The following is a 48,532-nucleotide window of genomic DNA, read 5'->3' as shown; positions in this document are numbered from 1 at the left end:
TCAGTCAGCTCATGTCGTCGAGACACAGCCGTCTATCTACCGCATCCGACACCGATGATCCACGAGACACGCCCTAGCCGACCTGGCTCGCTCCCGCGCCGCCGAGGCGTCTGAACGCCGTCAGGAAGCCGCCCTCGCCGCCGAGCTGGCCAAACGCGTGCTGTGCGCAGACGACTCGCGCTCGGCGCTCGTCCCGGCGTCACAGCGGCTCGCGCAAGTGCTTGAGCTGCGGTCCGCGGCAATCGAGCTCGATGTGATTCCCGGGGACGGGCAGCGGGCAGCGTTCCCGCTGTGTGACGGTGCGACGCGCCTGGGCACCCTGCTGGTTCCGGCGGGCCTCCCCGAACACACGCTGGAACGCCTGCGGCAACGGGTGGTGCCGACGCTGGAGTCGCTGCTGTGCGCGGCGCGCGACCACGAGACGATCGTCAACTCGCTGAAGGCGAGCCGCACAGAGTCCATCATGCTCACGGAGGAACAGGCCGCGTGGCGGCGCGTGGCCACGCTGGTCGCGCGTGGGGCCTCACTCACCGATGTGTTCGACGCGATGACGGACGAACTCTGCCGGAGCCTCGATCGAGGCCGCACAGCGCTCGTGCGCTACGAGCCGGACTGCACCGCCACCCGCCTTGCGGGTCTCAGCGAGCTGGATGCCCCGACGTCCGTCCCGCTCGACGGGGACAACGTCGTCGGGACGGTACTGCGCACCAGGCGGCCGGCCCGGATCAACAGCTACGACGGCGCCACGGGCCCGGCCGCGGCGGCCGCGCGCGGGCTCGGCATACGCTCAGCGGTGGGCGTTCCCGTCATGGTTCAAGGCCGGCTGTGGGGCGTGCTCGCGGTGATGTCGTTCACGGCCGAGACCATTCCGCCCGCCACCGAAGCGCGCCTGGCCGACTTCAGCGACCTCATCGCCACCGCGATCGCGAACGTCGAGAGTCGCGCGCAGGTCGCCGCTTCTCGCGCGCGCGTTGTCACCGCCGCCGACAACGCACGACGACAGTTCGAACGAGATCTGCACGATAGTGTACTGCAACGTGTCGTCTCGCTCGGGCTCGAACTGAGCATGACCGAGGCATCGATGCCGCCCGAGCTGAACAGGTACAAAGCGCAGCTGTCACATACCGCGCAGGGCCTGAACGGGGTATTCAAGTGCCTGCAGGAGGTCTCGCGGGGCATCCACCCGGCGATCATGTCCAAGGGCGGCCTCGGCGCCTCGATCAAGTCGCTCGCCCGCCGGAGCGCGATTCCGGTGGAGCTGAACCTGAACATCGGCCGGCGGCTGCCCGAACATACCGAGGTGGCCGCGTACTACATCGTGTCCGAAGCGCTCGCCAACGCCGCCATGCACGCCCGGGCGACCATGGTGCACGTCAACGCCGAGGCGGAGGATGCGGTGTTCCGGCTCTCGATTCAGGACGACGGTGTCGGCGGAGCCAGCCTTGGCACGGGAACCGGACTGATCGGCCTGCAGGACCGCGTCGAGGCCCTCGGCGGCCACATGGAAGTCGTGAGCCCGGCCAGACACGGCACGGCGCTACTGGTCAAGATCCCGATCGACGAGTCATGAGCGCCCGGCTGCGGCATCAGCTGCCGTTCCCATGGCCGTCAGGCCCATGTGATGCTCGTCCGCCGCCACGGCCGCCTTCGGGATCGAACCGACCTCGACCGACGAAGCGCTGCGGGAGACCATCGAGGGCCTGCGCGCCGACTCGAACGCGACGACCCACTGAGCCCGGCAGCAGCGCGGGGTGCCCGTGCTGCCGCCGTCCTCAGGCGAGCAGTCCCTGGCCGATCCAGCCGTCCGGCTCGCAGCCCGGTGGGACGGCGAAGACGGCGGAGCCGATCGGGGTGATCCATTCGTTGAGGAGGTCGGCCTCGGCGAGGTTGCGCTGGATGGGCAGGAACTGGGCGCCGATGTCGCGCTGGTAGGCGGCGAAGATGAGGCCGGTGTCGGCGGTGCCGTCGGGGCCGGGCGGTTCGTCGTAGTTGTAGGGGCGGCGGAAGATGCGCTGCCGGTCGCCGACCACGTGGGCGCGGGCGACGTGGGAGAACTCGGAGATGACGGGGAAGCCGATGGGGTTCTTCGCGGCGAAGTCGGGCGGGTCGTTCTCGCGTTGCCCGGTGAGCGGGGCGCCGTCGGTGAGGCGGCGGCCGACGGCGAACTCCTTGCCGACGGTGTCGGCGGCGTCCCAGGCCTCCAGCTCCGCCCGGATGCGGCGCACGACCACGGTGGTGCCGCCGTGCAGCCACTGTGGACCGTCATCGGTCCAGACGGCACCGGCGAAGACGGCGGAGCCAGGGGCCGGGTTGCCGGTGCCGTCGAGCTGGCCGAGGACGTTGCGCTGGGTGACGCCGTCGTCCTGCATGCCCCGGCCGCGGCGGAAGCCGCGCTGCGTCCAGCGGACCGTGGCGAACGAGCGGCTGTCCTTGACCAGCATCCGTTGCGCGTGGGCGACGGTGACCGGGTCGTCGGCGCAGATCTGGATCAGCAGGTCGCCGCCGGACCACCGCTCCTGCAGCTTGTCGATGGCGAAGGCGGGCAGCGGCTGGAGGGTTGCGGGGCGCTGCGCGGCGAGGCCGGCGGCGTCGAACAGGCGCGGGCCGAAGCCGAAGGTGACGGTGAGGCGGGCCGGCACGTGGGCGAGCTCGGGCTGGCCGTCGGCGAGCGGCGCCGTGCCCCGGGTGAGGCGGGCGGCGTCGTCGGTGAGCAGCCGCATCAGCCGCCCGAGGGCGGCGCGGTCGACGTCCGGGCGGAGGTCGAGCGCCAGGAACGTCGCGTGGGCCTGCGCGGGCGTCTCGACGCCGGCCTGGTGCCGGCCGTGGAACGGCACGGCCTGGGCTCCGTAGTCCACAGTGGACTTCGGCGGTGCCGGCGCTTCCCCGGTGACGGCGGCACCGGTGAGGACGCCGCCGACGGTGAGGGCGCCTCCGGTCAGCACAGCGCGCCGGCTGACCGGGGGCACGGAACGGCCGGCCACCGTCAGCCCATGCCGGGCATGTAGGACTCGCTGCCACCGGCGAAGTCCTTGCCCAGGGCGGAGAACTGGACCGTGCCGCCGTCCTTGAGGGTGAGCGTGACCGTCACCTGGTCGCCGGGCTTCACCGGGGTGGTGACGTCCATGAGCATGAAGTGGTCGCCGCCTGGCTTGAACTCGTGGCTGCCGTTGGCGGGGATGACGAAGCCGCCCTCCTTGGGCTTCATCGCCATCGCCCCGTCGACCATCGTGGTCTCGTGCAGCTCCACCTTCGGTGACGCGGTGGAGGTGGCCGACACGACCACGACGTCCTTGCCGGTGGTGTTCACCACGGTCCCGTACGCCGCGGACATGCCGGACTGGGCCGTCTTCACCCACGGATCCTTCACGACGAGGGCGGCCTGTGCCGGAGCGGACTGCGCCGGCGGCGTGGTGCCCGGCGACTCGCCGGACCCGCAGGCGGCCAGGGAGAGCACGAGGACCGCACCGGCGGTGCCGAGCAGACTGCGGCGGCGCAACGACATCGGACATCCTTTGCGGAGACGGGATACGACAAGTAGTCGCCCGGAAGTCCCGGCAAGTTCCCGGCATTTTCCAGCCGACCCCGGCGGATCCGTTGCGGCGGCGGCGAGTCAGGATGGAGCGCATGCGACTGCCTGTGACCGTCCGGGCGCTGCTGGCCGCCGCGGCGGCCGCGACGCTCCTCCTGCTTGCCCCGGCTCAGCCGGCGTGGGCGCACGCCAAGCTGCTCAGGACCGACCCGGCCGACGGCGCCACCGTCACCGCACCGGTGGCGGCGGTGACGTTCACCTTCAACGAGATGGTGCAGCAGCGGTTCAGCACCGTGGTGGTGACCGGCGCCGACGGCGCCTCCTACAGCGACGGCGCGCCGAGGTCGGTGGACAAGACCCTGACGCAGCCTTTGAAGCCGCTGCCCGGCGGGGCCGTGCGCGTCGCCTGGCGGACCGTGTCGGCGGACGGGCACCCGATCGAGGGCCAGTTCACGTTCACCAATGCGGCGGCGGCACCGTCGAGCGCCGCCCCGCCACCATCGACGCCCGGCGCCGCACCGGCCACTGTGGACAGTGTGGGTGGCCGGGCGTGGGGCGTCGCCGGTGCGGTGGTGCTGGTGGTGGTGCTGCTGCTGGCCGGCGGCGCCCTGTGGTGGCGCCGCCGCACCAGCGCCGGCTGAGGTCCCGGCCCACCGCAACGCCACGGCGGTCCGGTCGTCGGCCGGTTCCCGGTGTTCAGAGACGCTCGGCGGCCTCCGCCGCCCGGCGCAGAAACGCGTTGTACCGGGCCAGGTCGTCCTCCTCCCCCGTCGCCTCGGCCCGGTCCGCCGCCCGGTCGAGGCGGCGCTGCTCGCGCTCGTCGGCCCGGACCCAGCGCACCACCAGCAGCAGGAGGATCGCCACCGCCGGCAGCTCGCCGAACCCCCAGGCGAGGCCGGCGCCGACCCGCTGGTCGGCGAGCAGGTCGCCGGCCCACGCCGGGTGCACGACGGTGTACCAGTCGGCGGCGATGACGGTCCGCGACTGCATGAGGGCGACACCGAGGAACGCGTGGAACGCCATCCCCGCGAAGTGCACGAGCACGAGGATCGGCGGCGCGACCACCCGGCGGCCGGGGTCGACGCCGATGAGCACCCAGAAGAACAGGTACCCGGCCAGCACGAAGTGCACGAGCATCCCGAGGTGTCCCAGGTGGTACCGCATGAGCGTGCCCAGCAGGTCACTGAAGTACAGCGCGTACAGGCTCACGACGTACACCGCGAGCGCCACCACGGGGTGCGACAGCACGCGCAGCGCCCGGCTGTGCAGCACGAGCAGCAGCCAGTCCCGCGCGCCGCGCACCGTCGGGTCGGCCGGCGGCCGCAGCGCGCGCAGCGCGAGCGTGACCGGCGCGCCGCCGACGAGCAGGATGGGCACCACCATCGCCAGCACCATGTGCTGCGCCATGTGCGCGCTGAACAGCACGTAGGCGTAGCGGGCGAACCCGCCCACGGTGAACGCCGCCAGCAGCAGGATCCCGCCCAGCCAGCTGGCGGTCCGCGCGACCGGCCACCGGTGCCCGTCCCGGTGCAGCCGCCAGACGCCCGCGACGTACGCCGTGGCGCCGAGCGCCACGACCGCGATGAAGAACCCGTCGAGCAGCGGCGGCCAGAACACCCGCACGGCGCTCAGCGGCGCGGGCGCGGCGAAGCCGAGCAGGTCCGTGACCGGGTCGGTGTCGACCGGGTTCGTCGGCACCGGCGTCGGCGTGCGCGACAGCGCGACCGCCAGGCCCAGGGTCGCGGCGAACACCAGCAGCTCACCCGCGGCCAGCCGCCGGAACGCGCCGGGCCGCTGCCGGTCCAGCGCCGGCAGCGTCCGCCGCCGGTGGAGCGCCCCCACCGCGCCGACGGCCAGCAGCGCCGCGGCCTTGCCGAGGACGAGCAGCCCGTACCGCGAATGCCACAGCTCGCCGAAGGACCCGAGCCGCACGGCCGCGTTCGCCACCCCGCTCAGCGCGACCGCGGCCCAGCAGCCGAGGGCGAGCCGGCTGTACCCGCGGGCGGCGACCGCGAGGGCCGCGTCGCGGCGCAGGGAGAGCAGCGCGGCGAGCCCGCCGACCCACAGCGCGGCGGTGAGGATGTGCACGGCGAGGCTGGTGACGGCGAGCTGGTGGTTGCCGGCGCCGGCCGAGTGCCCGGTCAGGGCCGGCGGCACCAGCGCGACGCAGGCCAGCAGCGCCACCACGGCGGCGCCGGTGCGGGTGAGCACCAGCCGGCAGGCGACCGCCACGACGAGGGCGACGCACGCCTGGACGAGGGCCGCCCGCCCCTGCGCCACCGACCAGGCGAGACTGCGCACCCCGGCGAACGTGACCTCGGTGACCGGCACGCCGAGCAGGTCGGCCAGCGTCAGCGGCAGCATCGCGAGGGCGGCCAGCAGCCATGCGGCCGCCCACCACGCGGCCCGGCGCAGCATCCGGTACGCGGCCGGGCCGAGCAGCTGCCCGTCGCCGCCGGGCAGCAGGAACGCGGCCGTGACGCACCACCCGACGGTCAGCACGCCGGCGACGTCGAGACCGGCGCGCACCAGCGGCAGGCCCCACGTCGTGACCGGCCCCGGGTCGGGCAGGCCGGCGACGGCCCGCCCGGTGACGCCGCCACCCCAGCGCAGGGCGATCACGAGCGTCGCGGCGAGCAGCACGGCAGCGCCGAGGGCCACCGTCCCACGGCGCGACAGGTACTGACGCATCACGATCTAGCGTGCACGAGCTTGTTCATCACGCAGTTGGTCGGTGGAACTGCCGCCGAAGTTCCCGTCGAACGCAGCGCCGAGTGGACATTGTCGACCGCGCTCGTGAGCGGTGGGGCCGGACGACCCCACCGCTCGCGAGACGGTCAGACGGTGACCGGCGTGACGGCCGCGGGCACGGTCCGCTGCTGGCTGCGCTCGGTGAGGTACCCGAAGAGCAGGCCGAGCGTGGCCCACATGACGGCCTGCGTGCCGAGCGACGCCAGGCGGAACTGCCACAGCAGGATCGGCGAGAAGCCCTCGGGGACCTCGTTGACGCCCGGCAGCAGCGCGACGGCGACGCCGGTGACGACGACCGCGCCGAGCGCGGCGACCGTCGTGGCGTTCCAGGTCCCCAGGCGGGGCTGGAGCATCCGCGCGACGAGCAGCGTGCCGACGACCACGGCGACGCCGATGACGAGCATCAGGAAGTACAGGCCGGTGCGCTGCTGCAGCGTGTCGGGGTTGCCGGTCGCCGGGGGGTTCGCCGGGTACTTCAGGAACGGGATCAGCGCGACCCCGGTGAAGCCGGCGAGGGCGACGATCCCGGCGGTGGCGCGGGCGGACAGCTTGCCGAGCCGGCCGACGGCGATCGCGACGGCGATCGCGAACAGGCCGCCGAGGGCGATGCCGTAGACGAGGTTGGCGACGCCGAGGCCCAGCGTGCTCTGGACCGTGCGGCTCACCGCCTCGTGCCCGGCCTCACCGTCGTGGGCGGCGTGGGCCTCCTCGAACGCGATCGCGTCGTTGATGGAGCCCTCGCCGAACAGGTAGGCGAAGACGAACGCGGCGATGCCGGCGGCGATCCCGACGAGCATGCCGCGGACGAGCAGGGTGCGGGCGGACAGCATGATGTCGGTCCCCGCTCAGTGGCAGGGGAAGCCGAGCAGGTGCCGGCCGTCGTGGACGAACTCGTGCACGTTCTCGCCGGAGAACACCGAGGTGATGCCCTGTTCGGCGCCGACGAAGTACAGCAGCACGACCGCGAGGACGGCGCCGAAGATCGCCCACGGGGCGATCTGCCGGAGCGGGATGGGCGCCGGCGCGGTGGCGGTGCCCGGCGTGGTGGAGATGGTTGCCATGATGTGCAGCCCTTCTGTGGGATAGCGCGTCCCGTGAGCGGTTGTTCGTGACGATGTCCGGGTCTGGCTTCCGCCGTTTTGGGGCGGTTACAGTGGCGCGACCGCGCCGGGATTCCACCGGCTTCCGCGCACCGTCACGTTCCGGACGGTACGGTCAGCGTTGCTGCCTGTCAATCGATGTGAAGATCACTACAGCGTGGTCGTCAGAAGTCGTCGTCGAAGCTCACCGTGCCGGTGACGCCGACCTGGTAGGCCGACACCCGCCGTTCGAAGAAGTTCGACAGTTCCTGGACGTCCTGCAGTTCCATGAATGCGAAGGGGTTGCGGCTGCCGTAGAGCGGGGCCATGTCCAGCAGGGCGAGGCGGCGGTCGGCGACGTGCTGGAGGTATTCGCGCATGTCGGCGGGGGAGAGGCCGGAGATGCCCTGTTCGAGCAGGTCGGCGGCGAACTGGACCTCGCAGTCGACGGCTTCGGCGAGCATGTCGCGGACCTGCTGTTCCATTGCGTCGTCGAACAGGTCGGGTTCCTCGGCGCGGACGGTGTCGACGACGTCGAACGCGAAGGCCATGTGCATGGACTCGTCGCGGAACACCCAGTTGGTGCCCGAGGCGAGGCCGTGCAGGAGGCCGCGGGAGCGTAGGTAGTAGACGTAGGCGAAGGCGCCGTAGAAGAACAGGCCCTCGATGCAGGCGGCGAAGCAGATGAGGTTGAGCAGGAATGCCCGCCGGTCGTCTTTCGACGCGAGTGAGCGCAGGTCGTGGATGGAGTTGATCCATTTGAAGCAGAACTCGGCCTTGCGGGCGATCGAGGGGATGTTCTCCACGGCGGCGAACGCCTCGAACCGGGCCTGTTCGTCGGGCACGTAGGTGTCGAGGAGGTTCAGGTAGAACTGGACGTGCACGGCCTCCTCGAACAGTTGCCGGGACAGGTAGAGGCGGCCCTCGGGCGAGTTGACGTGCTGGTACAGGTTGAGCACGAGGTTGTTCGCGACGATCGTGTCGCCGGTGGCGAAGAACGCCACCAGCCGGGAGACGAGGTGCTGCTCGGCGGCGGAGAGCTTGGACAGGTCGGCGAGGTCGGAGTGCAGGTCGACCTCCTCGACGGTCCAGGTGTTCTTGATGGCGTCCTTGAACCGTTCGAAGAACCGGGGGTAGCGCATGGGCCGCAGGGTCAGGTCCATGCCGGGGTCGAGGAGGCTCACTGGCAGGCCTCGCACGACTCGGGGTTCTCCAGGGAGCACGCGACGGCGTCGACGGGTGCGATCACGGACACGGTGGCCTGCTGGATGCGGGTTGCGGGGCGTGACCGCAGGTAGTAGGTGGTCTTCAAGCCGGCCTTCCAGGCGTGCAGGTACATCGAGGAGAGCTTGCCGATCGTGGGGGCGCTCATGAACAGGTTCAGGGACTGGGACTGGTCGATGTAGGGTGCGCGGGCGGCGGCCAGGTCGATGAGGGCCCGCTGGGGCAGTTCCCATGCGGTGCGGTACAGCTCCCGCACGTCGGTGGGCAGCTCGGTGATGGCCTGGACGGAGCCCTCGGCCCGCTTGATCTGGTCCCGGACGGCCGCGGTCCACAGTCCGCGGGCCTTGAGTTCGCGGACCAGGTAGGTGTTGATCTGCAGGAACTCCCCGGACATCGTCTCGCGCTTGAACAGGTTGGACACCTGCGGTTCGATGCACTCGTAGCAGCCGGCGATCGAGGCGATGGTGGCGGTCGGGGCGATGGCGATGAGCAGCGAGTTGCGCAGGCCGGTCGCGGCGATCCGGGCCCGTAGCGCGGTCCAGCGCTGGTCCTCGGTCGGGGCGTCCCAGAGGTCGGGGTGCAGTTCGCCGCGGGCGGCGCGGGTCTCGGCGAATGCCGGGTGGGGGCCGAAGCGGGCGGCCAGCTCCGCCGAGGTCTCCAGGGCGGTGAGGAAGATCTCCTCCTGCACCCGCGTCGACAACGAGCGTGCCTCGGCGGAGTCGAACGGCAGCCGCAGGGTGAACAACGCGTCCTGCAGGCCCATGAGGCCGAGGCCGACCGGGCGCCAGCGCGGGTTGGACGCCGCCGCCTGCTGCGAGGGGTAGTAGTTGATGTCGATGACCCGGTCGAGGAAGACGACCGCGGTGCGGACGGTGTCGCGCAGCCGTTCCCAGTCGACGCCGTCGGCGGTGACGTGCGCGCCGAGGTTGATCGAGCCGAGGTTACACACGGCGGTCTCGTCGTCGGAGTTGACCTCGAGGATCTCGGTGCACAGGTTCGACAGGTGGATGGTGTTGCCGGGCGTGCCGGTCTGGTTCGACAGGGCGTTGGCGCGGTCCTTGAACGTCATCCAGCCGTTGCCGGTCTGGGCCAGGGTCCGCATCATCCGGCCGTACAGGTCGCGGGCCTTGACGGTGCGTACCGCGTGCTTCTCGGCGGCCCGGTAGGCCTCGTCGAACTCGCCGCCGAACAGGTCCGGCAGCTGCGGGGCGTCGGACGGGTCGATCAGGGACCAGTCCTCGTCGGCCTCGACGCGGCGCATGAACTCGTCGGGGATCCAGTTGGCGAGGTTGAGGTTGTGGGTGCGGCGGGACTCTTCGCCGGTGTTGTCGCGCAGCTCCAGGAACTCCTCGACGTCCGGGTGCCACGGCTCCAGGTACACACAGGCCGCGCCCTTGCGCCGCCCGCCCTGGTTGACCGCGGCGACGCCGGCGTCGAGCGTCTTGAGGAACGGCACGATCCCGTTCGAGCGACCGTTGGTGCCGCGGATGAGCGCGCCCCGCCCGCGGACCCGCGACCAGGAGATCCCGATCCCGCCGGAGAACTTCGACAGCCTCGCCACCTGGTGGTACCGCTCGTAGATCGAGTCCAGCTCGTCGCGCGGCGAGTCGACGAGGAAGCACGAGGACATCTGCGTGTGCCGGGTGCCCGAGTTGAACAGCGTCGGCGAGCTCGGCAGGTACGCCAGGGACGACATCAGCCGGTAGAAACCGATCGCCTCGCCCGGCGTCTGCGACAGCCCGCACGCCACGCGCAGCAGCCAGTACTGCGGGGTCTCCACGACCAGCCGGTCCTGCGGGTGGCGCAGCAGGTACCGGTCGGCGACCGTGCGCAACCCGAAGTACTCGAAGCGCAGGTCACCGTCGAGGTCGACGGCATCGTCGAGCTTACGGGCGTTGGCGGCCACGAACGCGGCGGCCTCCTCACCGATCAACCCGAGCTGATGGCCGTACCGGATCGACTGGCTGAAACTGGCCACGCCCTGCCCGCGCACCTCCTTGTCGACGTACGCCGCGAGCAGCCGCGCCGCGAGCCGCGAATACTGCGGCTCCTCCCCGATCAGCTCCGCCGCGGTCTGGATCGACAGCTTGTCCAGCTCAGCGGTGCTCGCCCCGTCGTAGAGGCCGCTGATCGTCTTGGTGGCGACCCGCAGCGGGTCGACCTCGTCCAGGTCACCGACCCACCGCTCAACCGCCTTGACAATCTTGCCGACGTCGACCGGCTCCAGATCGCCGTTGCGCTTGCGCACCCGCATCGATGTCATCGTGTCCCCCTCGTCCACGCACTCACGAAGGCCGGACGCGCGCAGGGGGACGCCACCAGGAAGGCCCTGGTCGATGGCGTCGGCCGTCCCGCGCGGCCTCCGACCACCGCGGACCGGTCGGCCCGCGGTGCGCTGGCAGGTCTTCGGACTCGCGGGCATGACCGAGGTCGCCTACCGGCCGTCGCTTCCCAGACCTCACGGCCCAGTGCTCAATGACGGCTTTCGTTCCCACTCACCGCTGCGGGGCAGTCCCGGACTTCCACCGGGTTCCCTGTTGCCACGGCCGCCCCGCGAAGGGCCGGCCGAACCAGCTGCGGGCAACACCATATATGGGAATCACCGCGAAGGCGAAACACCAGATGTGGTTCGGCGTGTCGCGCTCGTCCCATCACGGGCGGTGGTGGAAATTGTGCGGCGCGCGGTGGCCAGGACGGTTACGTTGTCGGGCGTGAGCAGGATTGTTTCGGTCAACCTGGCGGTGCCGGAGCCCAACCCGGCCAAGGGCGGTCTCACGGGCATCAACAAGCGGCCGGTCGATCGCCTGGTCACCGTGCGCGCGCCGGGGCCCAGGACGACCGGGTTGCACACCGGCCTGGTCGGTGACCAGATCTTCGACATCGAGCACCACGGCGGCGACGACCAGGCCGTCTACGCGTATGCGCGGGAGGACTACGACTGGTGGCAGGCGCGGCTGAGCCGCCGGCTCGCCAACGGGCTCTTCGGCGAGAACCTGACGACCGAGGACGTCGATGTCAACGGCGCGGTCATCGGCGAGCGGTGGCGCATCGGTCCGCGGCTGGTCCTCCAGCCGACGTTCGGCCGCATCCCGTGCGCCACGTTCCAGCACAAGATGGGCGAGCCGCGCTGGGTGAAGACCTTCACCCGGGCGAACCGCCCGGGCGCGTACCTGCGGGTGCTGGTGCCGGGCGAGATATGGGCCGGCGATCCGGTGACCGTGGAGGACCGCCCGGCGCACGGGGTGACGATCGCGCAGGCGTTCCGGGCGTACATGACCGAGCCGCAGCTGCTGCCCGAACTGGTCGCGATCGACGGGCTGCCCGACGACCTGCGCGAGACCCTCGCGGAGCGGCTTCCCCAGCGGCGGTAGCGCCTCGTCACGTGCCCTTGAGCGGATACGGGATGAAGGTGCTGCGGTTCTCGTCCAGGTCGAGGCGGCCGCTGATCGGTGCGGCTGCCCGCTGGGGGCAGGTCGCGCGCTCGCACGTCTTGCAGCCCGGGCCGATCGGCGTGGCCGCGTCGGCGTCGTGCAGGTCCATGCCCGTCGAGTACACCAGCCGGGCGGCGTGCTTGATCTGGCAGCCGAGGCCGATCGCGTACATCTTGCCGGGCTGGCCGTAGCCGCCGTGATGCCGGATGACGGTGCGGGCGATCCAGAGGTACCGCTGCCCGTCCGGCATCGCCGCGACCTGCGTGACCACGCGCCCCGGCGAGGAGAACGCCTCGTAGACGTTCCACAGTGGACAGGTCCCGCCGGTGCGCGAGAACGGGAAGCCCGTCGCCGACTGCCGCTTCGACAGGTTCCCGGCCCGGTCGACCCGCACGAACGAGAACGGCACGCCCCGCGCCCGCGGGCGTTGCAGCGTGCTCAGGCGGTGGCAGATCGTCTCCCAGCCCATCGCGAAGTGCTCGGTGAGCAGGTCGATGTCGTAGCGGCGGGTCTCCGCGGCGGTGAGGAACTGCTCGTAGGGCAGGATGAGCGCGGCGGCGAAGTAGTTGGCCAGCCCGACCCGGGTGAGGATCTGGGTCTGGACGTCGTCGAACCGCTCCTCCTCGATGATCTCGTCGATGACGTCGGCGTACTCCAGCAGCGCCAGCTGGGCCGCCATCCGCATCGCCTCCTGCCCGGCCCGCATCGATGTCGACAGGTGCAGCGTGCGGGTCTGCGGGCGGTAGCGGTGCAGGTCGCCGCCGAGGGACTGGGCGTCGTCGTGGATGACCCGGATGCCGTGCCGCTCGGTGAGCCGGTTGCGCAGCGTGGTGCGGATCCCGCCGGGGCGCAGCCCGGTCTGCGCGGCGAGCGCCTCGGCCGCCTCGTCGAGGTCGGGCACGTAGTTCTGCCGCCGGTAGAAGAACTCGGTCACCTGGTCGTGCGGGCTGCGGCCGAGCTCGCCACGGTCGCCGACGAGCTCGGTGAGCTGGTCGGCCACCTGCCGGTAGCGGCGGTGCAGCTCGATCACCGACGTGGCCAGCTCGGGCAGCCGGGTGGCCAGCTCGGTGAGGTCGGCGACGCTGCCGCCACCGGGCAGGGCCTCACGCAGCCCGGCGACGAGCTGCGGGGTGTCGTGCGGGGCGAAGACGGCCGGGTCGACGCCGAACAGCTCGGTGGCCCGGATGAGCACCGGCGCCGTCAGCGGCCGCACGTCGTGCTCGATCTGGTTGAGGTAGCTCGGCGAGATCGCCAAGTGCCGGGCGAGGTCGGTCTGGCTCAGCCCGTGGTCCTCCCGCAGCCGGCGCAGCCGCGCACCGGCGAAGATCTTGGTGATGGCCGCTCACCTCCTCCGACGAGTGTTATAGCACTGCTGTGAAATGGCGAATTCGCAAGTTGGCAAGGTTGCCCCGGAAATTAGCAGGAATTCGCCTCATGCGTCTCTCGACCGGCCCGCGCCGCCGTGTGACGGTGAAAGTACCCACCACATGAGCAGCGGACCAGCGATGTTCCGCTCGGTCGCCCGTGCGCTGGGCCCCGCCGGCGGCGCACGGGCGACCACACAGCACCTGCGAACGAGGAGTATGCGATGAACGCGGTCGAACTTTTGCGGCAGGAATGGGCCACCGACCCCCGCTGGCAGGGGGTGCGGCGCAGCTACGGCCCCGAGGACGTGGTGCGGTTGCGCGGCGCCGTCCAGGAGGAGCACACCCTGGCCCGGCTCGGCGCGCAGCGGCTCTGGCAGCAGTTGCACGACGAGGACTACATCCACGCGCTCGGGGCGCTCACCGGCAACCAGGCCGTCCAGATGGTCCGGGCCGGGCTCAGGGCCATCTACCTGTCGGGCTGGCAGGTGGCCGCCGACGCCAACCTGGCCGGCCACACGTACCCCGACCAGAGCCTCTACCCGGCCAACTCGGTGCCGGCGGTGGTCCGCCGAATCAACAACGCCCTGCTGCGGGCCGGGCAGATCACGACCGCCGAGGGCGACACGTCGACCGACTGGCTGGTCCCGATCGTGGCCGACGCCGAGGCCGGCTTCGGTGGCGTGCTGAACGCCTACGAGCTGATGACCGGCATGATCGTGGCGGGCGCCGCCGGCGTGCACTGGGAGGACCAGCTCGCGTCCGAGAAGAAGTGCGGCCACCTGGGCGGCAAGGTGCTCATCCCGACCGGCCACCACATCCGGACCCTGGAGGCGGCCCGGCTGGCCGCGGACGTCGCCGGCGTGCCGTCGCTGATCGTGGCCCGCACCGACGCGCAGGCCGCCACGCTGCTCACCAGCGACGTGGACGAGCGCGACCAGCCGTTCGTCACCGGCGAGCGCACCGCGGAGGGCTTCTACCGGTTCCGCAACGGCGTCGACGCGTGCATCGCCCGCGGCCTGGCCTACGCGCCCGTCTCCGACCTGCTGTGGATGGAGACCAGCACGCCCGACCTGGAGGTCGCGGCCCGGTTCGCCGAGGCGATCAAGGCGCAGTTCCCGGACCAGATGCTGGCGTACAACTGCTCGCCGTCGTTCAACTGGCGCAAGCACCTCGACGACGCCACCATCGCCAAGTTCCAGCGGGAGCTCGGCCACATGGGGTACAAGTTCCAGTTCATCACCCTCGCCGGCTTCCACGCGCTGAACTACTCGATGTTCGACCTGGCCCGCGGCTATGCGACCGAGGGCATGCCGGCCTACGTCGCGCTGCAGGAGCGGGAGTTCGCCGCCGAGGCCGACGGCTACACCGCGGTGAAGCACCAGCGCGAGGTCGGCACGGGGTACTTCGACCTGATCAGCACGGTCCTCAACCCCGCCGCCGAGACCACCGCCCTGCGCGGCTCGACCGAAGCGGAGCAGTTCGCATGAGGTACAAAATCATCGGCCCGATGGCCGATCGCTACGACGAGGTCCTCACCCCCGAGGCGCTGGACTTCCTGGTCGCCCTCGACGGCCGGTTCGCCGGCCGCCGGGTGGCGCTGCTGGACACCCGGCGGGCCCGCCGGGCCCGGTTCGCCTCCGGGCAGCTGCCCGACTTCCGGCCCGACACCGTGCACATCCGGCAGAACCCGGCCTGGCGGGTGGTGCCGCCGGCGGCGGGCCTGACCGACCGGCGGGTCGAGATCACCGGCCCGCCGGACCGCAAGATGACGATCAACGCGCTGAACTCGGGCGCGCGCGTGTGGCTCGCCGACTTCGAGGACGCCACCGCGCCGACCTGGGACAACGTGATCGGCGGGCAGCTGAACCTGATCGACGCGCTCGACGGGCGCATCGACTTCACCTCGGGTGGCAAGCGGTACGCCCTCGGCGCCCCGGTCGGCGAGCTGGCCACGATCGTGGTCCGCCCGCGCGGCTGGCACCTCGTGGAGAAATGGATCGTCGTCGACGGCCGGCCCATCTCGGCCAGCCTCGTCGACTTCGGCCTGTACTTCTTCCACTGCGCCCGGCGGCAGCTCGCCGCCGGCAAGGGTCCCTACTTCTACCTGCCGAAGCTGGAGGACCACCACGAGGCGCGGCTGTGGAACGACGTGTTCGTCTTCTCCCAGCAGTACCTCGGGCTGCCGCAGCGCACGATCCGCGCGACGACGCTCATCGAGACGATCACGGCGGCGTTCGAGATGGAGGAGATCCTCTACGAGCTGCGTGACCACTCGGCCGGGCTCAACGCGGGCCGGTGGGACTACATCTTCAGCGTCATCAAGAACTTCGGCCAGTGGCCCGAGTTCGTCCTGCCGGACCGCGCCGAGGTCACGATGACGGTGCCGTTCATGCGCGCGTACACCGAGCTGCTGGTGAGCACCTGCCACCGGCGCGGGGCGCACGCGATCGGCGGGATGGCGGCGTTCATCCCGAGCCGCTCCCCCGACGCCAACGCCTCGGCGGTCACCCGTGTCCGCGCCGACAAGGAGCGCGAGGCCGGCGACGGCTTCGACGGCTCGTGGGTCGCCCACCCCGGCCTGGTCGACGTGTGCCGCGACGTGTTCGACGCGGTGCTCGGCGACCGCCCGAACCAGCTCGACCGGCTCCGCGACGACGTCGAGGTCACGCAGACCGAGCTGCTCGCGGTGGACAAGACCCCGGGCCAGGTGACGGCGGCGGGCCTGCGCGCGAACGTCGGGGTGGCGCTGCGGTACATCGACGCCTGGCTCGGCGGCACCGGCGCCGTGGCCCTGTCGAACCTCATGGAGGACGCGGCGACGGCCGAGATCGCCCGCTGCCAGGTGTGGCAGTGGCTGCACCACGGCACGCCCCTGGCCGGCGGTGGCATCGTGACCGAGGGCCTGGTCCGGTCGATCCTGGCCGAGGAGCTGGCCGCGGTGTCCGCCGACCGTGACGCTGCCGGCCGTGCCCGGGCCGAGGCGGCAGCCGGGATCGTGGAGCACACGGCGCTCGCCGAGCCGCTGCCGGCGTTCTTCACCTCGGAGGCGTACTCGCACCACCTCGCCCCGCACGCCGTCGGCTAGGCCGGCACGGGCCGGCGCAGCCTGTCGACCCTCGGCACGGGTCGGTGGGCTCGCGCCGGCGCGTCTCGGATGCGGACATCCCGCCCAGCGGGGCGACCACGCCGGCGGTCGGCCGGCCGTCAGCCGCCGATGAGGGCGGGGACCGCGCCGGCCTCCCGCACGACGCGTCCCGTCGTGCGCTGGTAGCGCCGGATGAGGTCGCCGCCCCGCGACCGCCGCCCGATGCGCCGGTCGGCCCGCAGCAGCGCGTTGCGCCGCGGCGGCGGGAACGCCTCGGCCAGGTCGGCCAGCAGGGTCCCCGGGTCGGCGTCGATGTCGGCCAGGACCCAGGCGGCGCCGGGGTCGAGCGCGACGAGCACCAGCGCGAGATGCTCCGGCCGGTGGTCCCGCTCCCGGCGGGCGAGGGCGAGCCGCAGCGACGCCTCGAACGCGGCCTGGGCGTCGAGCCCGAGCGGCGGCCGCATCGACGCGCACCACCGCCGTGCTTCGGCCGCCCCGAACGGCAGCAGCGGCTCGCGGGCGGGCGCCCGGTCCAGGACCGCCGGAGTCAGTCCCAGCCGGTCGAGGTCGATCCCGAACGGGGCGAGGGCGTCCCGGTCCGCGGCGGCGCCGGCCCCGAGCGGCGCGGCCCGGCCCACGGCCGCCCGCACGGCCGCTGCGGTCACGCCGTGCCGCCCGAGCACCGAACCGACGGTGCCTGTCGTCAGCGCGAGCAGCAGGTGCTCGCTGCCGGCCCGGGGGTGGCCGAGCTCGCGGGCCGCGGCGAGGGCGCGTCCCACCGCCCGGCCGAGATCGGGATGGGTGCCGCGGAACATCAGCCCTCCTCGAGGTAGCGGTACTTGCGATGCACGGTCTGTTTCGTGACGCCCAGCCGCAGCGCGATGTCCTGCCACGACCAGCCGGCCCGCCGCGCCGCCGCGACGTGCTCGGCCTCCAGCTGCTCGAGCAGCCGCCGCAGCCGCGCCACGGCCGGCAACGCGACGTCCGGCGCCGTCCCGAGCGCCACCCGCTGAAGGTCCGCGTCCACCGACATGCGTGTCAGCATATGCTGACGATCACCGCGGCGTCAACATATGCTGACGGTGGCTCGCATCAGTTTGAGGGTGGCGGCGCGGACGAGGCAGGTACTGACAGAACCCCTCACCCTCCGGCGGCGGGCCGTAGCGTGCAGGGGGTGGACAACCGGGACGAGGTACGCCAGTTCCTGGCCTCCCGGCGCGCCAGGATCACCCCCGAGCAGGCCGGGCTGCCGCAGTACGGCGGCAGCCGCCGCGTGCCCGGGCTGCGCCGCGCCGAGGTCGCGCTGCTGGCCGGGGTCAGCCCCGACTACTACGTCCGCCTCGAGCGGGGCAACCTCGCCGGCGTCTCCGACAGCGTCCTGGAAGCCGTCGCCCGCGCCCTGCAGCTCGACGACGCCGAGCGCTCCCACCTGCACGACCTCGCCCGCGTCGCGAACACCACCGCCCGCACCCACCGCCGCCCCAGCCGGCAGCAGGTCCGCCCGGCGGTCCAGCAGCTGCTCGACGCGATGACCGACGCGCCCACCTTCGTGCGCAACGGCCGCCTCGACATCCTCGCGATCAACCCGCTCGGGCAGGCGCTCTACGCGCCCGCCTTCGCCGGCCCGCAGCGGCCGGTGAACCTGGCCCGGTTCTGCTTCCTCGACCCGGCCGCCGAGCAGTTCCACCCGAACTGGGACGAGGCCGCCGGCACCACCGTCGCGCTGCTGCGCACGGAGGCCGGCCGTGACCCGTACGACAAGGCCCTCACCGACCTCGTCGGCGAGCTCGTCACCCGCAGCGAGGTGTTCCGGACCCTGTGGGCGGCGCACAACGTGCGGCTGCACCACACCGGCGTCAAGCAGTTCCACCACCCGGTCGTCGGCCTGCTCAGCCTCGGCTACGAGGCCATGCCGCTGCCGGCCGACCCCGGCCTGACCATGACCGCCTACCACGCCGAACCCGGCAGCCCGTCGCAGGACGGCCTGCGGCTGCTGGCCAGCTGGGCGGCCACCGGCGCACCGGCCGACGCACCGGATCCGGCCGATCGGCCCTGAACCCACCAGGAGTCAGCACATGCAGCAGCGCACCCTCGGACAAGGACTGACCGTCTCCGCCATCGGCCTCGGCGCCATGGGCATGAGCCAGAGCTACGGCCCGGGCCCCGACCGCGGCGCCAACATCGCCCTGCTGCGGGCCGCGGTGGAGCGCGGGGTCACGTTCTTCGACACCGCCGAGGTCTACGGCCCGTTCGTCAACGAGGAGCTCGTCGGTGCGGCACTCGAACCGTTCCGCGGCCGGGTGGTCATCGCCACCAAGTTCGGGTTCGCGTTCGACGCCGACGGCCGCCAGACCGGCCTGTCCAGCCGCCCCGAACACGTCAAGCGGGTCGCCGACGCATCGCTGCGCCGGTTGCGGGTCGACGCGATCGACCTGTTCTACCAGCACCGCGTCGACCCCGAGGTGCCGATCGAGGACGTCGCCGGCGCGGTCAAGGACCTCATCGACGCCGGCAAGGTCAGGCACTTCGGCCTGTCCGAAGCCGCCGCCGGCACCATCCGCCGCGCCCACGCCGTCCAGCCGGTCACCGCCGTGCAGCACGAGTACTCGCTGTGGTGGCGCCGGCCCGAAGCCGAGGTCATCCCGGCCTGCGCCGAGCTCGGCATCGGCCTCGTCCCCTACAGCCCGCTGGGCAAGGGCTTCCTCACCGGCGCGATCACGCCCGACACCACGTTCGCCGACAACGACATCCGCACCACGATCCCCCGCTTCGACGCCGGCGCCCGCGAGGCCAACCGGGCCCTCGTCGACCTGCTCGGCACCATCGCCGGCCGCAAGGGCGCCACGCCCGCCCAGATCGCCCTGGCCTGGCTGCTCGCCCAGCAGCCGTGGATCGTCCCCATCCCCGGCACCCGCCGCGTCGAGCGCCTCGACGAGAACCTCGCCGCCGCGGACGTCGAGCTCACCGCCGACGACCTCGGCGAGATCGAGGACGCCGCCGCGAAGATCGACATCCAGGGCGCCCGCTACCCCGAGCACCTGGAGCGCCTCACGAACCTCTAGCCGGCGCGGGCGTTAGGGCTCCGGCCCGGCGGGTAGGGCGCCGTCGGCACGCCACCGTCGTACCCGCGCGGAGGTGCTCGACATGCTGGAGCTCGACCCGGCCTTCCGGCCCGTGCGGCTGCGCGACGGCTACCCGCGGCTGGAGGACCTCGGCCTGATCGGCGACGGCGCGACCGCTGCGCTCGTCGGGCTGGACGGCAGCGTCCCCTGGCTACCCCGACCTGACCGCGCCGGCGGTGACCTGGCGCGCGGTGGTGTTCGAGGGGCCCGAGGACTACCACCGGCGCATCGACGACCCGGCGCTGGAGATCGACGAGAACTGCGTCCTGGTCATCCGCAACACCGGCCCCATCGGGTATCCCGGGTCGGCCGAGGTGGCGAACATGCAGCCGCCGACGTCGCTGATCCTGCGCGGCGTCGAGGCGATCCCGACCCTCGGCGACGGGCGGCAGAGCGGTACCGCCGACGCCCCCTCGATCCTCAACGCGAGCCCGGAGGCCGCCGTCGGCGGCAACCTCGCGATCGTGCGCACCCGCGACCGCATCACCCTGGACATCCCCGCGCACCGCATCGACGTCGAGCTCAGCGACGAGGAGATCGCCGAGCGCTGGCGCGTGCACACCCCGCCGCCGCTGGACAACCAGACGCCCTGGCAGGAGCTGTTCCGGACGCACACCGGCCAGCTGGACACCGGTAGCTGCCTGGACTTCGCCGTCGCCTACCGGGACATCGTGCACACGAAGGGACTGCCTCGTGACTCACACTGACCGCGGAACCATCATGATCGCCGACTCCGACTTCGGCGACGTCGACATCGAGCGGGCCATCGTCGAGGACGCCGGCTTCGCGCTGGACCCGCGCCAGTGCAGGTCGGAGGAGGAGGTCGTCCGGTACGGGCGGGACGCCGAGGGCATCCTCACGCAGTACGCCCACATCGGCGCGGCCGCCATGGACCAGCTGCACAACTGCCGGGTGATCGCGCGGTACGGCACCGGGGTCGACATCGTGGACGTGGACGCCGCCACCCGGCACGGCATCCAGGTCACCAACGCGCCGAACGAGTGGTGCGCCGACGAGGTCGCCGACCACGCCATCGCGCTGTGGCTGTGCGCCGCGCGAAAGATCATCCAGTACGACGCGGCCACCGGCGCCGGCGAGTGGCGGTGGCAGTCGGGCGAGCCGATCTGGCGGCTGCGGGGCCGGGTCCTCGGCATCCTCGGCTTCGGGGCGATCGCCCGGCTCATCGCCGAGCGGGCCCGGCCGTTCGGGGTGCACCTGCGCAGCCACGACCCGTTCGTGCCCGACGAGCTGGTCCGGGACCACGGTGTCCATCCGGTGTCGTTCGACGAGCTCGTGGAGCAGTCCGACTACCTCGTCATCCAGGCACCGCTGACCCCGGACACCCACCATCTGTTCAACCGGGCGACGCTCGCCCGCATGAAGCCGACGGCGATGCTCATCAATACCGCCCGCGGGCCCATCGTGGAGGACGCCGCGCTCGCGGACGCGCTGGCGAAGCGGACCATCGCCGGGGCCGCGCTGGACGACCTGGCGGAGGAGCCGGCCAAGCTGCGGCACTGGCGGCCGGACAATCCGCTGCTGCGCCTGCCGAACGCCGTCATCACGCCGCACGCGGCCTACTACTCCGAGGAGTCGATGCGGGAGGTGCGGGCGATCGCGGCCGAGGAGGCGGTGCGGGTGCTGACGGGTCGCCGGCCACAGTCGCCGGTGAACACCGTGAACCGGCCGCTCGGGACCGCGCGGAGGTGACGGCCGCCGCGGCGGCCCGGCGCTCAGCCGAAGATCAGCAGGGCCATGACCGCCAGGAGGAGCACGGCGGCGGCCAGCCACCACTGCCGGGCCCGGCGCCGGCGCTTCCGGCGCACCACGATCGAGGGCGCCTGAGGCCACGGGCGCCCGGCTGACGGCCCGGGAGAGACGACCGTCGCGAGCATCGGCTCGACGTTCGCCGCCTCTGGCGACGGAGCGGCCTCTGGCGACGGAGCGACCTCTCGCGGCGGCACGGCCTCAGGCGACGGAGTGGCCTGCGTGGGCGGGACCTCGACCCGCGGCGCCGGCACCCACCGGGTGTCGGCCTCGGCGCGGGCGATGAGCTTGCGGACCCGCAGGCTCGCCGCACGCATCCGGGCGACCTTCTTCGGACCCAGCTTCCGGCCCGCGATGATCCCGCACGCCCGCGCGACGGCGACCACGAGCACCGGATTGCTCACCAGGTCACGGTGCCCGGCGAACAGCGCCGCGACCATGTTGCGGTCGACCCGCAGTCCGGGAGCCAGGCGGTACGCGCGGATGACCTCGGCGATGTGCCGGCGGGTGCTCTTCGGGCGCCGCTTCACCCGCATCCGGCCGCGGGGGCGCTTGCGGCCGCCGCGGTCCACGGTCCGCACGGCCTCGGCCACCAGGTCGGCGACGAGCGACTCCACCGCCTCGTCGGCGTCCTGCCAGCGCGGCGTCATTGCCTCCGTCACGTCGTCGTCTCCTGCTGCGAGCCGGTCGAGCCACCCAGACCTTACCCGTAGGCCCGCCGGAGGAATCGACCCAGGTGATCAACGATGCGCGGACGACCCCTGGCGACCCGAGCGCGCTTCAGCGTTCGCGAGCGTGCTCGACCGGGTCGGCGACCTGCGGCTTCGGCGACGGCTGATGGTCGGCGATCTGGCCGCTGAGCGGCGGCCGGCCCGGCTGCGCCTCGGCGCCGGCGTCGACGTCCCCGAGGCCCTTGGTCTCGGCCTTGATGATCCGCATCGAGCGGCCGAGCGAACGCGCCGCGTCGGGCAGGCGCTTGGCGCCGAACAGCAGGATCAGCACCACCACCAGCACGAGAATGTGCCACGGCTTGAGTGCACCCATGCAAAAGCCACCTCACTGTATTCGAACCCCCGGGGTCCCACGCGGGACGGAGTGGGACCCCGGCTCGGCACGGTTGCTACTTGCGCCCGGAGGTGTTGATGCCTTCGAGCGTGCTGCAGCCCCGCCAGACCGTGTTCGTGGACCCGGGCGGGTTGAGCGTCAGGTTGCCGGCGTCGTCGTGCTCCAGGAAGAACCGGTAGTCCCGGAGGTCCTTGATCGCGGACAGCGCGCGGGTCCAGTCGATGTCGCCCTTCCCGACGTCAACGAACCGGAACTTCCTGCCTCCCGCCCGGGTGCCCGCAGCCGCCGTGCGGTTGCCGTTCGGGTCCCACTTGATGTCCTTGATGTGGAACGCGATGAACCGCTCCCCGTGCTCCTTGATCCACCAGTACGGGTCCTCGCCGGCGACCGAGACCCAGCCCAGGTCGACCTCGAACTTGACGTACCGGGGGTCGGTGCGCTCGAGCAGGGTGTTGAAGATGGGGACGCCGTTCTCGAGCGCGAACTCGCGGTCGTGGTTGTGGAAGAAGAAGCCGCCGAAGCCCTGGGAAACGGCGTGCTCGCCGCACTCGTTGAACTTCTCGGCCATGGCCTTGAAGTAGTCGCTCGTGTTCTCGCCGGACCCACCGCCGGGGAAGCCGATCGCGCTACCGGTCCCGACGTACGGGAACCGGCCCAGCGTCTGGGCGTCCTCGAAGATCTGCATCCGGCCGTCGTAGGTCGACCACGGGTTCGGAAGGTTGGCCCCGCGCGGGCCGAAGTGGTTGCTCACGACACGCAGCCCGTACGACTGGACGATCGACTTGAGCTGGGCCGTCGTCTTCGCGTAGTAGTCGCCGGCGAGCTCGAGCTCCCGGACACCGGCGTCGTACACCGACTCCAGAGCGATCTCGAGGTTCGCGTAGTCAGTGCCGATCAACTGGCGGACGGTGAAGATCTGCAAGCCGATGCGGTCGGCCGGGATCACGTTCGGCCCGCCGGCGGGCTTGCCCTGCGCCGACGGCGCAAGAGCGGAGGCTGGGCTCGCAGTGGCGGCGATCGCTCCGGCGGCCAGAACGCCGGCGCCGGCGCCGAGCATGGCGCGACGACTCAGCTTGTTTTCCACGGGTCCTCCTTCTGTGCCTGCGCGGCGCTACGTCCACCGCGGGAGCGGAGACTGAAGGGGTGTGCGGGGCGGCCGCGCGGTCCCGACCATACGGCGACACCCGAACATTTGACAAGCGTCGGACAAAAGTCGGTAGATCAGATGCATAAGTTGTCTGATTGGCGGCGTATCGACAGCGTCAACGCCGGACCGATCCCGGGTTCGACCTGCGGTGGAGGGGCCAAGGCTCGCCGGAACTTCAGGTTGCCTTCACGCAGAACTTGCTTGCGAGCAACCGGGATCGCCGCAATACGCCGTCATATGATTCACTTCGACCATGTTCGAGCCGCCGCCCCCGCCACGTGCGCCCGCTCATCGCGGCGCGGCGGCCACCGACGGGTCGGCCGGGTCCAGCTCCGGCGTTCCCGGGGCCGGGGAACTCCTCCAACTCCTTCGCGACGGGCAGCCCCGAACCCGTGCCGAGCTGGCCAGAATCACCGGGTTGGCCCGGTCCACCGTCAGCCTTCGCGTCGACGCGCTGCTCGCCAGCGGTCTGCTGGCACCCTCCGGCGAGGCGGCCTCGACCGGCGGCCGCCCGCCGACCAGGTTTGCCCTCAACCCCCAGGCTCGGCTCGTCGTCGGCGCCGACCTCGGAGCGACCCACGGGCATGTCGCGCTCGCCGACCTCACGGGCCGGCCGCTGCGCGAGGTCGCCGAGCACGTCGACATCTCGGCCGGGCCGATCGCGGTGCTCGACTGGGTCGTCGCGACGATACGACGACTGCTCGACGAGGCGGACCGCAACGCCGAGGATCTCATCGGCATCGGGATCGGCCTGCCGGGCCCGGTCGAGCATTCGAGCGGCCGGCCGATGCGCCCGCCCATCATGCCGGGATGGGACGGCTATGACGTGCCCGGACACGTGCGACGCCACTGGGACGTTCCGGTCCTCGTCGACAACGACGTCAACATCATGGCGCTCGGCGAGCACGTGACGGCCCACGCCGCGCTCGACCACCTCCTGTTCGTCAAGGTCGCCACCGGGATCGGCGCCGGGATCATCAGTGGTCGCCGCCTGCTGCGAGGCGCGGTCGGGGCCGCCGGCGACCTCGGCCACGTGGCGGCCCCCCACGCCCCCGACGTCCTGTGCAGATGCGGCAACACCGGATGCCTCGAGGCCGTCGCGAGCGGCCAGGCGATCATCAAGCACCTCACCACGGCCGGCGTGCCCGCGACGACGAACAGCGACGTCGTCGCACTCGTCCGCGGCGGCAACATCACCGCCGCACACGCGGTTCGCCAGGCCGGACGCACCATCGGCGAGGTCGTCGCCACCTGCGTCAGCCTGCTCAACCCCGAACTCGTCGTCATCGGCGGTTCCATCGCCCAGGCCGGCGAAAGCCTCATCGCCGGGGTCCGGGAGGTCGTCTACGGCCGCTCGCTCCCCCTCGCCACCGCCCACCTGCAGATCGTGCCGGCAACCACCGGCGCCCAGGCCGGCGTCATCGGCGCGGCGACGATGGTCATCCAGCACGCCCTCGCCGCCGATCGTGTCGACGAGGCACTCACCAGGTCAGACCGCGGCGGCGGGCCCCACGCCGCCGTCAAGGCCCCCTGAGCGCCCGGGCCGCGGAAGGCGGCATCGGCCCGGGTCCGATGTGACAGCCGTCAGGCCGACGGGCCGGCGGCGAGGCGGGTCGCGGTCTCGGCCTGGAAGGTGAACAGTTCGGCCATCGGGGCCGGCCGGCGGGACGTGGCCGCGAGGTCCTCGTGGGCCTCCTGCGACCACAGGAACGGGTACACCGTGATGCCGTGCGTCAGGGGCAGCGCGCGGGTCTCCTCCTGCCAGCCCGGCCAGCGCAGGGACTCGTAGAACTGCGTCGTGCCGCCCTGGGCGATCCAGGACAGCCAGCCGCCGTGGCCGGCGCCCAGCGACTCCCAGTGCAGCGTGTCCGGGCCGAAGTAGCACACGTCGCCCGGCGCTCCCGGGCGGCCGGCGAGTGCGGGGTCGGCGCCCGTGAGCTCGAAGCGGCCGCCGAGGACGTCGTAGCCGACCAGCAGCGCCGGCGGTGCCTCGCCGGCGCCCGGAAGGTCGTTGGCCTCGGCCAGCGACGGCAGGCCGGACCCACCGCCGCCGCCCAGGACGCGGAGCCAGCCGCCGTCGACCAGGAGGCCGCCCGTGTGCAGGGACAGGGCGCCCAGGCGGGAGCGGGTCGTGACCTGCAGGCCGTACAGGCTTTCCCGGCCGGCCGGCACCGCGACCGGCAGGATCGTGAGCTGCGGGTTCGACCGCAGCTCCGTCTCCAGGGCCGGCCAGGCCGAGTCGGAGGCTGCCGTCAGCTCGTCCGCGGTACGCATCGGGTCATCATGCCCGGCCGTCCAGGACGTCGGTGATGAAGGGCAGGGGTGCGGGTCGAGCCCACGGGCAGCGCGGCGACACGGATCAGGGCACGACCAGCACGTCCGCCTCCGCGCCGGAGGTCCACGCTGACGGCAGTACCACGAGAACATCCGCCGACGCGGCGACGTGCAGGCTGCCCGAACCCGTGCCCGGCAGGATGGTGCCGTCGTGGCGCGCCGGCGCGATGCGCACGCCGTCGGGGACCAGTCGGGCCGTGCCCGTGACCGGCATGCGGAGCAGCTCGGCCGGGCGGCCGGCCAGCGCGCGCAGCAGCGGTTCGAGCAGGGTGAGCGCGGCGACCAGGCCCGCGTACGGGTTGCCGGGCAGGCTCACGACCCAGCGGCCGTCCGGCAGTGTGGCCAGGCCCTGCGGGTGGCCGGGCCGGCAGGCGACGCCGCACACGTGCCAGGTCGCGTCCCGCGTGCCGAGGACCGTGTGCAGGTGGTCGGCGGCGCCGGCCGACGACGCGCCGGTGACGACGACGACGTCGGTCGTGGCGGCGTCCAGGCAGGTCCGCAGGCGGTCGGGGCGGTCGGGCACGTGCCGGGCGTCGCGGACGTGCCCGCCGGCCCGGCTGCCGACCGCCTCGACGAGGCCGGTGAAGACGTCCCGGACCTGGCCGGGGCCGGGCGGGCCGGCGGTGACGACCTCGTCGCCGGTGACGAGCAGCGTGACGCTCGGCGGGCGCACCGTCCACAGCTGCTCGACGCCGGCCTGCAGGGCCGCGGCGGCGCCGGTGGCGGTGACGACGCGGCCGGCGGGGACGACGAGGTCCCCGGCCGGGACGTCGGCGCCCGCCCGCCGGATGTGGTCGCGCGGCCCGACGGCGCCGGTCACCGTCTGCCCGCGACGATGAGCGCACTCGTACGGCAGGACGGCCTCCGCACCCGCCGGCACCACGGCGCCGGTGGCGATCTCGACCGCGGTCCCGGCAGCCAGCGCGGGACCGCCGGCGGCCGGTCCGGCGAGGATCCGCCCGCTCAGGGTCCACGGCCCGGGGCCGGCGATCGCGTACCCGTCCATGGCGGCGGTGTCGAACGCGGGCACGGCGCTGCGCGCCCGGGCCGGCGCCGCCGCGACCCGGCCGACGGCGCCGGCGGTGGGGGTCGGCTCGGCGGGGAGCGGCGCGGGCGTGTCACGGGCGATGGCGTAGGCCGCATGCCAGGACTGCACGTTCCTATTCCACCGCGCCGGCGTCTCGCACGCATGCGACGGCCCGCGGTCGTCACAGTGAGGTCAGGCACGCACCGCCACGGCGTGGAACCGGTGCGGCGGGTCGTCGTAGCCGGTCAGGCACCAGCCGGCGCGGGCCGCCGACGTGCGCAGCACGGCCTCGGCGAGCGGCTCGTCGGGCCGCAGGGCCCGCCCGTGGCGGGCGGCCAGCGCGGCCCGGCCGGACGGGTGGAACAGGACCAGCTTGCCGCCGGTCCGGGTGATCCGGGCCAGCTCGGCGAGCCCGGCGGCCACGTCGGGGAGGTGGTTGACGAGCCCGGCGGCGAAGACGGCGTCGACGCTCGCGTCCGCGAAGGGCAGGCTCCGGGCGTCGGCGAGCAGCAGCGGCGCGGCGCACTCGCCCGCCCGCAATCGCGCGGCGGTGAGCATCTGCGGGGTGAGATCGACGCCGATGACGGTGCCGAGCGGCCCGACCGCCTCGCGCAGCGCCGGCAGCGCGCGGCCGGTGCCGCAGCCGAGGTCGACGGCGACGCCGCCGGGGAGCAGCCCGGCCTCGGCGACGGCGGCGGCGTAGGCCGGCTGGTCGTCGCCGAACCTGGTGTCCCAGGTGGTGGCGCGGGCGGCGAAGAACGCCTGGGACTCGGTGCGATACCAGGACTCGCCGTCGGCGAGGGCCGGGTTGAGGTGGCGCAGCACCGGCCAGGCCCGGTCGTGGAGGTCGACGACGGCGTCGGCCTGCTCGCCGCGATACTCCCCCGGGCCGGGGGAACGCACCCAGATCGTCAGGTGGCGGTTGGAACGGCGGGCACCGCCGGTGATCATGATGGCGGAGGGCGGGCAGTCGTCGTCGCCGCCGAGCCGCACGCAATCGCGGCCCTCGGCGCGCAGCCACGCGGCGAAGCGGTCGGCGAACACGGCGGCCCCGCCGTCGAGGCCGTCCACGGTCACCCGCGCGGCGTCCACCGGCAACGCGGCGACCAGGTGCGTGAGGACGGTCGACCAACGCTCGTCGCTCATGCACCCATCATGCAGGTGCGACCGGCGGAACGCCACCGCACCCTCGCCGATGCGAGACGGAAAGGCGATGCACGGCCGCAGATGCGAGGCGGTAGGGTGGTCGCCGTGACGGTGTTCCGGATCGGCGAAGCGGCCGAGCTGCTCGGGGTCAGCCCCGACACGGTCCGCCGGTGGATCGACGCCGGCCGGCTCCCGGCCACCCGGGACGAGCACGGTCACCGCACGATCGAGGGCGCCGAGCTGGCCGCCTTCGTCCGCGAGCAGGGCAACGACCCCGACGGCCGCTCCGAGGTCTCCTCGGCGCGCAACCGGCTGCGCGGGATCGTCACCGCCGTGGTGAAGGACACCGTGATGGCGCAGGTCGACATCCAGGCCGGGCCGTTCCGGCTGGTGTCGCTCATGAGCCGTGAAGCCGTCGACGAGCTCGACCTGCAGGTCGGCTCGGTAGCGGTGGCTGTGATCAAGTCGACCAACGTCGTGGTGGAGCGCGCCACGCTACCCCGAGGGAGCACACCATGAAGCTGCGCACGGCCCTGACCGCCGCGGCGGTCGGCCTCCTGATGACCCTGACCGGCTGCGCCAGCGACGAGCCGACCGCGAGCAACACCCCCGGCGCCGCGACCAGCAGCAGCGGCACCGGCGTCACCGGCACCGTCAACGTCTTCGCCGCGGCCTCGCTCACCGAGTCGTTCACGAAGATCGGCAAGGACTTCGAGGCCGCGAACCCCGGCACCACGGTCAAGTTCAACTTCGCGGGCAGCTCGGCCCTGGCCACCCAGATCAACCAGGGCGCACCGGCCGACGTGTTCGCCTCGGCCGCACCGGCCAACATGAAGACCGTCACCGACGCCGGCAACGGCGACGGGTCGCCGACCACGTTCGTCAAGAACCAGCTCGTCATCGCCGTGCCCAAGGGCAACCCGAAGGGCGTCAAGGGCCTGGCCGACCTGACGAAGCCCGGCGTGAAGGTCGCCCTGTGCGCCGAGCAGGTGCCGTGCGGCGCGGCCGCGAAGAAGGCGCTCGACGCCGCCTCGGTGAAGCTCACGCCCGTGACCCTCGAACAGGACGTCAAGGCCGCCCTGGCGAAGGTGAAGCTCGGCGAGGTCGACGCCGCCCTGGTGTACCGCACGGACGCCAAGGCCGCCGCCACCGACGTCGACGGCGTCGAGTTCCCGGAGTCCGCGGGCGCGATCAACGACTACCCGATCGTGGCGCTCAAGGGCGCCAAGAACGCCGCCGGCGCGAAGGCGTTCGTCGCCTACGTGCTGTCGGACAAGGGCAGGACGGTCCTCACCGAGGCCGGCTTCCAGGCTCCCTGACGGCTCCGTGACGACGACAACCAGGTCGGCGCGGCGCCCCGGTCAACGGGCGCCCGCCGGCCTCCTCGTTCCCGCCGCGATCGGCCTGGTGTTTCTGGTACTGCCACTGGCCGGCCTGCTCATCCGGGCACCCTGGACGACGCTGCCGCAGCGGCTGACCGACCCCGAGGTCCGCACCGCCCTGCGCCTGTCCCTGCAGTGCGCCACCCTGGCGACGCTGCTCTGCCTGCTGTGCGGCGTGCCGCTGGCCTGGCTGCTGGCCCGGGTCGAGTTCCCCGGCCGGCGAATCGTCCGAGCCCTCATCACGGTCCCGCTCGTGCTGCCCCCGGTCGTCGGCGGCATCGCGCTGCTGCTGGTCTTCGGCCGCCGCGGCCTGCTCGGCGAGTGGCTGGACCAGACGTTCGGCTTCTCGCTGCCGTTCACCACCACCGGCGTCGTGATCGCCGAGGCGTTCGTGGCCATGCCGTTCCTCATCATCGCCGTCGAGGGCGCCCTGCGCGGCGCCGACCGCCGCTACGAGGAGGCCGCCGCCACCCTCGGCGCCGGCCGCTGGACCACGTTCACCCACGTGACGCTGCCGCTCGTCGCGCCCGGCATCGCCGCCGGCGCCGTGCTGGGCTGGGCCCGCGCGCTCGGCGAGTTCGGCGCGACCATCACGTTCGCCGGCAACTACCCCGGCGTCACCCAGACCATGCCCCTCGCCGTCTACCAGACCATGGAGGGCGGCGACCTCGACGGCGCCGTCGTGCTCAGCCTCGTGCTGCTCATCGTGTCCGTGGCCATCCTGGCCGGGCTGCGCGACCGCTGGATCACCGCCCCATGACCGCTCCCCTGCTCGACGCGCACCTGGTCGTCGACCGCGGCACGTTCCGCCTCGACATCGAGCTGCGCATCGCCGCCGGCGAGGTCGTCGCGCTGCTCGGGCCGAACGGCGCCGGCAAGACCACCGCCCTGCGCGCCCTCGCCGGCCTGCAGCCGCTGACCACCGGCCACGTCCACCTGGCCGGCGCCGACCTCGACCGGCCCGCGCGCCGCACGTGGGTGCCGCCGGAGCGCCGCCCGATCGGTGTCGTGTTCCAGGACTACCTGCTGTTCCCGCACCTCACCGCGCTCGACAACGTGGCGTTCGGCCCCCGGCGGCACGGCCTGCACCGGCGGGCCGCGCGCGCCCGGGCCGAGGCGTGGCTGAACCGCGTCGGCCTGGCCGAGCACGCCCGCCGCAAGCCCCGCCAGCTCTCCGGCGGCCAGGCCCAGCGCGTCGCGCTCGCCCGCGCCCTAGCCGTCGACCCGAACCTGCTGCTGCTCGACGAGCCGCTCGCCGCGCTCGACGCCCGCACCCGCCTGGAGACCCGCGCCGAGCTGCACCGCCACCTCGCCGACCACCCCGGCGCGACCCTGCTCGTCACGCACGACCCGCTCGACGCGCTGGTCCTCGCCGACCGCCTGGTCATCGTCGAGGACGGCACCGTGGTCCAGGACGGCGACGCCGCGGCCGTGACTGCCCGCCCCCGCACCGACTACGTGGCCCGCCTGGTCGGCCTCAACCTGTACCGCGGCCGCGCCGACGGCACGGCGGTCGAGCTCCCGGGCGGGTTCACCCTGGCCTGCGACGACCGCCTCGACGGCGACGCGTTCGTGGTCTTCCGCCCGTCCGCGGTCGCGCTGCACCCGCACCGCCCGGACGGCAGCCCCCGCAACACCTGGCCGGCGACGATCGCGGGCATCCAGCGCCACGGCGACAACCTCCGGGTGCAGCTGGACGGCCCGATCCCGGCGTTCGCCGACGTCACCCCGGCCGCGGCCGCCCACCTCGACCTGGCGCCGGGCCAGGAGATCTGGGCCGCGGTGAAGGCCACCGAGACCCACGCCTACCCCGCCTGAGAGCCTCGCCAGCCCCTCCGGCGCGCGTCTCCCCCGCACACGTCCATCTCCGTCGATCTTGCAGTTGTGGTGCCGGGACGCTCCGGGAATGTCCCGGTTCGTCAGGCACCACAACTGCAAGATCGACGCGCACCGGGCCGCGCGGTCAGGCGGCGCGGGTGACGGTCACGGCGACCGTCTTGTCGTGGAAGTCGTGGCCCGTGAAGCGCAGCGTGCGGCCGTCCCACGTGGCCGGGAGGACCTGCTGGGCGGTGCCCATCGACCACTGCACGTCGGCCGAGGCGCTGCCGGTGACCTCGGCCGGGAGGCCGGTGCCCGAGAACGCTTCGCCGTACGTGGCCTGCCAGGTCGACGTGGGCTCGTCCCAGAACTCGATGCTGTGCACGCGCAGCTGGCCGCCCGAGAAGGCGTACTCACCGCGGGCCTTGGTCTTGGCCAGCAGGCCCGCGGCGGCGTTGAAGCGGCCCGGCTCGATCGTCAGGCGGCCGGCGTCGACCTTCGGCACGGCCAGGCCGCCACCCGTGAGCACGACACTGACGTCCCAGGTTCCCTTCGCGAACGCGTCCAGGGCGAGCCGGGCGACGCCGCCCTCGCTGTCGCCGGTCGCCTCCCGCTTCGAGCAGGCGGCGGTCAGCGCGGCCAGCACGCCGAGCGCGCCGTACCGCAACACGGTCCGGCGCCCGACGACCGAGGCGAACGTGCGGTACCCACGAAGCACCATTCCTCCATCACCGTCGATCAACAGGGAGTGACGCTCATGTATACCATCACGCACGGCCCGGAGGGGGTACCGCGGGCCAACGTCAGATGTCGGCGGCGGGGGCGTCGCGGAGGTTCCGATGACCCCACCACCACAGCAGCGCCGCGACGATCACCGCCGCCGCCGTCCAGGGCACGAACGGGGCCTCCGCGACGCCGGCCATGCCGACCATGCGGTCCACCGGCAGGCCGGTGAGCGCGGCCAGCCGTTCCAGGGACGGGTTGCCGGTGTCGGTCACCCAGTGGAACCGCTCCAGCGGGTGCAGGTCGCAGAGCAGGGCCAGGACGTAGCCGTACGCGGCGGCGAGCGCGGCGGCCACGCGCAGCCACCAGCCGGGCACGCGCTGCAGGAGCACGCCGACGTAGTACGCGAGCAGCGGGGTGCACACGGCGAGCAGCCGGCCGGGCGGGCTGAAGCCGCCGGGCCAGTTCGGGTAGGTCGCGATGATCACGCAGTACGGCAGGATCACCGCCAGCAGGACCGCGTTCACCCGCCGGGTGGTCAGCAGCGCCCCCGCGGCGGCGAGCACCAGCAGCGGGAAGTTCGGCGCCGTGCCGAAGCGGCCGTCGAACGCCAGATAGACCAGGCCACGTGCCGGGTTGAGCTGCAGCAGGCCCTCGCCGAGCGCGTCGGTGCTGCCCGGGGCCGGGCTCAGCGAGCGGTACATGACGAGGTTGAACACCTCGAGCCCGAGGGCGAGCACCGCCAGCGGCACCAGGGCCGCCGGCTTGCGCCCGATCGCGAACAGCACCCCGAAGAGCACGGGGAAGATGGCGTACCTCCCGTGCACCCACGGCAGGTAGCCGATCCCGGCACCGGCCAGCAGGACGCGCCACCGGGTCGCGGCCGGGTCCAGCACGGCCCGGACGGCGTAGACGACTGCCAGCATGCCCAGCGGCTCGACGAAGAGCATCGGCGCGTACACGTACAGCGGCGACCCGAGCACGAACAGCCCGGTCACGAACGTCGCCGTGCCGGCGCCGACGCCGAGGTCGCGCTGCAGGCGGTGGACGTTGAGCACGGTGAGCAGCGCGGCGGCCAGGATCACCAGGTGCGCGCCGAACCGGCCGAGCAGCAGGAACGGCAGCGCGAACAGCAGCGGCGCGCCCACGTTGTGGAACGGCACCGGCCGCCCGTCCACGACGGCCACGTGCGCGTCGATGGGGCTCGGGAAGTACGCCCGGTAGTCCTCGTTGGTGTAGACCGGCGTCGGGTCGAAGGTGTGGTACTCGCCGATCGCCTGGGCCAGGGCGAGGTAGTGCGGCTCGTCCCCCATCGGCTGGCCGGGCAGCCGCAGGAGCAGGGCCGCGCCGAAGACGACGGCGGCCAACGCAACCAACAGGGCCTCACGACGGGTCCACATGGCCGCTCAGCGTCGCGACCGGGCCGTCCGGCGGCCGTCAGTGATCTTCTGACGCCGCCCTTACCTCCCGGCTGGCATGCTGGGGCGGCGACGCGACTGGGAGGTGGGCGCATGCGGGTGCTCGTGGCCGACGACGAGCGGCTGATGGCCGACATGATCGGCGCCGGGCTGCGCCGCCAGGCGATGGCGGTCGACGTCTGCTACGACGGCGACGGCGCGGTGGAGCGCCTGGGCGTCAACCGGTACGACGTGGCGGTCCTCGACCGGGACATGCCCGGCCGCACCGGCGACGAGGTGTGCCGCTGGCTGGTCGACGCCGGCGTCACGACCCGGGTGCTGCTGCTCACCGCGGCGGCCGGGATCCGCGACCGGGTCGAGGGGCTCGGGCTGGGCGCCGACGACTACCTCACCAAGCCGTTCGCGTTCGCCGAGCTCGTCGCCCGCATCCAGGCGCTGGGGCGGCGGTCCGCGCCGGCGGTCCCGCCGGTGCTGGAGTGCGACGGGTTCGTGCTCGACGTCGGCCGGCACACCGCGCTGCGCGACGGGCGGGTCCTTTCGCTCACGCCGAAGGAGTTCGCGGTCGCCCACGTCCTGCTGCGCGCCGCCGGCCGGGTGGTGAGCGCCGAGGAGCTGCTGGAGCAGGCGTGGGACGAGCACGCCGACCCGTTCAGCCACGTGGTGCGGGTGACCGTGATGACGCTGCGGCGCAAGCTCGGCGACCCGCCGCTCATCCACACCCTGCCGCGGGCCGGCTACCGGCTCGGGCCGGCCGCGTGAACGCGTCGCCGCGCCGGCGGCTGCTGCTGGTCGTCACGCTGGCCCTGGCCGCCGGGTACTTCCTGAACGACCTCGTCGACGCGCATGCGTTCACCCCGACGACCATCTATTTCCTGGACGCCGCCTGCGGGGCGGTCGGCGGTACGTCGTACCTGACGCTGCGGGACGACTTCACCTGGTTGCTGCCGCTCGCCCTGGCCTCCGCCGCCGGGCTGGCGATCTGGCTGGCCGCTGCCCGACCGGCGGCGACCTGGGTGCTGCGGCCCCTGCACGACCTGGTGCCGGTGCTCGCCCAGGCCGGGCCGCAGAACCTCGGCCACCGCATCCGGGCCGGCGCCGGCGAGGACGAGTTCACCCGGTTGTGCCGGGCCGTCGACGCCATGATGGACCGGATCATGGCCGGCTACGAGCACCAGCGCCGGTTCGCCGCCGACGCCTCGCACGAGCTGCGCACGCCCCTGGCGGTGCAGCGCACGCTCATCGAGGTCGGGATGGCCCAGCCGCTCACCGAGGAGCAGGTGCGGCTGCTCACCGCGCAGCTGCTGCAGACCAACGAGCGCAACGAGCGGCTCGTCGAGGGCCTGCTGGTGCTCAGCGAGGCCGACCAGGGGCTGGCCGTGCGCACGCCGCAGCGGCTCGACGAGATCGTCTCGGCGGTCGCCGCCGCGCACCGCACCCGGGCTCTCACGGCCGGGCTGCGACTGACGGTCCAGCTGCACGCCCGGGCCGTGGACGGCGAGCGGGTGCTCCTGGAGCGGCTCGTCACGAACCTCGTGCAGAACGCGGTGAAGTACAACCACGACGGCGGCGCGGTGACCGTCACCGTCGGCGCCGCCAACCCGGCCCTGACCGTCACCAACACCGGCCCGCTCGTGCCGCCCGACCAGGTCGACGGGCTATTCGAGCCGTTCAAGCGGCTGGCCGGCGACCGCATCGACCACAGCGGCGGCGCCGGGCTGGGCCTGGCCATCGCGCGGTCGATCACCCGCGCCCACAACGGCACCATCACCGCCATCGCCCGGGACGACGGCGGGCTGCGGGTGGAGGTGCGCCTCCCGCACTCCCCGTCGAGTTGACCTTGCGACGGCGGGCTCGGGGTCATCCCCGCAGTTGCTCGGCCAGGGCGACGATGACGCCCTCCGGTGGTTGCTCCCTGATTCGTTGGGTGGCCCGTCGTGGCCGCCCGTGCCCCAGGACGGAGCCGGCGGCCCGTTCTCGACGTCAGTGCCCCGCGGTCGCGAAATGGCCGGGCGCTGACGGTGCGAATCGTGCCAGGATGCCCGGTGTGTCAGTGCGCGCATTGAGCTTCGGGACGGTGGCGGCGGCCTACGAGCGGTTCCGGCCCGGGTATCCGGCGGAGCTGTTCGACCTGGTGGTGCGGTACGCGGCGCAGCCGGTGCGCAGCGCCCTGGAGATCGGCGCGGGGACCGGCAAGGCGACCCGCCTCTTCGCGGAACGGGGCGTCGCCGTCACCGCGACCGAGCCCGATGCGGCGATGCTCGCCGAGCTGCGCAAGCACGTGCCGGCGACGGTCTCGACGGTCCGGGCCGCGTTCGAGGACCTGCGGCCAGGACGGCGTTACGACCTGGTCTTCGCGGCGGCGGCGCTGCACTGGACCAACCCGGTGGGCCGCTGGCCGCGGGTGGCCGGGCTGCTGCGCCCGGGCGGCGTCTTCGCCTCGTTCGGCGGGCCGTTCCAGCTGACCGACCCGGCGGTGGAGGCGTCGGTCCGCGCGGCGCGGGCACCGTTCCTGTCCAGCGACGAGATCCCGTCCCCCGACGGGACCCCGCCGGAGGCGGCCATGCAGTGGCCGGGCACGGAGCTGCAGCAGTCGCCGTGGTTCACCGACGTGCAGCAGCACGTGATCGAACGGCGCCTGGCGATGCGCGCCGCCGACTACGTCGGCCACCTCTCGACCCTCTCGGCGTACCTGCAACTGCCCGCCGCGGTGCGGGAGCAGGCGTACGGCCGCATCGAGCAGGTGCTGCCCCGGACCGTCGAACTGAGGGCCGACACCATCGTCCACCTCGCTCGCCGCACCGCCGTGGACTGAGCGCTCGTCGACCGCGGCGACACCTGCCGCCGTCCCGGCCCGAGCCGACGCCGGGCGCCGGCCGCCGTCACAGGGTGGTGTGATCGGCGGACGGCGCGACTGCCGCTCATGTGTCCCGGTGTGGCGGCGCCCATTCGAAGCTCAGGTCGTTCGGGCTGTGCTCACTGATCGGCACCTTGCCGATCACGACGACGCCGTAGGCGTTCACCGTCCCCCGGCGGACCACGCCGGCCGCGTTGCGCACCGCCAGGGTCAGGGGCGACCTGACGTCGCCGATCGGTTCCACGACAACGGTGATGACCGCGGTCCGCGCGTCGACGTCGATGTCCGCGTCGATCTCGACGTCCGGCTCGTAGCCGTAGGCCGCCAGGCCGGGCTCGTTCCGGTCCAGGGTCGGCGCCGCCACGGTGCCGCGGACGGTGGCCAGCTCCTGCGCCGAGCTGGCCAGCCACCCCTCGATCTCGTTGAACATCATCGAGACGGCCGCGGGGCCGGCGCCGCGCTGTTCGTCCGCGTCCGCCTCGGCGAAGAGGCGCGCGGCCGCGGCCCGTGCCTCGGCGAGGGCGCCGTCCGGCAACGGCGCGGACTCCTCGTCCGCGCAGTCCAGGTCGGCCAGGATCTCGAGCAGAGACACGACAGCGCCCTCGTCGTGCTCTCGATCATTGCGACCGGTTGACTCTCGCATGGCGAGATCCTTCCTTCATTCCGAAGCGGAACACAACGTGTCCCGCAGGTGTCGAACGGCGGTGCGAAGGCGCGTCTTCGAGGTGTTCTCCGGGATGCCGAGGATTTCGGCGATCTCCCGGTGGGTGTGACCGTCGAGCACGAGCTCGACGACCTCCCGGATCGGGGACGGCAGGGCCGCGACGGCGGTCCGCAGGCGTGCCCGCAGATCCCGGTCGGCCACGGTCTCCTCCGGCCCGGGGACCGTGGACGGGGGGTCGAGCCCCTGCTCCCGGTGGCGGTCGAGCGATTCCGTCCACTGCGCGCCACCTCGTTTGAGTCGCCTCTCGGCCCGGTAGTGCTGGATGAACTGGTTGTTCACGAGGGCCCGCAGCCAGGGCCGCGGCTCGACGACCGGTGCGAGCGTCCCCGAGCGCAGGTCGTGCACGATCTTGGCCAGGACGTCCTGCGTGAGGTCCTGGGCGAGTTGCGCCTTGCCCTCGGACAGCCGCAGCGCACGCCGGTAGATGATCTCAACGGCGGTGTCGAGGTCCACGCCGACCTTGGTGTGAAACGCACCGGTCAGGTCCGGCTGACCGGCTGAGTCCGCACTCCTGGCATCAACCGAGGATCGCTCCATGATGTTGCTCCTAGCCGGGATCAGTGTGGGCAGAACCGCGCTCTCCTGTCAGGACGCCGTCCGCCGCGGCGGAGTTTTGCGATCCGGCGAACTTTTTTTCTCAGCGTGACCGCCGCTCGCGGTGCCCCCGGCCGCGGGACCGGCTGCGGCCGCCGCCCGGCCCGGGGTTCGGGACGGGTCGCGACCGCGGGCTGAGGGTGACCGGCAGCCCGGTGTGGATGTACGGCGCCCAGACCGACGGCGGCTCGGCGCGCTGAATCGCGTCGAGACATGCGGCGTGGTACGCGTCAAGGCTGTCGCGGCCCACCCAGTGCCGGTAGAACGACTGCGCGAACGGCCCGGCGGTGACGCTGTCGACCGGGCACAGCGCCGACACCTCCGCGACGTTGCCCCGGATGCGCAGGGCGAGCGGGAACCCGTTGACGTCGCCGGCGTGTGGCACGTTGCGGCCGACGTTGCAGGCGTTGACGAACACGAAGGACGCCCGGCAGCCCTGGCTGAGCCAGTCGCCGGCGGTCAGCCGCACCGTCCGCGACAGCCGCAGCTCCGATGCCAGCGACCGGGGCCAGGGGTGATAGTCGCCGTGCGCCGCGATGTGGACCACGTCCCAGCGGGCCTCGGGGTTGAGGTAGTGGCGACGACCGTGCGCGGCCGTCTTCGGGCGGACCACGTCGAACCCGAGCGACACGAGCTGCTTCTCCAGCTCACGCGCCTCCTCGGGAGCGCCGATCGCGGGGTCCCATCCGCCGACCAGCGCCGACCCCGACACCGTTGCCGGGCGGACGGCGTCGGTCAGGGCGGGAAGGTACGTGAGCCGGTGCCGCTCGATCAGGAAGCCGTCGTCGCCGCGCGCCGCATGGAGGGGCAGTCCGGCGAACGACTGGTGCGGGACGACGATGACGTCCCGGACGTCGCCGAACTCGTGCTGGAAGCGGCCGACGATCTCGGCGTGCAGCTGCCGCAGCGCCTGGGTGCGCCGGGGCCGGCCGGTCCGCTTCGGCCGCAGCGACTGCCACACGGCGCCCCGCAGCTGGTTGAGCGACGCTTTCGAGACGTCGAGGCGGGTGGCCCACCACCGTCGCGAGCCGCCCTCGACGACGCAGCCGACCGCCCAGAAGCCACCGTGCCGTTCCCCGAAGAGCTGGACGTAGACCGCCGTCGCGGGCATGCACGCGAGCAGGGTCTCGGGCTGGTACGCGGTCGGCTCGGACTCGGTCGGCCGGGGAGCGGCCAGGTTCAGCCGCTTGTGCATCGCCTCGAAGAGCTGGTCGTCGGCGCCGTCGACGCGCTGGTGGAACTGCTCCGCGAGCTCGAACTCCTCGATCAGCTCCGTGTCGTCGGCGAAGATCCGGTTGATCGCGCCCAGCCCCGCGTGGGCCGCGAGGAACGCCAGTTCGGCATGGCCCCGGGAGGCCAGGATGGTCGCCACCCGGGTGGACGTGGACGTCATCTGCCGGGCCAGGTCGATCAGGTCGGCGGTGCCTCGCGACTGCGTCACCGCATACTGGACGATCCCGCACACGGCGTGGACGGCGTACGCCGCGGCCCGGTCGTCGCCGGCGTCGATCGCGACCGCGAGGATGACCCGCAGCGCCGACGTGGCCTGGACCCACTGGGCCGCCTCGAGGGAGGTCGCCAGCGCCTCCTCGGCCACCCGCAGCCGCTCGGCCGGGGTCAGCCCTTCCTGCCGGGCCAGCAGGTTCAGCAGCTCGGGCCGCAGGTAGGCCCCGTATCCGACGGCGATCTCGTCGGCGGCTTCGAGCAGGGTGCGCCGGAGATCGAAGACGGTGCCGCAGTCGCCGGGAGGGAGCCGGCCGGGCCTGCTGCGGCGCAGCGGCGGATCCCAGGCGTCGACGAGCGCGATGGCCGCGCGCAGGGTGTCCGCGTCCGCGCGGGTCGAGACCAACGCCATGATCGACAACACCAGCCCCGGGGCCTGCTCGGTGTCGATGTTGCGCGCGATGCCGGCCAGCCCGCCGTTGGTCGCGGGGCTGGGCATCCCCTCCTCGTCGACAAGCCCGCCGGCCGCCTCGCCCGGGCCCTGGGCCGGCCCGAGGTCGGTGACCGGCCCCGGGCCGGCCGCTCGCCTCGAACGCCTCCCCGGCCGGCGGCTCTGGCCGTGCTCGCCCGGCCGATCCGCCCATGACTGGCCCTCGCGCCGCCAGAACCAGGCCGCCGTCGGCCGGTGTGCGTGCTCCAGTTTCACGCTGAGGTCGCGGCAGGCGTCGGCGAGCCGCGACCGGATCGCCTCCCGCTGCCACGCGTTCGCCTTGCCGTACAGCTCGTCGCGGGTCTCCCGCAGCAGCCGCTCGCACTGCGTCACGCGCCGGGCGAGGTTGGGCTCGTTGCGGGCCACCCCGACGAGCGCCCCGAATCGGTGGTGGGGCCGGGTGCTCAGGCGCAGCGCGTCCGCGGCCGCAGCCGGCAGCCGGTCGCGGCGCACGACGGCGGCCGCGCCCACCCGCTCCAGGTTCAGCCGGGCGACGGCGTCGCGCAGGCCCTCGGGCAGGTCCGCCGCGTCCTTCGTCCAGAACGCCGGTGTGTCGCGCGGCAGGTACTCCCACATCTCGGCCTCGGCCTGATCGAGCAGCTCCAGTCGGCGACCCTCGCCGGTGATCCATCCGACCAGCCCGTTCACCATCCGCACGTAGCAGATCTGCGCGCGTGACAGGCCCAGGCCCAGCACCTGCGAGGCGACGGCGATCGAAGGCTCGACGTCTTCGAGCCATCCGGCGGCGGTCGTCAGGCGCTCCATCGCCGTGTCGAGGATCGTGTCCCACTCCGCGTCCGGCAGCCGCAGGTGGCCGACCGCGGCGGCGTAACCGGTCGCGAAGTGCCCGACCGCCTGCGCCGAGAGCACATGGGTGGCCGGCAGCTCGTCGATCAGCAGCCATGTCTCGTCCCACAGGCGCACCGCGGTGGTCACGTCGTGCGCGCGGAACGCGGCCTGGGCGGCGTCGGCCAGCAGGTAGATCCACCCGATGCGGCGCAGTCCGGCACCGGCCTCGCCACCGAAGACCGGCCGGAGACGGGCGACGACGCTCGTATACGCCTCGTGCACCGTCCTGGGCTCGCGGTCCTGCAGGCCGCGCTTGAGCCGGATGGGAAAACCACCGGGGAGGTTGCGCGGGTCGCCCCACAACGCGGCGAACTCGGTGACCTCCAGCGCCTCGTCCCCGCCGGCCCCCCACGCACGGGCCATCGCCTCGTACAGCGCGTCACGGATCGACGGCCGCGTGCTCAACCGCGCCAGCAGCTCGTGGTCGTGGACCGACACCCACCGGCAGGCGGGCAGCGCGTCGTTGCCGTTGCTGACCAGCCAGTCCTTGATGTCTGCGGCTCTCCATGCGGCGGCGCGCAGCGCCGACACCGCCGCGGGCTCGACGTCGCCGCAGTGGGGGCACCCAGCAAGAAGATCGATCATCCGCCCCCCAAGCTGCCCCCAAAACGCTCTGCCACCCTACGACGTCCTTCATACCGCAACACCGGCGCGCGGCACATCGGCCGCCGCTGCAGAGTGGTGGAGGGAGTCACTACATTGAGCGCGATGTTCAAACCGCTCCGGACGATCGGTCCCGAGCCCGGACGCGTCTTCTTCGCCATGCCGTACGGCGTGAAGACCGTCTCCCCCGGCGTCGAGCCGTTCGACTTCGACGCGTTCTACAGCGACGTCTGCGTCCCGACCGTCGCCGAGGACTGCGGGATGGTCCCGCTGCGGGTCGACGGCATCTACGGGCCGCAGGGCGTCCTCGACGCCGTCTGGCGCACGATGCAGCAGGCGGAGTTCGTCGTCGTCGACTTCAGCGCGCAGTCGGTCAACGTGGCGTTCGAGTTCGGCTGGGCGCTGCTGCTGGGCAAGCGCATCGTCATCCTGACCCAGCGGGCGGACGACATCCCGACCGATGTGCGCGGCCTGTACCGCTACATCACGTACAGCCCGAACTACGCCGACATCATGCGCATGCGCAACGAGCTGACGCTCCAGCTCCGCGCGCTGAGCCAGGAGCCGGCCGAGGAGATGGCGCCGATGCCGATGCCGGGCGGCGGACGCAACTCGGCGCCGGCCCGGGTCATCTCGATCGACCGCGAGTACGTCGTGGTCCAGGACGACAGCGGCCGCCGCGGCGTCATGGGCGTCGGTGACGTGGACTACTCGCGGCTGATCACGGACATGAGCCGCCGGTTCAAGGTCGGCGACCGGCTGGACGGGGCGTTCGTCGTCGACCCGATGCGCAGCGAGATGCGCTACACGCTGCTCGGCGGTGAGACGAACCCCTGGCCGATCCTGGCCAGCCGGTACCCGGTCGGCACGACGCTGCGGACCGCGGTGCACAACGTGGTGGACGGCGTGGGCGCCTTCGCGCGCGTCGAGTTCGACGTCAACGGCATGATCCCGCTGGAGCAGTTCCAGGGCGGCGGGCCGGCGCCGGGCACCGAGGTCGAGGTGACCGTCACCCGGATGGACGCCGAGCAGCGCCGGATCGGCCTGCGGCTCAACCGGGTCGTGGGCCGGCCCGCGCAGCAGGGCACGGTGCCGATCCTCGTGTCGCCGGGCTGGCGGGGCACCGGGCGGGTCGTGAAGGCGGTTCCGGAGGCCGACGGACGGGGCGGCTACATCCTGGTCCGGCTGGCCGCCGGCACCCGCCCGGCGATGCTGCTGGCCCGCGACATGACGGCGGACCTGCGCGTGGACCTGAACAACGGGCACGTCGACCTCGACGAGGAGCTCGACGTCGAGGTGCTGAGCGTGGACCACGCCCGCAACCGGGTGCTGCTGCGGGAGCTGCCCGACACCGACCCGGCCGGCCGGTCCGAGCCGGCCGAGCTCGCCGAGGCGGCGTAGGCGACGAAGGTACGGGGCATGCGGGGTGGGCCGTCCGGCCCGCCCCGCTGCTGCCTGCCCGCCTGACCGCTGTGTCGGCGACGACGATGCAGCGGCGCTTCTCGACGGCCGCCGGGGCGCCCTCGACCGGCCCGTCCGACGACGCGGGCGGCACGACCTCCCGCCCTGACGCTCAGGAGGTGAGCAGGAGGTCCGGCACGGCGAGGATCGCCACGAGGTCGTCGACCGTCAGCGGCACGTCGGGCCGGGTCACCTCCTGCTGCTCCAGTACCTGGGCCTCGCCGGGCTGCGCGGTCGCGCCGAAGGTCGCGTTCGTGGCGCTGGCGAAGAGCTGGGTGCCGGCCGCGTACATCCGCACGTTGATCAGCTGGTTCTGGTAGCTGCGCCGGCCGCCGACGTGCAGGACGGTCACCGGCTCGCCGTGCGGGCCGGTGCGCTCGCTGCACACCGGCGGCTCGCACAGCTGCTCCTTGACGTCGCCGGGACCCGCGGCCGGGGAGATGCCGAAGCCGATCGCGCCGATGCCGTGCTCGTCGGCGACCAGCGCGGACGCGGTCCAGCGGTCGCCGTCGCGGTACACCTCGAGCGGCCCGGCCGCCGCGGCGGGATTGCGGCGGAAGGTCGCGCCCGGCAGGCGCCGCGACACCGCGGTCTGCAGGGAGCAGGTGAACCGGTCGGCCCGGTCGTCGCTCGCGCAGAACCGCTGCGGGTCGAGGGCGGTCCAGCCGGGCCCGGACGGCCGCACCGGCGGCGGGTCGCCGGGGATGGCCACGACCAGGGCTCCGGTCACCGTCACGGCGGCGACGGTGCCGGCCGCGAGGACCATCCGGCGCCGGTGGCGGGCGCGGTGGCCGGCGGCGAGCACACCGGCCGAGGTGAGGCGGGTCGGCGGCCCGCCGTCGGTGTACTCCCGCAGCGCGGTGCCGAGATCCATGGCGTTCACTCCTTCGTCGGTGCCAGGGTGCGGCGCAGCGCGTCGACGGCCCGGGCGGTCTGGCTGCGGACGGTGCCCTCGGCCATGCCGAGCAGCTCGGCGACCTCGGCCACGGACAGGTCCTCGAGGTGGCGCAGGACGACGACGGCCCGCTGCCGTGCCGGCAGCGCCTGCAACGCCCGGCCGAGCCCCTCGTGCCCGCCGGGCTCGGCGGCGTCGACGGCCGCGTCGGGCGGCTCGGCCACCACGGTCTCCCGGCGGCGGTCCCGCCGGTGCGACAGGAACGCGTTGACGAGGATCCGCCGCGTGTAGGCGTCGAGGGACTCGGGCCGCGTGCGCCGCCAGTGCTGGTACACCTTGACGAAGGTCGTCTGCACGAGGTCGTCGGCGGTGTGCCAGTCACCGCACAGCGCGTACGCGACCCGCCGCAACCCGCCGACCCGCCCGGCGAAGTACTCGCTGAACTCGGCATCCGTTCGACTTCCCACGCACCACATACTCCGGACCGCGGGAAAACGCTCAAGGGCGCCGGTTCAGACGCGCTTCTCGTACCGCCGGCACGGCACCGCGATGATCTGACCCGCGTGCGGGACCGGGTTGTCGAACGGCCCGGCGTCGCTCCAGCCGCACCGCTCGTAGAACCGCCGGGCGCGGGCGTTGCCGGGCACGACCGCCAGCCAGGCCGTGCCGAACCCGTTCGCGGCGACCAGCCGCTCGGCCGCGGCGAGCAGGACGGCGGCGATCCCGGTGCCGCGGTGGGCGCCCCCGACGTACACCTGCTCCACCTCGTCGCCGACGACCATCACGAACCCGGCCACCACACCACCGACGTCGGCGACGGTGGTGTCGGGCACCCGCTTGCCGGCGCGCGTCCGGAAGGAGTCGTGGGAGCGGGCCGCGACGAGCGCGTCGGGCACGTTGCCGAGGTGGCCGTCGCGCCACCCGGACTCCCAGATGGCGGCGACCTCGGCCGCGTCGGCGGAGCGGGCGGGCCGGATCAGCGGTTCCGTCACCCGCCCCACCTTAGGCCCACTTCCCGCGCGCCGCGGGTTTGCCGCCGGTCGCGCGCCGTCCAGGGTCAGGCCTCCCCGGTGATGCGGCGGCGGAGTTCGCGCTTGAGGACCTTGTGGCTCGGGCCCAGCGGGAGCTCATCGACGAAGCGGACGCGGCGCGGGTACTTGTGCTTGCCCAGCCGCTCCCTGGACCACTCGATCAGGGCCGTCTCGGTCGGTGCCGCCTGCGGGTCGGGGACCACCACGGCGCAGATCTCCTCGCCGTGCACCTCGTCGGGGACGCCGATCACGGCCACCTGGACCACGCCGGGGTGGCGGGCCAGGGCCTCCTCCACCTCGCGCGGGTACACGTTGAAGCCGCCGCGGATCACGATGTCCTTCTTGCGGTCCACCACCGTGAGGAAGCCGTCGGCGTCCTTGGTGCCCAGGTCGCCGGAGCGGAACCAGCCGTCGACGACGGCGAGGGCCGTGTCCTGCGGGCGGCCCAGGTAGCCGGCGAAGACGTTGTGGCCGCGGATCACGATCTCGCCCAGCTCGCCCGGGCCCAGCAGCTCGATCGTGTCGTCGATCTCGGCGCGGGCGATCTCCACCTCGACGCCCCAGACCGGGTGGCCGACGGTGCCGGCGCGGGTGCCGAAGTGGGGCTGGTTCGTGGTGGCCGTCGGGGACGTCTCCGAGAGGCCGTAGCCCTCGAAGATCGACGTCCGGTAGGCCGCGTCGAAGCGCTCCAGGACCGCCACCGGGAGGGAGGCGCCGCCGGAGATGGCCAGGCGCAGGCGGGGCAGCTCGGTGCGGCCCTCGGCGGCGGCGACCAGGGCGACGTACATCGTCGGCACGCCGTGGAACACATCCACCTGCTCGCGCAGCATGACCTCGAGGGCGGCCTCGCCGGTGAAGCGGGCCAGCATCACGAGCGTCGCGCCCAGCCGGAACGTGCCGTTCATGCCCACGGTCTGGCCGAACGTGTGGAACAGCGGGAGGCAGCCGAGGACCACGTCGGTGGAGCGGGCGTCGTTGGCGTCGAACACGTTGACGGTCGCGTTGAGCACCAGGTTGAGATGGGTGAGGACGGCACCCTTCGGCTGCCCCGTGGTACCGCTGGTGTAGAGCACCACGGCCGGGTCGTCGGGCGCGCGGGAGACGTAGGAGCGCAGCGGCTCGGCGCCGAGCAGCGCGGCCGGCTCGACGAACGCGACGCCCGCCGCCCGCGCCGCCGGCGCGCCCACCGCGGCCTGGCTGGGGTGGCAGACCAGCACCGTCGCGCCGCTGTCGCGCAGCACGTACGCCACCTCGTCCGCGGTCAGCAGCAGGTGGACGGGGACGACGACGGCACCCAGCGCGACGATCCCGTAGTACACCCGGGGAAAATCGACGACGTTGGGGCATTGCAGCGCGACCCGGTCGCCCGGGTGCACCCCCTGCTCGCGCAGCGCGGCGGCGACCGTCAGCGCCGACCGCCACAGCTCGGCGTAGGTGACCCGCTGCGGGCCGTCGACGACCGCGACCTTCGCCGGGTAGCGGCGGGCGGACTCGGCGAGGATCGCCGCCAGCGACAGCGTGGCGCTCATGCGAGGTGACCGCCGATCTGGGTGTAGCCGCGCAGCAGGTCGCGGGCGATGATGAGCCGCTGCATCTCGTCGGTACCCTCGAAGATGCGCAGGAGGCGGACCTGGCGGTACCAGCGCTCGATCGGCAGTTCGCGGGTGTACCCCATGCCGCCGTGGATCTGCATGACGCGGTCCACGACGTGGTTGACCATGGCGGCGCCGTAGAGTTTCGCCATCGACGACGCGTGCCGCGGGTCCTGCCCCTGGTCGACGGTCCACGCGGCGCGCAGCACCAGCCAGCGGGCCGCCTCCAGCTCGACCTCCGAGTCGGCGATCATCCACTGGATGGCCTGGTTGTCGCCGATCGGGCGGCCGAACGTGTGCCGGGTGGTGGCGTGCTCGAGCGCCATCTTCAGGGCGCGTTCGGCGATGCCGAGGGCGTGGGAGGGGATGATGTACCGCCCTTTGCCGATCCACCGCATGGCGAGCTCGAAGCCCTGGCCGACCTCGCCGAGGATGTTGCGCGACGGGACCCGCACGTCGTCGAAGATCAGCGAGGCGGGGCCGCCCTCGCCCATGGTCTGGATGAACTCGGAGTGCCAGCCCATCGCGCGGTCGACGAGGAACGCGGTCGCGCCGCCCTTGCGGACGTCCCTGTCCTTGTCGGTGACGGCGATGACGATCGTGAAGTCGGCGTCGTTGCCGTTGGTGATGAACGTCTTCTCGCCCGTCAGGAGCCAGTCGTCGCCGTCGCGGCGGGCGGCGAAGGAGATGTTGGCCGCGTCGGAGCCGGCCCCTGGCTCGGTGATCGCGAAGCAGGAGACGCGCTCGCCCTCGATGGTGGGGATGAGGTACTCCTGGCGCTGCGCCTCGTTGGCGAAGTAGAGGATGTTGTCGGCCTCGCCGCCGAAGCGGAACGGCACGAACGAGCGCCCGACCTCGGTCCAGATCAGCGACTGCAGTACGGCGGGGAGGTCCATCCCGCCGTACTCCTCGGGGGTGGACAGCCCCCAGAAGCCGAACTGCTTCGCCTTGAGCTGCAGCTCCCGCAGCTCGCTGCGGTCCAGGCCGGGCCGGTGCTCGCGCTCGCGGCGCAGCACCTCCTGCTCCAGCGGCTGGACCTCCTTCTGGATGAAGGCGCGGGCGGTGTCCCGGATCGCCTTCTCCTCCTCGCTGAGCGAGAAATCCATCGTCGCCTCTCCTGCTGTCGGAACCCCTCCAAACTAACGCTGGAAGTTTTAGCGCGCCAGCTTCAATTTGCACTCCGACTGCACTAATCTTCGCCGGCATGGAGAGGTTCTCGTCGTTCGACGGCGTTCTCATCGCCTACCAGGTCTGGGGCCCTCCCGGTGACCTGCCGCCGATCGTGCTGCACCACGGGTTCATCGTCGACGCGACGGCGAACTTCGTCGCCCCGGGCGTGGTGGACGCCCTGGTCACCGCCGGCCGCCGGGTGATCGCCCCGGACGCCCGCGGCCACGGCGCGTCCGGCAAGCCGCACGACCCGGCCGCCTACGGCGAGGCGACGATGGCCCGCGACCTGGCCGCGCTGCTGGACCACCTCGGCGTCGAGCGGGCCGACCTGGTGGGGTACTCGATGGGCGCGGTCGTCTCGGCCATCTTCGCCGTGTCCTCGACCCGCGTGCGGCGCCTGGTGCTGTCGGGCGTCGGCGCGGCCGTGGCGGAGCTGGGTGGCCTGGACACCCGGGCGATGCCGCCGCCGGAGGTGACGGCGGTGCTGCTGACCGAGTCACCGTCCGCCGTCGAGGCGTCCCCGGCGAAGGCGTTCCGGCAGCTGGCCGACGCTGTGGGCGCGGACCGGGTGGCGCTGGCGGCCCAGGTGGGCGCGGCCCATGAGTCACCCATCGGCCTCGACAAGATCACGGCTCCGACGCTGGTCCTGGTCGGCTCGGACGACGCTCTGGCGGCCCGCCCGGAGGTCCTGGCGGCCGCGATCCCGGGCGCACGCTGGAGGGCGGTCGCGGGCGACCACCTCACGGCGCTGCGGTCCCCGGCCTACATCCCGGCGCTGCTGGAGTTCCTCGGCGCACCCTGACCGCGCCCCACCCGCGGGCACACGTTGCGCCCCACCCGCGGGCACACGTTGCGCCCCACCCGCGGGCACACGTTGCACCCCACCCGCAGGCGCACGCCGCGGACCACCCGCAGGCGCACGCCGCGGACCACCCGCAGGCGCACGCCGCGGACCGCCCACGGGCGCACGCCGCCGACCACCCACGGGCGCACGCTGCGGGCCCACGGGCGCACGCTGCGGACCGCCCGCGGGAGCACCTTGCGGACCGCCCACGGGCGCACCTTGCGGACCACGCACGGGCACACGTTGCGCTCCGCCCGCCGCGGCCCCCGCCAACCGCCGCCGCGTCGGCCACCGCCACGCCGCCCACCGCCGCGTTGCCCGCCAGGGCTCGCCACGGCCCCCTGCCAACCGTGCGTCGATCTTGGAGTTGTGGTGGTTGACAAACCCGGACATTTACGGAGTGTCCTGGCACCACAACTCCAAGATCGACGCGGGAGAGCAGGCGGGGCCGGGGGCGGCGAGGCAGGACGGGGCGGGGCGGGACAGGGCAGGGCGGGACAGGGCAGGACGGGGCAGGACGGGGCAGGACAGGGCGGGGCGGGGCGGGGCAGCGGGGCGGGGCGGGGC

At 73.0% G+C, this 48,532-nt stretch carries 46 protein-coding genes and 1 riboswitch; of the genes, 19 read left to right on the top strand and 27 right to left on the bottom strand.

Annotated features, from left to right (window positions below):
* The first annotated feature begins 217 nt into the window (after positions 1-217).
* The gene (locus IEZ31_RS46310) at positions 218-1,570 is read left to right on the top strand and encodes a GAF domain-containing sensor histidine kinase (RefSeq protein WP_190256543.1); all 1,353 of its coding nucleotides are present in this window, start codon (positions 218-220) and stop codon (positions 1,568-1,570) included.
* Between the two features lie 202 nt (positions 1,571-1,772).
* On the opposite strand, the gene IEZ31_RS46305 is transcribed toward IEZ31_RS46310, so the two are convergent.
* Positions 1,773-2,981 carry a Dyp-type peroxidase gene (locus IEZ31_RS46305; RefSeq protein ID WP_190256542.1) on the bottom strand — a complete coding sequence of 403 codons (1,209 nt, stop codon included), beginning with the start codon at positions 2,979-2,981 and terminating at the stop codon, positions 1,773-1,775.
* A 2-nt stretch (positions 2,982-2,983) separates the two neighbouring features.
* On the bottom strand, positions 2,984-3,502 hold the full coding sequence (locus tag IEZ31_RS46300; RefSeq protein WP_190256541.1) for a copper chaperone PCu(A)C: 519 nt from the start codon (positions 3,500-3,502) through the stop codon (positions 2,984-2,986).
* A gap of 122 nt (positions 3,503-3,624) precedes the next feature.
* Between IEZ31_RS46300 and IEZ31_RS46295 the strand changes: the two genes are divergently transcribed.
* Positions 3,625-4,170, top strand: a complete 546-nt coding sequence (locus tag IEZ31_RS46295; RefSeq protein WP_190256540.1) for a copper resistance CopC family protein — start codon at positions 3,625-3,627, stop codon at positions 4,168-4,170.
* 55 nt (positions 4,171-4,225) lie between these two features.
* Here the strand turns inward: IEZ31_RS46295 and IEZ31_RS46290 are convergent, their stop codons facing one another.
* From IEZ31_RS46290 to IEZ31_RS46270, 5 genes are all read right to left on the bottom strand, one after another.
* Entirely contained in the window at positions 4,226-6,220 is a 1,995-nt protein-coding gene (locus tag IEZ31_RS46290; protein WP_190256539.1) for a bifunctional copper resistance protein CopD/cytochrome c oxidase assembly protein, read from the bottom strand.
* Positions 6,221-6,366: 146 nt separating this feature from the next.
* Positions 6,367-7,110: a CbtA family protein gene (locus IEZ31_RS46285; RefSeq protein WP_190256538.1), complete on the bottom strand. Its 744-nt coding sequence runs from the start codon at positions 7,108-7,110 to the stop codon at positions 6,367-6,369.
* A 15-nt stretch (positions 7,111-7,125) separates the two neighbouring features.
* Entirely contained in the window at positions 7,126-7,341 is a 216-nt protein-coding gene (locus tag IEZ31_RS46280) for a CbtB domain-containing protein (RefSeq protein ID WP_190256537.1), read from the bottom strand.
* A 203-nt stretch (positions 7,342-7,544) separates the two neighbouring features.
* Entirely contained in the window at positions 7,545-8,522 is a 978-nt protein-coding gene (locus IEZ31_RS46275; RefSeq protein ID WP_190256549.1) for a ribonucleotide-diphosphate reductase subunit beta, read from the bottom strand.
* A gap of 17 nt (positions 8,523-8,539) precedes the next feature.
* Complete coding sequence (locus IEZ31_RS46270; RefSeq protein WP_190256536.1) at positions 8,540-10,846, bottom strand: ribonucleoside-diphosphate reductase subunit alpha; 2,307 nt, start codon at positions 10,844-10,846, stop codon at positions 8,540-8,542.
* A gap of 117 nt (positions 10,847-10,963) precedes the next feature.
* A riboswitch (cobalamin riboswitch) is annotated at positions 10,964-11,173 on the bottom strand.
* A 121-nt stretch (positions 11,174-11,294) separates the two neighbouring features.
* Between IEZ31_RS46270 and IEZ31_RS46265 the strand changes: the two genes are divergently transcribed.
* Complete coding sequence (locus tag IEZ31_RS46265; protein WP_190256535.1) at positions 11,295-11,954, top strand: MOSC domain-containing protein; 660 nt, start codon at positions 11,295-11,297, stop codon at positions 11,952-11,954.
* A 7-nt stretch (positions 11,955-11,961) separates the two neighbouring features.
* Here IEZ31_RS46265 and IEZ31_RS46260 read toward each other — a convergent pair whose 3' ends face one another.
* Positions 11,962-13,323 carry a short-chain fatty acyl-CoA regulator family protein gene (locus IEZ31_RS46260; protein ID WP_268241753.1) on the bottom strand — a complete coding sequence of 454 codons (1,362 nt, stop codon included), beginning with the start codon at positions 13,321-13,323 and terminating at the stop codon, positions 11,962-11,964.
* A gap of 279 nt (positions 13,324-13,602) precedes the next feature.
* Between IEZ31_RS46260 and aceA the strand changes: the two genes are divergently transcribed.
* Complete coding sequence (gene aceA / locus IEZ31_RS46255) at positions 13,603-14,868, top strand: isocitrate lyase (protein WP_190256534.1); 1,266 nt, start codon at positions 13,603-13,605, stop codon at positions 14,866-14,868.
* A complete protein-coding gene (gene aceB / locus IEZ31_RS46250; RefSeq protein ID WP_190256533.1) occupies positions 14,865-16,466 on the top strand; it encodes a malate synthase A in 1,602 nt (533 codons plus the stop codon). The genes aceA and aceB overlap by 4 nt, the downstream gene beginning before the upstream one ends.
* A 119-nt stretch (positions 16,467-16,585) precedes the next feature.
* Here aceB and IEZ31_RS46245 read toward each other — a convergent pair whose 3' ends face one another.
* Both IEZ31_RS46245 and IEZ31_RS46240 read right to left on the bottom strand, forming a co-directional pair.
* Positions 16,586-17,281, bottom strand: a complete 696-nt coding sequence (locus tag IEZ31_RS46245; RefSeq protein ID WP_190256532.1) for a Clp protease N-terminal domain-containing protein — start codon at positions 17,279-17,281, stop codon at positions 16,586-16,588.
* Positions 17,281-17,499 (bottom strand): helix-turn-helix domain-containing protein, encoded by a 219-nt coding sequence (locus tag IEZ31_RS46240; RefSeq protein ID WP_190256531.1) that lies wholly within the window; start codon positions 17,497-17,499, stop codon positions 17,281-17,283. The genes IEZ31_RS46245 and IEZ31_RS46240 overlap by 1 nt, the downstream gene beginning before the upstream one ends.
* Positions 17,500-17,640: 141 nt before the next feature.
* Here IEZ31_RS46240 and IEZ31_RS46235 point away from each other — a divergent pair, with 141 nt between their 5' ends.
* The 4 genes from IEZ31_RS46235 (at position 17,641) to IEZ31_RS46220 (ending at position 21,298) form a co-directional block, all read left to right on the top strand.
* Positions 17,641-18,522, top strand: a complete 882-nt coding sequence (locus tag IEZ31_RS46235) for a helix-turn-helix transcriptional regulator (protein ID WP_190256530.1) — start codon at positions 17,641-17,643, stop codon at positions 18,520-18,522.
* A 19-nt stretch (positions 18,523-18,541) separates the two neighbouring features.
* The gene (locus IEZ31_RS46230) at positions 18,542-19,528 is read left to right on the top strand and encodes an aldo/keto reductase (RefSeq protein ID WP_190256529.1); all 987 of its coding nucleotides are present in this window, start codon (positions 18,542-18,544) and stop codon (positions 19,526-19,528) included.
* Between the two features lie 236 nt (positions 19,529-19,764).
* Positions 19,765-20,295, top strand: a complete 531-nt coding sequence (locus IEZ31_RS46225; protein WP_229836918.1) for an IlvD/Edd family dehydratase — start codon at positions 19,765-19,767, stop codon at positions 20,293-20,295.
* A gap of 13 nt (positions 20,296-20,308) precedes the next feature.
* Positions 20,309-21,298 carry a C-terminal binding protein gene (locus IEZ31_RS46220; protein WP_229836916.1) on the top strand — a complete coding sequence of 330 codons (990 nt, stop codon included), beginning with the start codon at positions 20,309-20,311 and terminating at the stop codon, positions 21,296-21,298.
* A gap of 23 nt (positions 21,299-21,321) precedes the next feature.
* On the opposite strand, the gene IEZ31_RS46215 is transcribed toward IEZ31_RS46220, so the two are convergent.
* The 3 genes from IEZ31_RS46215 to IEZ31_RS46205 all read right to left on the bottom strand — a co-directional run bounded on the left by IEZ31_RS46215 (position 21,322) and on the right by IEZ31_RS46205 (position 23,504).
* Positions 21,322-22,017 (bottom strand): hypothetical protein, encoded by a 696-nt coding sequence (locus IEZ31_RS46215; protein WP_190256527.1) that lies wholly within the window; start codon positions 22,015-22,017, stop codon positions 21,322-21,324.
* A 118-nt stretch (positions 22,018-22,135) separates the two neighbouring features.
* Entirely contained in the window at positions 22,136-22,399 is a 264-nt protein-coding gene (tatA, locus tag IEZ31_RS46210; protein WP_190256526.1) for a Sec-independent protein translocase subunit TatA, read from the bottom strand.
* 76 nt (positions 22,400-22,475) lie between these two features.
* Positions 22,476-23,504, bottom strand: a complete 1,029-nt coding sequence (locus tag IEZ31_RS46205; protein ID WP_190256525.1) for a sugar phosphate isomerase/epimerase family protein — start codon at positions 23,502-23,504, stop codon at positions 22,476-22,478.
* Positions 23,505-23,985: 481 nt separating this feature from the next.
* On the opposite strand from IEZ31_RS46205, the gene IEZ31_RS46200 reads away from it, so the two are divergent.
* Positions 23,986-25,101 carry an ROK family protein gene (locus tag IEZ31_RS46200; RefSeq protein WP_229836914.1) on the top strand — a complete coding sequence of 372 codons (1,116 nt, stop codon included), beginning with the start codon at positions 23,986-23,988 and terminating at the stop codon, positions 25,099-25,101.
* A 50-nt stretch (positions 25,102-25,151) separates the two neighbouring features.
* Here IEZ31_RS46200 and IEZ31_RS46195 read toward each other — a convergent pair whose 3' ends face one another.
* The 3 genes from IEZ31_RS46195 to IEZ31_RS46185 all read right to left on the bottom strand — a co-directional run bounded on the left by IEZ31_RS46195 (position 25,152) and on the right by IEZ31_RS46185 (position 28,074).
* A complete protein-coding gene (locus IEZ31_RS46195) occupies positions 25,152-25,841 on the bottom strand; it encodes a DUF2625 family protein (RefSeq protein ID WP_190256523.1) in 690 nt (229 codons plus the stop codon).
* Between the two features lie 85 nt (positions 25,842-25,926).
* Positions 25,927-27,057 (bottom strand): molybdopterin molybdotransferase MoeA, encoded by a 1,131-nt coding sequence (locus tag IEZ31_RS46190; protein ID WP_190256522.1) that lies wholly within the window; start codon positions 27,055-27,057, stop codon positions 25,927-25,929.
* Positions 27,058-27,120: 63 nt separating this feature from the next.
* On the bottom strand, positions 27,121-28,074 hold the full coding sequence (locus IEZ31_RS46185) for a class I SAM-dependent methyltransferase (protein ID WP_229836912.1): 954 nt from the start codon (positions 28,072-28,074) through the stop codon (positions 27,121-27,123).
* A 105-nt stretch (positions 28,075-28,179) separates the two neighbouring features.
* Between IEZ31_RS46185 and IEZ31_RS46180 the strand changes: the two genes are divergently transcribed.
* Genes IEZ31_RS46180 through IEZ31_RS46165 form a run of 4 tightly spaced genes read left to right on the top strand, consistent with a single transcriptional unit; the run spans position 28,180 to position 31,274 of the window.
* Entirely contained in the window at positions 28,180-28,593 is a 414-nt protein-coding gene (locus tag IEZ31_RS46180; RefSeq protein WP_190256521.1) for a TOBE domain-containing protein, read from the top strand.
* Entirely contained in the window at positions 28,590-29,393 is an 804-nt protein-coding gene (gene modA / locus IEZ31_RS46175; RefSeq protein ID WP_190256520.1) for a molybdate ABC transporter substrate-binding protein, read from the top strand. The genes IEZ31_RS46180 and modA overlap by 4 nt, the downstream gene beginning before the upstream one ends.
* Before the next feature lie 7 nt (positions 29,394-29,400).
* Positions 29,401-30,216, top strand: a complete 816-nt coding sequence (locus IEZ31_RS46170; RefSeq protein ID WP_190256519.1) for an ABC transporter permease — start codon at positions 29,401-29,403, stop codon at positions 30,214-30,216.
* Positions 30,213-31,274, top strand: coding sequence for an ABC transporter ATP-binding protein (locus tag IEZ31_RS46165; protein ID WP_190256518.1), 1,062 nt, complete (start codon positions 30,213-30,215; stop codon positions 31,272-31,274). Before IEZ31_RS46170 ends, IEZ31_RS46165 begins: the two co-directional genes overlap by 4 nt.
* Positions 31,275-31,419: 145 nt before the next feature.
* On the opposite strand, the gene IEZ31_RS46160 is transcribed toward IEZ31_RS46165, so the two are convergent.
* Together IEZ31_RS46160 and IEZ31_RS46155 are read right to left on the bottom strand one after the other, a co-directional pair.
* Positions 31,420-31,995 carry a hypothetical protein gene (locus tag IEZ31_RS46160; protein ID WP_190256517.1) on the bottom strand — a complete coding sequence of 192 codons (576 nt, stop codon included), beginning with the start codon at positions 31,993-31,995 and terminating at the stop codon, positions 31,420-31,422.
* 82 nt (positions 31,996-32,077) lie between these two features.
* A complete protein-coding gene (locus tag IEZ31_RS46155; protein ID WP_190256516.1) occupies positions 32,078-33,397 on the bottom strand; it encodes a hypothetical protein in 1,320 nt (439 codons plus the stop codon).
* A 111-nt stretch (positions 33,398-33,508) separates the two neighbouring features.
* Here IEZ31_RS46155 and IEZ31_RS46150 point away from each other — a divergent pair, with 111 nt between their 5' ends.
* From IEZ31_RS46150 to IEZ31_RS46140, 3 genes are all read left to right on the top strand, one after another.
* Entirely contained in the window at positions 33,509-34,174 is a 666-nt protein-coding gene (locus tag IEZ31_RS46150) for a response regulator transcription factor (protein ID WP_190256515.1), read from the top strand.
* Positions 34,171-35,250 carry a sensor histidine kinase gene (locus IEZ31_RS46145; protein ID WP_229836909.1) on the top strand — a complete coding sequence of 360 codons (1,080 nt, stop codon included), beginning with the start codon at positions 34,171-34,173 and terminating at the stop codon, positions 35,248-35,250. Before IEZ31_RS46150 ends, IEZ31_RS46145 begins: the two co-directional genes overlap by 4 nt.
* 200 nt (positions 35,251-35,450) lie before the next feature.
* A complete protein-coding gene (locus IEZ31_RS46140; protein ID WP_190256514.1) occupies positions 35,451-36,227 on the top strand; it encodes a class I SAM-dependent methyltransferase in 777 nt (258 codons plus the stop codon).
* Positions 36,228-36,333: 106 nt separating this feature from the next.
* Here IEZ31_RS46140 and IEZ31_RS46135 read toward each other — a convergent pair whose 3' ends face one another.
* From IEZ31_RS46135 to IEZ31_RS46125, 3 genes are all read right to left on the bottom strand, one after another.
* On the bottom strand, positions 36,334-36,861 hold the full coding sequence (locus IEZ31_RS46135; protein ID WP_190256513.1) for a hypothetical protein: 528 nt from the start codon (positions 36,859-36,861) through the stop codon (positions 36,334-36,336).
* A gap of 66 nt (positions 36,862-36,927) precedes the next feature.
* A complete protein-coding gene (locus IEZ31_RS46130; protein ID WP_190256512.1) occupies positions 36,928-37,446 on the bottom strand; it encodes an RNA polymerase sigma factor in 519 nt (172 codons plus the stop codon).
* A 184-nt stretch (positions 37,447-37,630) separates the two neighbouring features.
* Entirely contained in the window at positions 37,631-40,954 is a 3,324-nt protein-coding gene (locus tag IEZ31_RS46125; protein ID WP_190256511.1) for a CHAT domain-containing protein, read from the bottom strand.
* A gap of 123 nt (positions 40,955-41,077) precedes the next feature.
* On the opposite strand from IEZ31_RS46125, the gene IEZ31_RS46120 reads away from it, so the two are divergent.
* Positions 41,078-42,373: a hypothetical protein gene (locus tag IEZ31_RS46120; protein ID WP_190256510.1), complete on the top strand. Its 1,296-nt coding sequence runs from the start codon at positions 41,078-41,080 to the stop codon at positions 42,371-42,373.
* A gap of 172 nt (positions 42,374-42,545) precedes the next feature.
* Here IEZ31_RS46120 and IEZ31_RS46115 read toward each other — a convergent pair whose 3' ends face one another.
* The 5 genes from IEZ31_RS46115 to IEZ31_RS46095 all read right to left on the bottom strand — a co-directional run bounded on the left by IEZ31_RS46115 (position 42,546) and on the right by IEZ31_RS46095 (position 47,057).
* Positions 42,546-43,307, bottom strand: a complete 762-nt coding sequence (locus tag IEZ31_RS46115; RefSeq protein ID WP_190256509.1) for a hypothetical protein — start codon at positions 43,305-43,307, stop codon at positions 42,546-42,548.
* 5 nt (positions 43,308-43,312) lie between these two features.
* The gene (locus IEZ31_RS46110; RefSeq protein WP_229836905.1) at positions 43,313-43,795 is read right to left on the bottom strand and encodes a SigE family RNA polymerase sigma factor; all 483 of its coding nucleotides are present in this window, start codon (positions 43,793-43,795) and stop codon (positions 43,313-43,315) included.
* 45 nt (positions 43,796-43,840) lie between these two features.
* Entirely contained in the window at positions 43,841-44,320 is a 480-nt protein-coding gene (locus tag IEZ31_RS46105; protein WP_229836903.1) for a GNAT family N-acetyltransferase, read from the bottom strand.
* 65 nt (positions 44,321-44,385) lie between these two features.
* The gene (locus IEZ31_RS46100; RefSeq protein WP_190256507.1) at positions 44,386-45,888 is read right to left on the bottom strand and encodes a long-chain-fatty-acid--CoA ligase; all 1,503 of its coding nucleotides are present in this window, start codon (positions 45,886-45,888) and stop codon (positions 44,386-44,388) included.
* Complete coding sequence (locus IEZ31_RS46095) at positions 45,885-47,057, bottom strand: acyl-CoA dehydrogenase family protein (protein ID WP_190256506.1); 1,173 nt, start codon at positions 47,055-47,057, stop codon at positions 45,885-45,887. The genes IEZ31_RS46100 and IEZ31_RS46095 overlap by 4 nt, the downstream gene beginning before the upstream one ends.
* A gap of 98 nt (positions 47,058-47,155) precedes the next feature.
* Here IEZ31_RS46095 and IEZ31_RS46090 point away from each other — a divergent pair, with 98 nt between their 5' ends.
* On the top strand, positions 47,156-47,923 hold the full coding sequence (locus tag IEZ31_RS46090; protein ID WP_190256505.1) for an alpha/beta fold hydrolase: 768 nt from the start codon (positions 47,156-47,158) through the stop codon (positions 47,921-47,923).
* Here IEZ31_RS46090 and IEZ31_RS46085 read toward each other — a convergent pair.
* Positions 47,884-48,195, bottom strand: coding sequence for a hypothetical protein (locus IEZ31_RS46085; protein WP_190256504.1), 312 nt, complete (start codon positions 48,193-48,195; stop codon positions 47,884-47,886). The two genes, IEZ31_RS46090 and IEZ31_RS46085, sit on opposite strands and share 40 nt — an antisense overlap.
* Positions 48,196-48,532 lie beyond the last annotated feature (337 nt).

The sequence above is a fragment of the Dactylosporangium sucinum genome (assembly GCF_014647515.1).
Taxonomy (GTDB): Bacteria; Actinomycetota; Actinomycetes; order Mycobacteriales; family Micromonosporaceae; genus Dactylosporangium; species Dactylosporangium sucinum.
The sequence above is the reverse complement of the archived record's forward strand: the minus strand, read 5'-3'. Positions and strand labels throughout refer to the sequence as shown.

Bases quoted from the DNA above. Each gene is read 5' to 3' on its own strand.
- IEZ31_RS46300 (WP_190256541.1), bottom strand. From the start codon at position 3,502: ATGTCGTTGCGCCGCCGCAGTCTGCTCGGCACCGCCGGTGCGGTCCTC.
- IEZ31_RS46295 (WP_190256540.1), top strand. From the start codon at position 3,625: ATGCGACTGCCTGTGACCGTCCGGGCGCTGCTGGCCGCCGCGGCGGCC.
- IEZ31_RS46290 (WP_190256539.1), bottom strand. From the start codon at position 6,220: ATGCGTCAGTACCTGTCGCGCCGTGGGACGGTGGCCCTCGGCGCTGCC.
- IEZ31_RS46285 (WP_190256538.1), bottom strand. From the start codon at position 7,110: ATGCTGTCCGCCCGCACCCTGCTCGTCCGCGGCATGCTCGTCGGGATC.
- IEZ31_RS46280 (WP_190256537.1), bottom strand. From the start codon at position 7,341: ATGGCAACCATCTCCACCACGCCGGGCACCGCCACCGCGCCGGCGCCC.
- IEZ31_RS46275 (WP_190256549.1), bottom strand. From the start codon at position 8,522: ATGGACCTGACCCTGCGGCCCATGCGCTACCCCCGGTTCTTCGAACGG.
- IEZ31_RS46270 (WP_190256536.1), bottom strand. From the start codon at position 10,846: ATGACATCGATGCGGGTGCGCAAGCGCAACGGCGATCTGGAGCCGGTC.
- aceA (WP_190256534.1), top strand. From the start codon at position 13,603: ATGAACGCGGTCGAACTTTTGCGGCAGGAATGGGCCACCGACCCCCGC.
- aceB (WP_190256533.1), top strand. From the start codon at position 14,865: ATGAGGTACAAAATCATCGGCCCGATGGCCGATCGCTACGACGAGGTC.
- IEZ31_RS46245 (WP_190256532.1), bottom strand. From the start codon at position 17,281: ATGTTCCGCGGCACCCATCCCGATCTCGGCCGGGCGGTGGGACGCGCC.
- IEZ31_RS46240 (WP_190256531.1), bottom strand. From the start codon at position 17,499: ATGTCGGTGGACGCGGACCTTCAGCGGGTGGCGCTCGGGACGGCGCCG.
- IEZ31_RS46230 (WP_190256529.1), top strand. From the start codon at position 18,542: ATGCAGCAGCGCACCCTCGGACAAGGACTGACCGTCTCCGCCATCGGC.
- IEZ31_RS46220 (WP_229836916.1), top strand. From the start codon at position 20,309: ATGATCGCCGACTCCGACTTCGGCGACGTCGACATCGAGCGGGCCATC.
- tatA (WP_190256526.1), bottom strand. From the start codon at position 22,399: ATGGGTGCACTCAAGCCGTGGCACATTCTCGTGCTGGTGGTGGTGCTG.
- IEZ31_RS46195 (WP_190256523.1), bottom strand. From the start codon at position 25,841: ATGCGTACCGCGGACGAGCTGACGGCAGCCTCCGACTCGGCCTGGCCG.
- IEZ31_RS46185 (WP_229836912.1), bottom strand. From the start codon at position 28,074: ATGAGCGACGAGCGTTGGTCGACCGTCCTCACGCACCTGGTCGCCGCG.
- modA (WP_190256520.1), top strand. From the start codon at position 28,590: ATGAAGCTGCGCACGGCCCTGACCGCCGCGGCGGTCGGCCTCCTGATG.
- IEZ31_RS46165 (WP_190256518.1), top strand. From the start codon at position 30,213: ATGACCGCTCCCCTGCTCGACGCGCACCTGGTCGTCGACCGCGGCACG.
- IEZ31_RS46160 (WP_190256517.1), bottom strand. From the start codon at position 31,995: ATGGTGCTTCGTGGGTACCGCACGTTCGCCTCGGTCGTCGGGCGCCGG.
- IEZ31_RS46155 (WP_190256516.1), bottom strand. From the start codon at position 33,397: ATGTGGACCCGTCGTGAGGCCCTGTTGGTTGCGTTGGCCGCCGTCGTC.
- IEZ31_RS46150 (WP_190256515.1), top strand. From the start codon at position 33,509: ATGCGGGTGCTCGTGGCCGACGACGAGCGGCTGATGGCCGACATGATC.
- IEZ31_RS46140 (WP_190256514.1), top strand. From the start codon at position 35,451: ATGCCCGGTGTGTCAGTGCGCGCATTGAGCTTCGGGACGGTGGCGGCG.
- IEZ31_RS46125 (WP_190256511.1), bottom strand. From the start codon at position 40,954: ATGATCGATCTTCTTGCTGGGTGCCCCCACTGCGGCGACGTCGAGCCC.
- IEZ31_RS46120 (WP_190256510.1), top strand. From the start codon at position 41,078: ATGTTCAAACCGCTCCGGACGATCGGTCCCGAGCCCGGACGCGTCTTC.
- IEZ31_RS46115 (WP_190256509.1), bottom strand. From the start codon at position 43,307: ATGGATCTCGGCACCGCGCTGCGGGAGTACACCGACGGCGGGCCGCCG.
- IEZ31_RS46100 (WP_190256507.1), bottom strand. From the start codon at position 45,888: ATGAGCGCCACGCTGTCGCTGGCGGCGATCCTCGCCGAGTCCGCCCGC.
- IEZ31_RS46095 (WP_190256506.1), bottom strand. From the start codon at position 47,057: ATGGATTTCTCGCTCAGCGAGGAGGAGAAGGCGATCCGGGACACCGCC.
- IEZ31_RS46090 (WP_190256505.1), top strand. From the start codon at position 47,156: ATGGAGAGGTTCTCGTCGTTCGACGGCGTTCTCATCGCCTACCAGGTC.